The organism is Simplicispira psychrophila DSM 11588 (genome assembly GCF_000688255.1).
Lineage (GTDB): Bacteria > Pseudomonadota > Gammaproteobacteria > Burkholderiales > Burkholderiaceae_C > Simplicispira > Simplicispira psychrophila.
Map to the genome: position 1 here is coordinate 1 of NZ_JHYS01000009.1, position 56,639 is coordinate 56,639.

Annotated in this window: 55 protein-coding genes, 1 tRNA gene and 1 pseudogene (1 of these 57 running past the window's edge); 48 read left to right on the plus strand and 9 right to left on the minus strand. The window is 58.1% G+C overall.

The window, feature by feature from the left end:
- The 8 genes from Q390_RS18195 to cydX all read left to right on the plus strand — a co-directional run.
- On the plus strand, positions 1-183 hold a 183-nt coding region (locus Q390_RS18195; protein WP_037472743.1), incomplete at its 5' end, for an FAD-binding protein.
- Between the two features lie 75 nt (positions 184-258).
- Entirely contained in the window at positions 259-2,049 is a 1,791-nt protein-coding gene (locus tag Q390_RS0110490) for an acyl-CoA dehydrogenase (RefSeq protein ID WP_027996018.1), read from the plus strand.
- Between the two features lie 171 nt (positions 2,050-2,220).
- The gene (locus tag Q390_RS0110495; protein ID WP_027996019.1) at positions 2,221-3,174 is read left to right on the plus strand and encodes an NAD(P)H-dependent flavin oxidoreductase; all 954 of its coding nucleotides are present in this window, start codon (positions 2,221-2,223) and stop codon (positions 3,172-3,174) included.
- Between the two features lie 250 nt (positions 3,175-3,424).
- The gene (gene cydD / locus Q390_RS0110500) at positions 3,425-5,095 is read left to right on the plus strand and encodes a thiol reductant ABC exporter subunit CydD (protein ID WP_051603176.1); all 1,671 of its coding nucleotides are present in this window, start codon (positions 3,425-3,427) and stop codon (positions 5,093-5,095) included.
- Positions 5,092-6,801 (plus strand): amino acid ABC transporter ATP-binding/permease protein, encoded by a 1,710-nt coding sequence (locus Q390_RS0110505; protein WP_027996021.1) that lies wholly within the window; start codon positions 5,092-5,094, stop codon positions 6,799-6,801. The genes cydD and Q390_RS0110505 overlap by 4 nt, the downstream gene beginning before the upstream one ends.
- 43 nt (positions 6,802-6,844) lie before the next feature.
- Complete coding sequence (locus Q390_RS0110510; protein ID WP_027996022.1) at positions 6,845-8,431, plus strand: cytochrome ubiquinol oxidase subunit I; 1,587 nt, start codon at positions 6,845-6,847, stop codon at positions 8,429-8,431.
- A gap of 28 nt (positions 8,432-8,459) precedes the next feature.
- Positions 8,460-9,614 (plus strand): cytochrome d ubiquinol oxidase subunit II, encoded by a 1,155-nt coding sequence (cydB, locus tag Q390_RS0110515; protein ID WP_027996023.1) that lies wholly within the window; start codon positions 8,460-8,462, stop codon positions 9,612-9,614.
- Between the two features lie 49 nt (positions 9,615-9,663).
- Positions 9,664-9,786 carry a cytochrome bd-I oxidase subunit CydX gene (cydX, locus tag Q390_RS19135; protein WP_051603177.1) on the plus strand — a complete coding sequence of 41 codons (123 nt, stop codon included), beginning with the start codon at positions 9,664-9,666 and terminating at the stop codon, positions 9,784-9,786.
- Positions 9,787-9,826: 40 nt separating this feature from the next.
- Here the strand turns inward: cydX and Q390_RS0110525 are convergent, their stop codons facing one another.
- Entirely contained in the window at positions 9,827-10,408 is a 582-nt protein-coding gene (locus Q390_RS0110525) for a GbsR/MarR family transcriptional regulator (protein ID WP_027996024.1), read from the minus strand.
- A gap of 145 nt (positions 10,409-10,553) precedes the next feature.
- Here Q390_RS0110525 and acs point away from each other — a divergent pair, with 145 nt between their 5' ends.
- Positions 10,554-12,551, plus strand: a complete 1,998-nt coding sequence (acs, locus tag Q390_RS0110530; RefSeq protein ID WP_027996025.1) for an acetate--CoA ligase — start codon at positions 10,554-10,556, stop codon at positions 12,549-12,551.
- Positions 12,552-12,811: 260 nt separating this feature from the next.
- Complete coding sequence (locus tag Q390_RS0110535; protein ID WP_027996026.1) at positions 12,812-13,276, plus strand: hypothetical protein; 465 nt, start codon at positions 12,812-12,814, stop codon at positions 13,274-13,276.
- An 85-nt stretch (positions 13,277-13,361) separates the two neighbouring features.
- On the opposite strand, the gene Q390_RS0110540 is transcribed toward Q390_RS0110535, so the two are convergent.
- Complete coding sequence (locus Q390_RS0110540) at positions 13,362-13,667, minus strand: c-type cytochrome (RefSeq protein ID WP_027996027.1); 306 nt, start codon at positions 13,665-13,667, stop codon at positions 13,362-13,364.
- 101 nt (positions 13,668-13,768) lie between these two features.
- Here Q390_RS0110540 and Q390_RS0110545 point away from each other — a divergent pair, with 101 nt between their 5' ends.
- Positions 13,769-14,011, plus strand: a complete 243-nt coding sequence (locus tag Q390_RS0110545) for a TIGR04438 family Trp-rich protein (protein ID WP_027996028.1) — start codon at positions 13,769-13,771, stop codon at positions 14,009-14,011.
- 137 nt (positions 14,012-14,148) lie between these two features.
- A complete protein-coding gene (gene ilvD / locus Q390_RS0110550; protein ID WP_027996029.1) occupies positions 14,149-16,008 on the plus strand; it encodes a dihydroxy-acid dehydratase in 1,860 nt (619 codons plus the stop codon).
- A 144-nt stretch (positions 16,009-16,152) separates the two neighbouring features.
- Here ilvD and bfr read toward each other — a convergent pair whose 3' ends face one another.
- On the minus strand, positions 16,153-16,629 hold the full coding sequence (gene bfr / locus Q390_RS0110555) for a bacterioferritin (RefSeq protein ID WP_027996030.1): 477 nt from the start codon (positions 16,627-16,629) through the stop codon (positions 16,153-16,155).
- A gap of 69 nt (positions 16,630-16,698) precedes the next feature.
- Here bfr and lgt point away from each other — a divergent pair, with 69 nt between their 5' ends.
- From lgt to Q390_RS0110575, 4 genes are all read left to right on the plus strand, one after another.
- Entirely contained in the window at positions 16,699-17,511 is an 813-nt protein-coding gene (lgt, locus tag Q390_RS0110560) for a prolipoprotein diacylglyceryl transferase (protein ID WP_027996031.1), read from the plus strand.
- 65 nt (positions 17,512-17,576) lie between these two features.
- A complete protein-coding gene (locus tag Q390_RS0110565) occupies positions 17,577-19,040 on the plus strand; it encodes a malonyl-CoA decarboxylase (protein WP_027996032.1) in 1,464 nt (487 codons plus the stop codon).
- Positions 19,041-19,096: 56 nt separating this feature from the next.
- Positions 19,097-19,927: an enoyl-CoA hydratase/isomerase family protein gene (locus Q390_RS0110570; RefSeq protein ID WP_027996033.1), complete on the plus strand. Its 831-nt coding sequence runs from the start codon at positions 19,097-19,099 to the stop codon at positions 19,925-19,927.
- 13 nt (positions 19,928-19,940) lie between these two features.
- Positions 19,941-21,518 (plus strand): malonate--CoA ligase, encoded by a 1,578-nt coding sequence (locus tag Q390_RS0110575; protein WP_027996034.1) that lies wholly within the window; start codon positions 19,941-19,943, stop codon positions 21,516-21,518.
- A gap of 39 nt (positions 21,519-21,557) precedes the next feature.
- Here Q390_RS0110575 and Q390_RS0110580 read toward each other — a convergent pair whose 3' ends face one another.
- On the minus strand, positions 21,558-22,001 hold the full coding sequence (locus Q390_RS0110580; protein WP_027996035.1) for a universal stress protein: 444 nt from the start codon (positions 21,999-22,001) through the stop codon (positions 21,558-21,560).
- Between the two features lie 141 nt (positions 22,002-22,142).
- Between Q390_RS0110580 and Q390_RS18200 the strand changes: the two genes are divergently transcribed.
- The 10 genes from Q390_RS18200 to rraA all read left to right on the plus strand — a co-directional run bounded on the left by Q390_RS18200 (position 22,143) and on the right by rraA (position 30,802).
- Entirely contained in the window at positions 22,143-24,545 is a 2,403-nt protein-coding gene (locus tag Q390_RS18200) for a heavy metal translocating P-type ATPase (RefSeq protein WP_051603178.1), read from the plus strand.
- A gap of 16 nt (positions 24,546-24,561) precedes the next feature.
- Positions 24,562-24,696, plus strand: coding sequence for a cbb3-type cytochrome oxidase assembly protein CcoS (ccoS, locus tag Q390_RS0110590; RefSeq protein WP_027996036.1), 135 nt, complete (start codon positions 24,562-24,564; stop codon positions 24,694-24,696).
- Between the two features lie 66 nt (positions 24,697-24,762).
- The gene (ccoN, locus tag Q390_RS0110595) at positions 24,763-26,205 is read left to right on the plus strand and encodes a cytochrome-c oxidase, cbb3-type subunit I (protein ID WP_027996037.1); all 1,443 of its coding nucleotides are present in this window, start codon (positions 24,763-24,765) and stop codon (positions 26,203-26,205) included.
- Between the two features lie 18 nt (positions 26,206-26,223).
- Complete coding sequence (gene ccoO / locus Q390_RS0110600) at positions 26,224-26,856, plus strand: cytochrome-c oxidase, cbb3-type subunit II (RefSeq protein ID WP_027996038.1); 633 nt, start codon at positions 26,224-26,226, stop codon at positions 26,854-26,856.
- A gap of 13 nt (positions 26,857-26,869) precedes the next feature.
- Positions 26,870-27,007: a CcoQ/FixQ family Cbb3-type cytochrome c oxidase assembly chaperone gene (locus tag Q390_RS0110605; RefSeq protein WP_027996039.1), complete on the plus strand. Its 138-nt coding sequence runs from the start codon at positions 26,870-26,872 to the stop codon at positions 27,005-27,007.
- A gap of 24 nt (positions 27,008-27,031) precedes the next feature.
- Positions 27,032-27,946: a cytochrome-c oxidase, cbb3-type subunit III gene (gene ccoP / locus Q390_RS0110610; RefSeq protein ID WP_027996040.1), complete on the plus strand. Its 915-nt coding sequence runs from the start codon at positions 27,032-27,034 to the stop codon at positions 27,944-27,946.
- Between the two features lie 81 nt (positions 27,947-28,027).
- Positions 28,028-29,476 carry a cytochrome c oxidase accessory protein CcoG gene (gene ccoG, locus Q390_RS0110615; protein WP_027996041.1) on the plus strand — a complete coding sequence of 483 codons (1,449 nt, stop codon included), beginning with the start codon at positions 28,028-28,030 and terminating at the stop codon, positions 29,474-29,476.
- Between the two features lie 85 nt (positions 29,477-29,561).
- A complete protein-coding gene (locus Q390_RS19530; protein ID WP_084153870.1) occupies positions 29,562-29,837 on the plus strand; it encodes a FixH family protein in 276 nt (91 codons plus the stop codon).
- A gap of 66 nt (positions 29,838-29,903) precedes the next feature.
- Positions 29,904-30,194, plus strand: a complete 291-nt coding sequence (locus Q390_RS19535; RefSeq protein ID WP_084153871.1) for a hypothetical protein — start codon at positions 29,904-29,906, stop codon at positions 30,192-30,194.
- A gap of 92 nt (positions 30,195-30,286) precedes the next feature.
- Entirely contained in the window at positions 30,287-30,802 is a 516-nt protein-coding gene (gene rraA, locus Q390_RS19540; protein WP_084153872.1) for a ribonuclease E activity regulator RraA, read from the plus strand.
- A 70-nt stretch (positions 30,803-30,872) separates the two neighbouring features.
- Here the strand turns inward: rraA and Q390_RS18205 are convergent.
- Positions 30,873-31,923 (minus strand): annotated as a pseudogene (locus Q390_RS18205) (IS481 family transposase).
- Positions 31,924-32,635: 712 nt separating this feature from the next.
- On the opposite strand from Q390_RS18205, the gene aceA reads away from it, so the two are divergent.
- The 10 genes from aceA to Q390_RS0110670 all read left to right on the plus strand — a co-directional run bounded on the left by aceA (position 32,636) and on the right by Q390_RS0110670 (position 42,298).
- Positions 32,636-33,967 (plus strand): isocitrate lyase, encoded by a 1,332-nt coding sequence (gene aceA / locus Q390_RS0110625; protein ID WP_027996042.1) that lies wholly within the window; start codon positions 32,636-32,638, stop codon positions 33,965-33,967.
- Positions 33,968-34,155: 188 nt separating this feature from the next.
- Positions 34,156-36,075 carry a threonine--tRNA ligase gene (gene thrS, locus Q390_RS0110630; protein WP_027996043.1) on the plus strand — a complete coding sequence of 640 codons (1,920 nt, stop codon included), beginning with the start codon at positions 34,156-34,158 and terminating at the stop codon, positions 36,073-36,075.
- 52 nt (positions 36,076-36,127) lie between these two features.
- Positions 36,128-36,739 carry a translation initiation factor IF-3 gene (gene infC / locus Q390_RS0110635; protein ID WP_084153873.1) on the plus strand — a complete coding sequence of 204 codons (612 nt, stop codon included), beginning with the start codon at positions 36,128-36,130 and terminating at the stop codon, positions 36,737-36,739.
- Positions 36,740-36,932: 193 nt separating this feature from the next.
- Positions 36,933-37,136, plus strand: coding sequence for a 50S ribosomal protein L35 (rpmI, locus tag Q390_RS0110640; protein ID WP_027996045.1), 204 nt, complete (start codon positions 36,933-36,935; stop codon positions 37,134-37,136).
- Positions 37,137-37,162: 26 nt separating this feature from the next.
- The gene (gene rplT, locus Q390_RS0110645) at positions 37,163-37,522 is read left to right on the plus strand and encodes a 50S ribosomal protein L20 (protein WP_027996046.1); all 360 of its coding nucleotides are present in this window, start codon (positions 37,163-37,165) and stop codon (positions 37,520-37,522) included.
- Positions 37,523-37,646: 124 nt separating this feature from the next.
- Entirely contained in the window at positions 37,647-38,699 is a 1,053-nt protein-coding gene (gene pheS / locus Q390_RS0110650) for a phenylalanine--tRNA ligase subunit alpha (protein ID WP_027996047.1), read from the plus strand.
- A gap of 136 nt (positions 38,700-38,835) precedes the next feature.
- Positions 38,836-41,274: a phenylalanine--tRNA ligase subunit beta gene (gene pheT, locus Q390_RS0110655; protein ID WP_027996048.1), complete on the plus strand. Its 2,439-nt coding sequence runs from the start codon at positions 38,836-38,838 to the stop codon at positions 41,272-41,274.
- 5 nt (positions 41,275-41,279) lie between these two features.
- Positions 41,280-41,630, plus strand: coding sequence for an integration host factor subunit alpha (locus Q390_RS0110660; RefSeq protein WP_037472769.1), 351 nt, complete (start codon positions 41,280-41,282; stop codon positions 41,628-41,630).
- Between the two features lie 115 nt (positions 41,631-41,745).
- Positions 41,746-42,195, plus strand: coding sequence for a MerR family transcriptional regulator (locus tag Q390_RS0110665; protein WP_037472750.1), 450 nt, complete (start codon positions 41,746-41,748; stop codon positions 42,193-42,195).
- A 26-nt stretch (positions 42,196-42,221) separates the two neighbouring features.
- A tRNA-Pro gene (locus Q390_RS0110670) sits at positions 42,222-42,298 on the plus strand.
- Positions 42,299-42,354: 56 nt separating this feature from the next.
- Here the strand turns inward: Q390_RS0110670 and Q390_RS18210 are convergent.
- The 3 genes from Q390_RS18210 to Q390_RS0110685 all read right to left on the minus strand — a co-directional run bounded on the left by Q390_RS18210 (position 42,355) and on the right by Q390_RS0110685 (position 43,585).
- Positions 42,355-42,885 (minus strand): hypothetical protein, encoded by a 531-nt coding sequence (locus Q390_RS18210; RefSeq protein WP_169737277.1) that lies wholly within the window; start codon positions 42,883-42,885, stop codon positions 42,355-42,357.
- Between the two features lie 326 nt (positions 42,886-43,211).
- Complete coding sequence (locus Q390_RS19940; protein WP_156949885.1) at positions 43,212-43,355, minus strand: hypothetical protein; 144 nt, start codon at positions 43,353-43,355, stop codon at positions 43,212-43,214.
- Positions 43,352-43,585: a hypothetical protein gene (locus Q390_RS0110685; protein WP_156949886.1), complete on the minus strand. Its 234-nt coding sequence runs from the start codon at positions 43,583-43,585 to the stop codon at positions 43,352-43,354. The genes Q390_RS19940 and Q390_RS0110685 overlap by 4 nt, the downstream gene beginning before the upstream one ends.
- Positions 43,586-43,772: 187 nt before the next feature.
- Between Q390_RS0110685 and Q390_RS0110690 the strand changes: the two genes are divergently transcribed.
- From Q390_RS0110690 to Q390_RS0110720, 7 genes are all read left to right on the plus strand, one after another.
- Positions 43,773-44,660: an EI24 domain-containing protein gene (locus Q390_RS0110690; RefSeq protein WP_027996052.1), complete on the plus strand. Its 888-nt coding sequence runs from the start codon at positions 43,773-43,775 to the stop codon at positions 44,658-44,660.
- Positions 44,657-45,478: a competence/damage-inducible protein A gene (locus Q390_RS0110695; RefSeq protein WP_027996053.1), complete on the plus strand. Its 822-nt coding sequence runs from the start codon at positions 44,657-44,659 to the stop codon at positions 45,476-45,478. Before Q390_RS0110690 ends, Q390_RS0110695 begins: the two co-directional genes overlap by 4 nt.
- Positions 45,479-45,626: 148 nt before the next feature.
- Positions 45,627-47,042, plus strand: a complete 1,416-nt coding sequence (gene glnA / locus Q390_RS0110700; RefSeq protein ID WP_027996054.1) for a type I glutamate--ammonia ligase — start codon at positions 45,627-45,629, stop codon at positions 47,040-47,042.
- A gap of 214 nt (positions 47,043-47,256) precedes the next feature.
- The gene (locus Q390_RS0110705; RefSeq protein ID WP_027996055.1) at positions 47,257-47,790 is read left to right on the plus strand and encodes a hypothetical protein; all 534 of its coding nucleotides are present in this window, start codon (positions 47,257-47,259) and stop codon (positions 47,788-47,790) included.
- Positions 47,790-48,878: a nitrogen regulation protein NR(II) gene (gene glnL, locus Q390_RS0110710; protein ID WP_051603180.1), complete on the plus strand. Its 1,089-nt coding sequence runs from the start codon at positions 47,790-47,792 to the stop codon at positions 48,876-48,878. Before Q390_RS0110705 ends, glnL begins: the two co-directional genes overlap by 1 nt.
- A 69-nt stretch (positions 48,879-48,947) precedes the next feature.
- A complete protein-coding gene (gene ntrC / locus Q390_RS0110715) occupies positions 48,948-50,555 on the plus strand; it encodes a nitrogen regulation protein NR(I) (RefSeq protein ID WP_027996057.1) in 1,608 nt (535 codons plus the stop codon).
- A 204-nt stretch (positions 50,556-50,759) separates the two neighbouring features.
- Entirely contained in the window at positions 50,760-51,731 is a 972-nt protein-coding gene (locus tag Q390_RS0110720; RefSeq protein ID WP_027996058.1) for a ferritin-like domain-containing protein, read from the plus strand.
- Positions 51,732-51,848: 117 nt separating this feature from the next.
- Here the strand turns inward: Q390_RS0110720 and Q390_RS0110725 are convergent, their stop codons facing one another.
- Positions 51,849-52,625 (minus strand): exodeoxyribonuclease III, encoded by a 777-nt coding sequence (locus tag Q390_RS0110725; protein ID WP_027996059.1) that lies wholly within the window; start codon positions 52,623-52,625, stop codon positions 51,849-51,851.
- Positions 52,626-52,812: 187 nt separating this feature from the next.
- On the opposite strand from Q390_RS0110725, the gene modA reads away from it, so the two are divergent.
- The 5 genes from modA to Q390_RS0110755 form a co-directional block, all read left to right on the plus strand.
- Entirely contained in the window at positions 52,813-53,571 is a 759-nt protein-coding gene (gene modA / locus Q390_RS0110730) for a molybdate ABC transporter substrate-binding protein (protein WP_027996060.1), read from the plus strand.
- A 39-nt stretch (positions 53,572-53,610) separates the two neighbouring features.
- Positions 53,611-54,285 carry a molybdate ABC transporter permease subunit gene (gene modB / locus Q390_RS0110735; protein ID WP_027996061.1) on the plus strand — a complete coding sequence of 225 codons (675 nt, stop codon included), beginning with the start codon at positions 53,611-53,613 and terminating at the stop codon, positions 54,283-54,285.
- A gap of 21 nt (positions 54,286-54,306) precedes the next feature.
- Positions 54,307-55,017: an ABC transporter ATP-binding protein gene (locus Q390_RS18215; RefSeq protein ID WP_037472752.1), complete on the plus strand. Its 711-nt coding sequence runs from the start codon at positions 54,307-54,309 to the stop codon at positions 55,015-55,017.
- 145 nt (positions 55,018-55,162) lie between these two features.
- Positions 55,163-55,975, plus strand: a complete 813-nt coding sequence (locus tag Q390_RS0110750; RefSeq protein WP_027996062.1) for a TOBE domain-containing protein — start codon at positions 55,163-55,165, stop codon at positions 55,973-55,975.
- A 365-nt stretch (positions 55,976-56,340) separates the two neighbouring features.
- Positions 56,341-56,639 carry the beginning of a TRAP transporter substrate-binding protein gene (locus Q390_RS0110755; RefSeq protein ID WP_027996063.1) on the plus strand. Its footprint extends 709 nt past the window's final position, so 299 of the gene's 1,008 nt are visible here — the first part of the coding sequence; it begins with the start codon at positions 56,341-56,343; its stop codon lies off the right edge, out of view.

Sequence of the window (56,639 nt, forward strand, 5' to 3'; positions counted from 1 at the left end):
GCGCCGCAGCTGTATGTGGCCGTCGGCATTTCGGGTGCGATCCAGCACCTGGCGGGCATGAAGGATTCGAAGGTGATCGTAGCGATCAACAAAGATCCGGAAGCGCCGATCTTCAGCGTGGCCGATTACGGCTTGGAAGCGGATCTGTTTGTCGCCGTGCCGGAGCTGGTCAAGGCGCTCTAAGCCACCGCGCTCTGCAAAAGGCATCGCTTGCGGTGCCTTTTTCGTATCTGGACCCCTTATTTTCTGGAGAAATTAATGAGCTATACCGCCCCCGTGAAAGACATGCTGTTTGCCATCGAGCACTTGGCCGGCATTGAACAAGTGGCGCAACTGCCCGGTTTTGAAGACGCTGGCCTCGATACCGCCCAGGCGGTATTGGAAGAGTGCGCCAAGTTCAACGAGGGCGTGGTGGCGCCGCTCAACTGGGAAGGTGACCAAAATCCGTCCACATTTCAGGCTGGGGTGGTCACCACGACCCCCGGTTTCAAAGAGGCGTTTAAGCAATACGCCGAAGGCGGCTGGCAAGGTTTGCAGCACCCGGCGGATTTTGGCGGTCAGGGTTTGCCCAAGACCATTGGTGCGGCCTGCATTGAAATGTGCAACAGCGCCAACCTGAGCTTTGCCCTGTGCCCATTGCTGACCGACGGCGCCATTGAAGCGTTGCTGACCGCCGGCAGCGACGCCCTGAAAGCCGTCTATCTCGAAAAGCTGGTGTCTGGTCAGTGGACTGGCACCATGAACCTGACCGAGCCCCAGGCCGGTTCTGACTTGGCGGCGGTGCGTACCAAGGCCGATCCGCAGGGCGATGGCAGCTACAAGGTGTTTGGCACCAAGATTTTCATCACCTACGGTGAGCACGATATGGCCGAGAACATCGTCCACCTAGTGCTGGCCCGCGTCGCCGGTGCGCCCGAAGGCGTCAAAGGCATCAGCCTGTTTGTCGTGCCCAAATTTTTGGTTAACGCCGACGGCACGCTGGGTGCACGCAACGACGCGCACTGCGTCAGCATCGAGCACAAGCTGGGCATCAAGGCCAGCCCGACGGCGGTGCTGCAGTTTGGCGACCACGGTGGCGCTACGGGTTACTTGGTCGGTGAAGAAAACCGTGGCCTTGAATACATGTTCATCATGATGAACGCCGCGCGCTACGCCGTCGGTGTGCAAGGTATTGCGATTGCCGAGCGCGCCTACCAAAAAGCCGTCGGCTACGCCAAAGACCGCACCCAAAGCCGCCCAGTGGATGGCAGCGTCAAAGCCAGCGTCGCCATCATTCACCACCCCGACGTGCGCCGGATGCTAATGACGATGCGCGCCTACACCGAGGGCTGCCGCGCGATGGCCACCGTCGCCGCTGCCGCCTATGACGCTGCGCACCACCATCCGGACGCCGCCGAGCGCCAGCGCAGCATGGCGTTCTACGAATTCCTAGTGCCGCTGGTCAAGGGCTACAGCACCGAGATGAGCCAGGAAGTCACCAGCCTGGGCGTGCAAGTCCACGGCGGCATGGGCTTCATTGAAGAAACCGGTGCGGCGCAGCATTACCGTGATGCAAAAATTTTGACCATCTACGAAGGCACCACCGCCATCCAAGCCAATGACTTGGTGGGCCGAAAAACTGCCCGTGATGGCGGCGCTACCGCCAAGGTGCTGGCGGCAGAGATTGAGAAAACCCAAGCGCTGTTGCTGGCGAATGGCTCACCCGCTGCCCAGGGCATGGCACAGCGCCTGGACGATGCACGCCAGGCTTTCTTGGAGGTGGTGGACTTTGTTGCCCACAGCGCCAAGGCCAACCCGAATGCCGTCTACGCCGGCAGCGTGCCTTACCTGATGCTGGCCGGCAATTTGGTCGCCGGCTGGCAAATGGCGCGGGCGCTGCTGGTGGCGCAAACGCTGTTGCCTCAGGGACAGGACCAAGCCTTTTTGCACGCCAAAATCGCCACCGCCCAGTTCTATGCCGATCACATTTTGGTTAAAACCGGTGCCTTGCGCGACAGCATCGTTGGCGGTGCTGAGAGCGTGATGGCGCTGCCGGTGGACGCGTTCTGAGGGCGCTCCAAGCCTGTGATGGCGCCTGCTGCAGGTCTATGAACAGACCTGCAGCAGGCGTTTGAACGCCGTGGCATAGATTCTGTTTGCTATTAAAAATAGAGCTGAAGGCGCTTTCTATATAAGCGTTAGAAGGCTATTTGATTCATATTTTGAGCCCTGAAGGTCGCCATGTCCAAACTGCCCCCTGTCTTGCAAAACCTTTCGCTGCCGGTGATTGGCTCACCGTTGTTCATCATCAGCAACCCGCAACTGGTGATTGCCCAGTGCCAGGCCGGCATCGTCGGCGCCATGCCTGCGCTCAACGCGCGTCCGGCGGCGCAGCTGGACGACTGGCTGGCGGAGATCACCGAAACGCTGGCGGCCTATGACCAAGCGCACCCGGACAAGCCCTCAGCCCCTTTTGCCATTAACCAGATCGTGCACAAGAGCAACGATCGCCTGGACCACGACATGCAGGTCTGCGCCAAATACAAGGTGCCGATCATCATCACCAGTCTGGGCGCACGCGAGGACGTGAACCAGGCCGTGCACGCCTGGGGCGGCATCGTGCTGCACGACATCATCAACAATAAATTTGCCCACAAGGCGATAGACAAGGGCGCCGATGGCTTGATCGCTGTGGCCACGGGCGCGGGCGGCCACGCGGGTGTGAAGAGCCCGTTTGCGCTGATCCAGGAAATTCGCCAATGGTTTGACGGCCCGCTCGCCCTGAGCGGCTCGATTGCCACGGGTGATGCGGTGCTGGCAGCGCAGGCCATGGGCGCCGACTTTGCCTATATCGGTTCGGCTTTCATCGCCACGCAAGAGGCGCGCGCCAGCGACGCGTACAAGCAGGCCATCGTCGATGGCGATTCAGACGATATCGTCTATAGCAACCTGTTTACCGGCGTACACGGCAACTATCTGGCGCCATCGATCCGCGCCGCCGGCCTCGATCCGCAACACCTGCCTGAGTCCGACCCGAGTCAGATGAATTTTGGCGGTGATTCCGCCAAGGCCTGGAAAGACATCTGGGGCTGCGGCCAGGGCATTGGCGCCATCAGTGCAGTGGGTACGGTAGCGGCATATGTCGAACAACTCCAGCGCGAGTACCAGGCCGCACGCCAGCGATTGGCGCTGTAACGCTGCAGCGCCATGCTGCAAAAAATGCCAGTCAGCGGATGCAGACTGGCATTTTTTTCGCCGGTATTGCACTGTCTTGGGTGGCTGGCACCGCCGTTAGAAAATTCAAAATTAATAGCTTCAGCCGCAAGTAAATAGTGGGTTGCAGTCGGTTTTGACTATAAAAATGAGTGCCGTCAGCAGAAAAATAACCGTTGCCGTATGATGTCGCAGTTTTCAGTAATTACTGAAAACTGAAGAATTCATCAACATGCCGCAACCTCTTTTGTCAAACAAACTGCAAATAAAGCCAGCGCGCCGCCCAGACAGCGCCAGCTTGTTGTGGACGGCGGCTGCGCTGCTGTGGTTGCCACAGGCAGCGGCGTTGGCAGTGGCGGTACAGCGTTTGGCCGATGGCGCAGGTTTATCGGCGGTGGTAGTGCCGGCGCTGGCGGTGTTGTTGCTGGGTGGGCTGCGCGCAGCGGTCGAGGCCGGCGGAGCGCGGCTGGCGTTTGTCAGCGCACGCCGGCAAGTGACGCAATTGCGCGCCCAGGTGGTGCAGGCGTTGGCCGCACGCTCGCCGCTGGACCGGGCGCGGCCCGCTTCGGGCTTGGCGGCCAGCGTCATCGCTGAACAGGCCGAAGCGGTGGTGCCGTGGCTAGTGCGCTACCAGCCGGCGCGCTGGCGCGTGCTGCTGGTGTTGCCCTGTATTGCCGCTGTGGTGTTCGCGGTGTCGTGGGTGGCCGCGCTGGTGCTGGTGTTGGCGGCGCCGCTGATTCCGCTGTTCATGGCGCTGGTCGGCTGGCGTGCCCAAGCCGCCAGCCAAAAACATTTGCAAGAGCAGGGCGACATGAACGCCTTTGTGCTCGATCGGCTGCGCGGCCTGAGCACACTGCGCGCGTTGGGCGCTGTCGATGCCACGGCGCTGCGCCTGCGGGCGGTGGCTCAGTCGCTGCGCCAGCGCACCATGGCGGTGCTGCGCATTGCTTTTTTATCGTCCGCCGTGCTGGAGTTGTTTGCCGCACTGGGTGTGGCGCTGGTGGCGGTCTACATTGGCTTTCACTTGCTCGGCACGCTCAATTTTGGTGCCTGGGGACAGCGCCTGAGCCTGGGTCAAGGCCTGTTTGTGCTGCTATTGGCCCCAGCGTTTTTTGAGCCGCTGCGCGATCTGTCGGCGGCCTGGCACGATCGCGCGGCGGGTCAAGCCGCTCTCGATGCCTTGGCGCAGCTGGGCCGCGAGGGTACGCCGCTGCCGGGAGCGCTGGTGGCATCGACGCCGCTCACGGCGGACGCACCTGCCGCGCCAGTTTCTGTCGCGGTGCGCGGTTTGCGCTTTGCCTATTCCGGTGAAGACGCGGTGTTTCAAGATGACGACTTCGATGTGGCTGCTGGCGAGCATGTCGCGCTGGTCGGCCCCAGCGGCGCCGGCAAGAGCACGTTGCTGTCTCTGCTGGCCGGCCTGATCGCGCCGACGGCGGGCCAAGTCCTCTTGGATGGCGTAGCACTGACGCCAGCCAGCGCCAGCACCCTGCGCCAGCGGATGGCCTGGATGGGCCAAAAGCCACACGTCTTTGCCGGCTCGGTGCAGAGCAATGTGGCGCTGGGCCGCGGTCAGACGCCTGCCGAGGTACAAGCGGCGATGCAATGGGCGGCGCTGGACACAGTGGCACAAGCCCACCCCGGCACGGCGCTGGGCGAGGGCGGGACCGGCTTGTCCGGCGGCGAGGCGGTGCGGCTGGCTTTGGCCCGCGTCGCGCTGGCACCGCAGGCCGGCTTGCTGCTGGTGGACGAGCCGACGGCGCACTTGGACAGCGACACCGCCGAGCGCGTGGTGCAGGCGCTGTTGCAGTTGGCGCAGGGCAAAACGCTCATCGTTTCCACCCACGATCCGGTGCTGGCCGCGCGTTTGGGGCGTGTGGTGCTGATCGGGGCGCAGTCATGAAGCGCTCACCGTGGAACGACATCCAGCCGGTGCTGCGAGCGTTTTTACGCGCCCAGCCGGGTTTGATGGCTGGAGGTGCCTTGTTGGCGGTGCTGACCGTCTTGATGGGCATGGGCTTGCTTGGTCTGTCAGGCTGGTTTATTACGGCCACGGCGTTGGCAGGTTTGAGCCCGGCGACGGCCATCGTGTTCGATGTGTTCATGCCGTCGGCGGGCATTCGCTTACTGGCGCTGGGGCGCACTTTGTCGCGCTACGGCGAGCGGCTGGTGACGCACGATGCCACGCTGGCGGTGGTGGCCGGTTTGCGCGAGCAGTTGTTCCGCGGCTGGGCACAACCCGAGGCGGCGCGCCAGTTGCTGCTGCGGCCGGCGCGCTTGCTGTTTCGATTGACCGTGGACATGGATGCGCTGGAGTCGGTGTATTTGCGTTTGCTGGTGCCGCTGGCGGCCACGCTGGGCGCGGTGTTGTTGGCGGCGCTGGTGCTGGGGTCGCTGCAGTGGTGGTGGGGCGTATGGCTGGCGCTGTGGCTGCTGGCCACCGGCACAGCTATTGTGATCTGGCTGGCACCCCGAGCCGTCACGCCCGCCGTACGCCGCGCGCTGGCCACCGAGGCGCTGCGCGCGCACACGGTGGATTTGCTGGCCGGTCAGACCGAGCTGGCGATGGGCGGCCGCCTGACGGCGCAGTGCGATCTGCTGGCACGCGCTGACCAGCGCCTAGCGCGGGCGGATGATGCGTTGAACCGGCTGGAAGTGGCCGCCAGTGCAGGCCACAGCCTGGTCGGCACGCTGACGCTGGTCGCCGTGCTGCTGGGTGTCGGCGCGCTGGTGGGCGAGGGCGCCATCGGCGCACCCGCTGCCGCGCTGGCCTTGCTGGTGGCTTTGACCGCCACAGAGCCTTTTGCCGCACTGCGCCGGGGGGCGCTGGAAAGCGGTCGCACTTGGCTGGCGGCGCGCCGGCTGGCACCGCGCATGGCGGGTGCGGCTGAACCTGTCGCCCCGCCTGCTGGCGCGCGCGATGCGGATACCGATGGAATGGCCGTGGCGTTGCATGACATCACCTGGGCCCATTCTGGCAGTGCTGTGCCGATTTTTGCTGTGCTGTCGCTGCAACTGGCGCCGGGCGAGCGCGTGGCGCTGGTCGGCCCGAGTGGTGCCGGCAAGTCCACTTTGCTGGCGCTGGTAGCCGGTGAACTGAGGCCTCAAAGCGGCACGGTACAGGCACAGTCCTGTTCATGGCTGACGCAGCGCACCGAATTGTTTCAAGACACGCTGGCGGAAAACTTGCGCTTGGCCCAGCCGCAGGCCGATGACATGCGCCTGTGGCAGGTGTTGCAGGACGCGGGTTTGCACGCTGATGTGCAGGCGCTGACGGCTAGGCTGGAGACGCCGCTGGGCGAGGGCGGTCTGGGGCTGTCCGGCGGGCAGTCGCGCCGTCTGGCGCTGGCGCGCTTGCTGCTGCGCGATGTACCGCTGTGGCTGCTGGACGAGCCGACCGAAGCATTGGACGCCGCCACCGCCCAGGATGTGCTGCTGCGCTTGTCGCAGCAGGCACGCGGACGCAGTTTGCTGATCGCCACCCACCTGCGCCGCGAGGCGGCACTGGCGGATCGGCTGGTATGCCTGCAAGCGGGACAGATCGTCGCCGAGGTGCGCCGGGGCAGCGCCGAGTTTGAGGCAGTGCTGCAGACCCTGCGCGCCGACTGACGGCGCCCAAGTCTGCCAACGGAATCAAGAAAAGGAAGTCTTTATGGACATCGACATCGTTGCGCTCTCGCGCCTGCAGTTCGCCATTACGGCGCTGTACCACTTTCTCTTCGTGCCGCTGACCCTGGGGCTGGCGGTGCTGCTGGCCATCATGGAGACGGTCTACGTCATGACCGACCGCGTTATTTGGCGCGATATGACCCAGTTCTGGGGTGTGCTGTTTGGCATCAACTTCGCCATGGGCGTTGCTACCGGCATCGTGATGGAGTTCCAGTTTGGCATGAACTGGAGCTACTACAGCCACTACGTCGGCGACATCTTTGGCGCTCCGCTGGCGTTAGAAGGGCTGATGGCGTTCTTTCTGGAGGCGACCTTTGTCGGGCTGTTTTTCTTTGGCTGGGACAAGCTGTCCAAGCGCGGCCATCTGGCGACCACCTGGGCCGTGGCCATTGGTTCAAACTTCTCGGCGCTGTGGATCTTGATCGCCAACGGCTGGATGCAAAACCCGGTTGGCGCGGCCTTCAATCCGCAAACCATGCGCATGGAGGTGACCGACTTTTTTGCCGTGCTGATGAACCCGGTGGCGCAGGCCAAGTTTGTCCATACCGTCTCCGCCGGCTATGTCACGGCAGCGGTGTTTGTGCTGGGTATCTCGGCGTGGTACTTGCTGAAGAATCGCCATGTGGAATTGGCCAAGCGCTCCATGACGGTGGCGGCCTCGTTTGGCTTGGCGGCGGCGCTGTCGGTGGTGGTGCTCGGGGATGAGAGCGGTTATTTGTCTACCGAGCACCAGAAAATGAAGCTGGCTTCGGTGGAGGCGATGTGGAGGACCGAGCCGGCGCCGGCCGCGTTTACCGCCTTTGGCTTTCCTGACCAGAAGGCGCGCGAGACGCATTACGCGCTCCACATTCCTTTTGTCATGGGCCTGATTGGCACGCGCTCGCTGGATACCGAAATTCCGGGCATCGAAGAGCTGGTGCACCACGCCGAGCAGCGCATTCGGGACGGCATCGTGGCCTATGACGCGCTGCAAACCATCCGCGCCGCCGGCAGTGACGCAGCGATCCCCGCGGCCGCCCGTGCCGCTTTTGAGCAGCATGGCAACGAGATGGGTTACGCGCTGTTGCTCAAGCGCTATGTCGATGATCCGCGCCAGGCGACACCGGAGCAGATTGCCAAAGCGGCCTGGGATACCGTGCCGCCGGTGGCACCGTTGTTCTGGTCGTTTCGCCTGATGGTGGGCATTGGCGCATTTTTGATCTTGCTCACGGGTACCTTCTTGGTGCTGTCGGCAAAGCACCAGTTGAGCGACCGCCGCTGGCTGTTGAAGGTGGCGTTGTGGGCGATTCCGCTGCCTTGGCTAGCGGTGGAAGCGGGTTGGATCGTCGCCGAACTGGGACGACAGCCGTGGGTGATTGAAGGCGTGCTGCCCACGGCAGCGGCGGTGTCGAGCCTGGGCGTGACGACGCTGCTCATCACCATTGCCGGCTTTGTGCTGATCTACACCGTACTGTTGGTGATCGAGGTCAAACTGATGCTCAAAGCCATCCGCAAGGGCCCGGAGGAGACAAAAATACCCGCGAGCCATGCAGCCCCTGCACCGGCAGCGACGTTGGTCTCAACCCACTGAAGCTGCCACTGAAGACAGGAGATAAACCATGGTTCTGCATGAAATGTTGTCGTACGAAACCCTGCGACTGGTTTGGTGGCTACTCATCGGGGTGCTGCTGGTGGCTTACGCCGTGATGGATGGGTTTGACCTGGGGGTGGGCATGTTGCTGCCCTTTGCTGCGCGCAACGACCTGGAGCGGCGTGTTGTCATCAACAGCGTCGGCCCGGTGTGGGAGGGCAACCAGGTCTGGCTGATTCTGGGCGGCGGGGCCATTTTTGCCGCCTGGCCGCAGCTGTATGCGGTGGCGTTTTCAGGTTTTTATCTGGCCATGTTTGCCATTTTGGTTGGCCTGATCTTGCGCCCCGTGGCCTTCAAATTTCGCAGCAAGCGTGAAGCCCCCGCCTGGCGCGCGCGCTGGGACTGGGTGCTGTTTGGCAGTGGTTTGGTGCCAACGCTGATCTTTGGCGTGGCGATAGGCAATGTGCTGCAAGGAGTGCCGTTTCGCCTGGAGAACGACATGCGCATTTTTTATGACGGCAGCTTCTTCGGTCTGCTTAATCCCTTTGCCGTGTTGTGTGGCCTGGTGTCTGTCGCCATGCTGCTGATGCACGGCAGTGCCTGGCTGCGCCTCAAGACCGACGGCGCCATCGCTGAGCGCGCACGCCGCTATGGCCGTGTGGCCGCCATCGCCACGGTGCTGCTGTATGGCGCAGCGGGTGTGGCGCTGTGGTTCTTCGTTGATGGTTACCGCATCACCAGCACCATCGTGCCGGCCGGTCCGTCCAATCCGCTGCTGAAAAGCGCCGAACTGTACGCCGGCGCCTGGTTTGGCCATTACGCGGCGCAGCCGATGTGGTGGCTGGTGCCGGCGCTGGGTCTGGCCGGTGCGATGCTGGCTTGGCTGGGCTTGCACCTGCGGCGTGAGTGGCTGGCGATATTGGCCAGCGCGGCCAGCATCGTCGGCATTGTGCTGAGCGTGGGCGTGTCGATGTTTCCGTTCCTGCTGCCGTCGTCGATCGATCCGCGCTTTAGCCTGACCGTCTGGGATGCCTCATCCAGCCACCTGACGCTGTTCATCATGCTGGTCAGCACGGCGATCTTTTTGCCGCTGATCCTGGCCTATACCAGCTGGGTGTATTCCGTGTTGCGCGGCAAGGTCGATGCCGATGCCATCAGTGAAAAGCGTGGCCACGCGTACTGAAGCGCTGTGCCCGAGCGCACTTTTTCTCCTCACAACAAGGATCGCCTCTATGTGGTATTTTTCCTGGCTTTTAGGCTTGCCGCTGGCTGCAGCGTTCGCGGTGTTGAATGCCATGTGGTATGAGCTGCGCGACGATGAGGCGCAGCGGCAAGAGATGCGCGCAGAAATTTGACGTAGCGCTGCGGGTGCAGAGCGTGACTCGCATCGGGGGGTCAGGCGTCTGGCGAGGGGCGCTTGGGGCCGCCGCCGGTCAGGCGGTCTTTCAGGCCCAGCGCCTTGGTCACCGTGGCGCCCATGGCCATCAACTGCTTGGCCGTTTGTGGTGACAAGCCTTGCACATCGTCGAACCAGGTCATGAGACGGTCGATCAGGTCGTGCATTTCGCGGATGCGCTGCTGGGCGTATTGTTCTTCCTCGCTGCCGGGTTGCTCCAGCAAGGCGCCGCGCAGCATCGACAGCGTCGGCTCGATCTCGCGCCGGCGCCGCTCTTCGGCCAGGAGACGGAAAATCTCCCAGACATCCGCTGGTGCTTCAAAGTATTCACGCCGGTCGCCCGGGTGGTGAAGCAGCTTGACCAGCCGCCAAGCCTGCAACTCTTTCAGGCCCATGCTGACGTTGGAGCGGGAAAACGCCAAGGCTTCGGCAATGTCGTCGGCATTGAGTGCGCGCGGCGAGAGAAAAATCAGTGCATAAATCTGGCCGACGGTGCGGTTGATGCCCCAACGGCTACCCATTTCACCAAAATGTGCAACAAATTGCCGGTTCAGGGGGGGCAGGGGACTGGTGTCGGTCATGGAGGCGGATTGTGCCAGCCGGGTGCCTTATTCCACCGAGACCCTGTCGGGGTAGTCTTCTGTAAGGTTCGCGCCAGTCAGTGGCATGTAAGTGGATCAGACCAAAGTATGGCCGGTTCTTTACTGCCTACTAGGAGACAACACTATGAGTGCGCCATCGTCCGCGATTCAATCCACCTTGGTCGAAAATCGGGTTTTTCCACCATCGGAAGAAACCATGCAAGGCGCCCGTATTTCAGGCATGCCTGCCTATGAAGCACTGTGTGCTGAAGCAGCACAAGATTTTGAAGGCTACTGGGCCCGTCTGGCACGTGAAAATCTGATCTGGGACAAGCCATTCACCCGCACCCTGGACGAGTCGAATGCGCCGTTTTACCGTTGGTTTGACGATGGCGAACTGAACGCCTCGGCCAACTGTCTAGACCGCCACATTGGTACCCCCACCGAAAACAAGACCGCCATCATCTTTGAAGCCGACGATGGCAGCGTCACCAAAGTGACCTACAAAGAACTGCTGGAGCGTGTCAGTCAGTTCGCCAACGGCCTCAAGGCCCACGGCATCGTCAAGGGCGACCGCGTCCTGATCTACATGCCGATGACCATTGAAGGCGTGATTGCCATGCAGGCCTGCGCCCGCATTGGCGCCACGCACAGCGTGGTATTTGGTGGCTTCAGCGCCAAGGCGGTGCACGAGCGCATCCTGGACGTTGGCGCTGTCGCCGTCATCACTGCCAACTACCAAATGCGCGGCGGTAAAGAGCTGCCTCTCAAGGCCATCATTGATGACGCCCTTTCGGGTGGCGACTGCGTCAATGTGCGCAACGTGTTTGTCTTTGAGCGCAGCAAGAGTCCCTGCGCCATGGTGGCCGGTCGTGACAAGACCTTCACCGAGATGATGGCCGGCCAAAGCAGCGAATGCGCCCCGGAAATCGTTGGCGCCGAGCACCCGCTGTTCATCCTTTACACCTCTGGCTCCACCGGCAAGCCCAAGGGCGTGCAGCACAGCACGGCGGGTTACCTGATGTGGGCCAAGCAGACCATGGAATGGTCGTTTGACATCCGCGACACGGACGTGTTCTGGTGCACGGCCGACATCGGCTGGATCACCGGCCACACCTATGTCGCTTACGGCCCGCTGGCGGCGGGTGCCACGCAAATCATTTTTGAAGGCATTCCTACCTACCCCAATGCGGGGCGCTTCTGGCAGATGATCGAGCGCCACAAGTGCAGCGTGTTCTACACCGCACCGACGGCGATTCGCTCACTGATCAAGGCAGCAGAAGCCGATGCGGCGGTGCACCCTGACCGCTCTGACCTGACGAGCCTGCGCATCTTGGGTAGCGTCGGTGAGCCGATCAACCCTGAAGCCTGGATGTGGTATTACAAGAACATCGGCGGCGAGCGTTGCCCGGTGGTGGACACTTTCTGGCAGACCGAAAACGGTGGCCACGTCATTACACCGCTGCCCGGTGCCACACCGCTGGTGCCTGGTAGCTGTACCTTGCCACTGCCCGGCATCATTGCCCAAGTGGTCGATGAAACCGGTGCTGAAATGCCCAACGGCGACGGCGGCATCCTGGTCATCAAGCGCCCTTGGCCCAGCATGATCCGCACCATCTGGGGTGACCCAGAGCGCTTCAAGAAGAGCTACTTCCCTGAAGAACTCGGTGGCACCGTGTACTTGGCCGGTGACGGCGCCGTGCGCAGCGCTGACCGTGGCTACTTCCGCATTACCGGCCGTATCGACGACGTGCTGAACGTTTCGGGCCACCGCATGGGCACCATGGAGATCGAGTCGGCACTGGTGGCCAAGACCGACTTGGTGGCCGAAGCCGCAGTGGTGGGTCGTCCGGACGATGTGACGGGTGAAGCGATTTGCGCCTTTGTGGTGCTCAAGCGCAGCCGCCCTACCGGCGAAGAAGCCAAGCAGATTGCCAAAGAGTTGCGTGACTGGGTCGCCAAAGAAATTGGCCCTATTGCTAAGCCGAAAGAAATCCGCTTTGGCGACAACCTGCCCAAGACGCGCAGCGGCAAGATCATGCGCCGCCTGCTGCGCAGCATTGCCAAGGGTGAAAAAATTACCCAGGACATCAGCACGCTGGAAAATCCGGCCATCCTGGACCAGTTGTCAGAAAGCAACTGACCTGACGCTGCTACCAGCGCTTCCTGAAGCGCTGGCAGTATGAAAAACCCAGCAACGCCGAGAGGTGTCGTTGGGTTTTTCTTTATGTTGTCAAGCTGGCGAAGTCAAATACTGTCTCTGTCCTACGGTGAATAGTCCCCGTGTGCGGTACAACGCCATTTCAGGATTTGTTGCGCGGGAGTATGGATTGAGCACCACGCACCAAAATATCAAATGAATAGCTTAAACCGTATGACCCATAAGGGCTAGAGGCATTTAATATGAATTTTAAAACCCTTGTTTTGCTGCTGATCGTTGCAGCGATTGCTGCGCTGGCCGCATTGAATTGGAGCGCATTGGCGACGCCGTCGTTGATCTCGCTGGGGGCGATGTCGGTCGAGGCGCCTCTTGGTCTGATCATGCTCGGGTTGACCATTTTGTTGGGGGTTTTCTTTATCGCTTATGTGCTGTCCCTGCAAGGCTCGGTGTTGCTCGATACGCGCCGCCACACCAAAGAAATGCAGGCGCAGCGCGAATTGGCCGACAAGGCAGAAGCATCGCGCTTTACCGAGTTGAGAGCGTTTCTGGAGACCCAATACCAGCAGATCCAAAGTCAGTTGATGCGGCGTATCGATGTGTTGGAAGCGCACTTGGCAGCACGGGCCCAAGAGTCGGACAACAGCACAGCGGCCTATGTGGGCCAACTGGAGCAGCAGTTGCGTGGTCAGCTTGGTAAAAATGGATGACCCAAAGCAATCCGGCCACGTCACACGGTGTGTGAGGCGGCCGGGGGCGTCATGGGTGCGCAGATCGCACCCCAGGACAGGTAAATTATTTGAGCGACAAAACCCAGTTGACCAATTTCTTGGCCTCGGCTTCGCTGACTTGCGTATTGGCGGGCATAGGAATGGGGCCCCAAACGCCCGTGCTACCCTTCATCACGTGGGTCACCAGGGTCGCTTCAGCGCCTTTTTGACCCGCATACTTCTTCGCAACATCCTTGTAGGCAGGACCCACGAGTTTCTTGTCAATTGAGTGGCAGGCCATGCAGTTTTTGGACGTTGCCAAGGCTTGATCTGCCATGGCTGGAGCGGCGACGGACAGGGTCATTGCCAAGGTAATCAGGGTGCGTTTCATCGTAGTTCTTCCTGGGGTTGGGTTACATTGTTATTAATGAGATTCTAATGAATCTGGTTGACACCAAACACTGTATCAGGCCTGAATAAAGGGGCACTTTCATGTATCTCCTGCTTCTGGGGATTGTTCTCGTTCTTTTGAAATATCTGCAGATGGGCCCGGTAGCCACTTGGCCTTGGTGGTGGGTTTTGTCGCCTTTTGGTTTGACCGTGTTGTGGTGGGCCTGGGCGGATGCCACTGGCTATACCAAGCGGCAGGTGATGGACAAGATGGATCAGCGCAAACAAGATCGCATCGACAAGCAAAAAAGTGCGTTGGGCTTAGGAGCACACAAAAAGCGCTGACAAGACCGGAAAAGTGCCAAGTGCCTCTGTGGCAGGTGGGGGCAGTGCCCAGCGCAGCGGCTGGTGTACGCAGCACTGGGGGATAATCAAAAAACGATTTTTGCCATCCTTCCAGTAACCACTTACCAGAGATCACGATGCCTGTTTATCGCTCCAAAACCTCTACCGCCGGCCGCAACATGGCCGGCGCGCGCTCCCTGTGGCGTGCCACCGGCATGAAAGACGACGACTTTCAAAAACCCATCATCGCGGTCGTCAACTCCTTCACCCAGTTTGTCCCTGGCCATGTGCACCTGAAAGACATGGGGCAATTAGTAGCGCGAGAGATTGAAGCAGCTGGCGGCGTGGCCAAAGAATTCAACACCATTGCCGTGGACGACGGCATTGCCATGGGCCATGACGGCATGTTGTATTCGCTACCCAGCCGCGACATCATTGCCGATTCGGTCGAATATATGGTAAATGCCCACTGCGCTGACGCCATGGTGTGTATCTCCAACTGCGACAAGATCACGCCCGGCATGCTCATGGCGGCGATGCGCGTCAATATCCCCGTGGTGTTTGTCTCGGGCGGGCCGATGGAGGCGGGTAAGGTCAAGCTGGCCACACCCGGTACGCACGAACTGACCTTCAAAAAGCTCGACCTGATCGATGCGATGGTCATGGCCGCCGACGACACCGCATCGGATGCCGATGTGGCCGAGGTGGAGCGCTCGGCGTGTCCGACCTGCGGATCGTGCTCGGGCATGTTCACCGCCAACTCTATGAACTGCCTGACCGAGGCCTTGGGTCTATCGCTGCCCGGCAACGGCACCACGCTGGCAACGCACTCGGACCGCGAACAGCTGTTCAAGCGTGCCGGTCGTTTGGTGGTGGATCTGTGCAAGCGCTTCTACGAGCAAGAAGACAGCAGCGTATTGCCGCGCTCGGTCGGCTTCAAAGCGTTTGAGAACGCCATGACGCTGGACATCGCCATGGGTGGTTCCACCAACACCATCCTGCACATTCTGGCGATTGCGCAAGAGGCCGAGATTGACTTCACCATGGCCGACATTGACCGCCTCTCTCGCGTGGTGCCGCAACTGTGCAAGGTGGCACCAAATACCGACAAATACCACATTGAAGACGTGCATCGCGCTGGCGGCATCATGGCCATTTTGGGTGAACTCGACCGTGCCGGCAAACTGCACACCGACACGCCCACCGTGTATGCCAAGACGCTGAAGGACGCACTGGACGAGTGGGACATTGCCCGTAATCCGTCAGACGCAGTCAAGACTTTCTATCGGGCGGGTCCGGGCGGTATTCCCACGCAGACGGCATTCAGCCAGAGCAACCGGTGGCCCAGCCTCGACTTGGATCGTGCCCATGGTTGCATTCGCTCTGGCGAGCATGCTTTCTCGCAAGAAGGCGGCTTGGCGGTGCTGGTGGGCAACATTGCGCTCAAGGGCTGTGTGGTCAAGACGGCCGGTGTAGACGATGCGCTGATGGTGTTTGAAGGCCCCGCCCACGTCACCGAATCGCAAGATGAAGCAGTGGCGAATATTCTGGCCGATAAGGTCCAAGCCGGTGACATTGTGATCGTACGCTACGAAGGCCCTAAAGGCGGCCCCGGCATGCAAGAGATGCTTTATCCCACCAGTTACATCAAGTCCAAGGGCTTGGGCAAGGCCTGTGCGCTGCTGACGGATGGACGTTTTTCAGGCGGCACCTCGGGTCTGTCGATTGGTCATGCTTCGCCTGAAGCTGCCGCTGGTGGTGCGATTGGCTTAGTGCGCAACGGCGACCGTATCCGCATCGACATCCATAACCGTAGCATCAATTTGCTGGTGTCCGATGAAGAACTGGCCCAGCGCCGCGCTGAGCAAGATGCCAAGGGATGGAAGCCGGCGTTGCCACGGCCACGTAAGGTTTCGGCGGCGCTCAAGGCCTATGCCAAGCTGGTGATGTCCGCCGACAAGGGCGCGGTGCGCGATTTGTCGCTGCTGGACGATTGATCTGGCCCCTCTCGGGCAATCGAAAAAAGGCGGTATCAGCGGGTGCTGGTACCGCCTTTTTTGCTATCTTGTTAATAGCTTGTAACGCTTATGAAGTAACGGCTACAGGCTGATTTGGCTCTTATTTTGCCAGGGCCTAATGGCTTAGGACGCTGCCCCGGTCTGGCTCTGCAGGTAATTCTCCAGACCGATTTTTTCGATCAGCCCCAATTGCTTTTCCAGCCAGTAGGCGTGGTCTTCCTCGGTGTCGTGTAACTGGGCTAACAGAATGTCCCGGCCGACGTAGTCTTTCACGCTCTCGCACAGCGCCATGCCTTTTTGCAGGCCGGCACGCACTTCGTACTCCACGGCCAGGTCTTTTTGCAGCATCTCGGGCACAGTGTGGCCCCAAGTGAATTCCGCCGGCCGCATGTCGGGTGTGCCGCCCAAAAACAGGATGCGGCGCAGCAGGGCGTCGGCGTGCTGCGTTTCCTCCTGCATCTCGTGGTCCATACGAGTGAACATATGGCTAAAGCCCCAATGCTCGTACATGCGCGAGTGGATGAAATACTGGTCGCGGGCAGCCAGTTCGCCGCGCAGCAGTTCTTTGAAATAAGTGATGACTTCGGGATGGCCCTGCATGGTGTTTCCTACGTGTGCAGGCTGGAGTATCGCGCAGCCGCGCTACCGCGGGCACAATAGTGCCCAACTATGCTGACATATCCCCACATTGACCCTGTTGCCTTGCAGATCGGCCCGCTGGCCATTCACTGGTATGGCCTGACGTATCTGGCCGCTTTTGGCCTGTTCATGTGGTTGGGCACGCTGCGCCTGCGCCACCAGCCGTTTGCCTCGATCCAGGGCGCCAGTGCTTGGACGCGCCGCGACGTGGAAGACATTTTGTTTCTCGGTGTGATGGGCGTGGTGATCGGTGGGCGGCTGGGTTATTGCCTGTTTTACAAGCCCGGCTACTACGCCACGCACCCGTTGGAAATTTTTGCCATCTGGCAAGGTGGCATGAGTTTCCATGGTGGCCTGCTCGGGGTGATTGCCGCGATGCTCTGGTTTGCCCATTCGCGCCATCGGCCCTGGTTGCAGGTCGCTGACTTTGTCGCGCCTTGTGTGCCGACCGGGCTGGCGGCAGGTCGGGTGGGCAACTTCATCAATGGCGAGCTGTGGGGGCGTTTTGCCAGCCCTGATTTGCCTTGGGGCATGGTATTTCCGCACAGTGGCTCGATGCTGCCGCGCCATCCCTCGCAGGCGTATCAGTTTTTGCTCGAAGGACTGCTGCTGTTTGTCTTGCTGTGGCTGTATGCACGCAAACAGCGCCAGCAAGGCCAGGTGGCGGCGGCATTTTTGTTGGGCTATGGCGTGTTTCGTTTTATTGCCGAGTTTTTCCGCGAGCCTGACAGTTTCCTGGGCCTGCTGCCGCTGGGCATGAGCATGGGCCAGTGGCTGTGTCTACCGATGATGATTGGCGGAGTCGGACTGTGGCTGTGGGCGCAGCGCCAGCACGAACATTGATTTTTCTGCACCAGCGCCCCGCACTGCGTGACCTTGTTCATCACCACTACACCAAGGCCGGTCCTATGACAACAACCCCCGAGTGGATTGCCCGCAGCGTGTCCCGTCTGCGTTCTTCGTCATCGAAAAGTGCTGATAAAAGCGCCGATAAAAACACCAGTGCGACGACCAAACCCGTTGCCTTGCGCACCACCCACGAGCGCCTGCAGGCGACGTTGCGTCGCGGCCAGGAAGCGCTGGCACCACGCGCCTTGCGCCGCGTGCTGGCAGATTTGCAGCTGGTGATCCAGCCGCGCACCAGTGAACTGGAAGGCGGGCGCCGTGCCGGGGAAGTGGCCGTGTGGTACGCCCAGGCGCAACCCGAAGAGCGCCGCGATCTATGGCTGTTGATGTGTGAGCAGTTTGCGCCCGATGCCACGCATTTCGATTCCGCACAAAAACGCTATGCGGCTGCCGCTGGTACCGAGGATGAGGGCCAGGCGGAAATCAGCCTGCGCCGGGCGCTGGTGTCACCGCGCACGCGCTTGCTGCAGCGCTTTGCCGCGTTTCCGGGTGGGATGCGGTTTTTGGTGGATATGCGCGCTGAACTGTTGCCACAGCTCAAAAGCGACAAGCGCCTGCTGTCGCTGGATGCCGAACTGGAGCACCTGTTTTCGACCTGGTTTGATGTGGCGTTTCTGGAGTTGCGCCGCCTCTCGTGGGACTCGCCGGCGTCACTGATTGAAAAGCTCATCAAATATGAAGCGGTGCACGACATCCGCAGCTGGGCTGATTTGAAAAACCGCTTGGACAGCGATCGCCGCTGTTATGGCTTCTTTCATCCCAGCCTGCCGCAAGAGCCGCTGATTTTTGTCGAGGTGGCGCTGGTCAGCAGTATCTCTAACAGCATCACACCGCTGCTCGACGAGGCCGCAGCGACCGCCGATATTGCCCGTGCCACCACGGCTATTTTCTATTCCATCAGCAACACGCAAAGTGGCCTGCGCGGTGTCAGTTTTGGCGACTCCCTGATCAAGCATGTGGTGGACACCCTGTGCGCCGAATTCCCACGCTTGCGCACCTTTGCCACGCTGTCGCCGATGCCGGGGCTGCGCACCTGGCTGGGCAAAAATGCCGCAGCCATGCTGGACAAGTTGACCGATAAGCAGCGCGCTGAATTGGGGCGCGCGGTGGGTTGTGAGCCACCGCAAGCGACGCATTTGCTGGCCGCGTTTGACAAGTCGCAAGCGCTGGACGCCAAGTCGCCGGTGCGCCAGATGCTGATGCAGTGCGCTGCCTATTACCTTGCGCGTGAGTTGCCGGGCGGCAAGCCGGCCGATCCGGTGGCGCGTTTCCATCTGGGCAACGGTGCCCGGGTCGAGCAATTGAACTGGGGTGGCGACCCCTCGACCAAGGGGCATAAGCAGTCGTATGGCTTGATGGTGAATTACCTGTATGACCTCAAGCGCATCGACAAACACCGCAGCCTGCTGGCCCAGGGCCGGGTGGCGGCTTCCAAAGCCATTGACAGCCTGTGCCTGCCCCACTGAGTGCCGCACACGCTGTGCGCACAGACCACATCACCTACTTGGAAAGAGGGTTGAACATGTCCGGAGAAGTTGTTGCAGCACGCGCCGACGGAGCGGCGGGTATCGCGGGTGTGTGGCAAGTCACGCTGTACCACGAGGGTCGGCTGAACGCTATGTCGCGCGGTATGTGGCGCCAGTTGCGCTGTATTTTTGAGAGCGTTCAGCGCAGCACCGACGTGCGGTGTGTGCTGATTCAAGGAGCAGGCGAAGCATTTTGTGCGGGGGGCGACATTTCAGAGTACCCGGCCTTTCGCTTCGATCCGGCACTGCTGCGTGACTTTCATGAAAACGATGTCTGGGGCGGTTTGCAGGCCATGCTCGATTGCGACGTGCCCATCGTGGCGCACATCGCCGGTGCCTGCATGGGCGCGGGCGTAGAAATCGCCAGTTGCTGCGATTTGCGTATTGCCGGTACCTCAGCGCGTTTTGGTGCGCCCATTGCCAAACTGGGTTTTCCGATGGCGCCGCGTGAAGCGCAATTGGTGGCTGGTGCTGTGGGCGAGATCGCGGCGCGGCAAATGCTGCTGGAAGCCAGCACCTTCAGCGCCACTGATATGCGCGTGCGCGGCTTTTTGAACCGGGTTGTGGCGGATGAATTGCTGGCGGCCGATGCGCTGGCCAGCGCGTGTCGCATTGCTGCACTGGCACCGGCGGCAGCGCGGATGAACAAACAGACACTTCGAGCATTAAAAGTGCCTGTAGCCCAATACCAGCAAGCGCTATCAGCTATTAATAGTGAAGCGAATGCAGCGCTGCAAGCGCCGGCGGATCCCTACGCTTACGCCAACAATGCCGAGCACCGCGAGGGCATCACGGCATTTTTGGCTAAACGCGCCCCCGTTTTTTAAAGGACTGCTGGCGATGACTTCACAGAACCTGTTCTGCGCGCTGCGCGCGGCCTTTCCCGCCGAGCTCGATCAGACTGCGGTCGAAACCACGGCGCCGGATGGCCAAGTACTGCTCTATAGCTGGCGCGACCTCGACCACGCCAGCGCACGCATGGCCAATTTGCTGGCATCGCTGGATTTACCTGCCGGCAGCCGCATTGCGGTGCAGGTTGAAAAATCGGTTGAAGCCATGGTGCTGTATCTGGCAACGCTGCGCGCCGGACATGTGTTTTTGCCGCTGAACACGGCCTATCAAAGCAATGAAATCAGCTATTTTGTCGGTAATGCCGAGCCGGCGGTGGTGGTGTGCACACCTGGAAATTTTGGCTGGGTGTCAAAAATCGCTTTCACCGCGGGGACGCAGCAGGTGTTCACGCTCGGCGATGATCGCAGCGGCAGTCTGCTCGAGCGCGCTGCGCACCACAGCGACGTGCACCAGCCCGTCGCCCAAACTGCAGATGATTTGGCGGCGATTTTGTACACTAGCGGCACCACCGGGCGCAGCAAAGGGGCGATGCTGACACACGGCAATCTGCTGTCCAACGCGCTGGTGCTGAAAGACTATTGGGGCTGGCGCACGCCAGAGCAGGGCGGTGATGTGCTGATCCATGTGCTGCCGATTTTTCATGTGCATGGTTTGTTTGTCGCCATCCACGCCGCGCTGCTCAATGCCAGCAAGATGATCTGGTTGGCCAAGTTTGACCCACAGGCCGTCATTGCGGCGCTGCCGCGCGCCACGGTGTTCATGGGGGTGCCCACGCTGTATGTGCGCCTGTTGGCCGAGCCGGGCTTGACGCCAGAGGTAGCGGCGCACATGCGTTTGTTTATCTCCGGCTCCGCGCCGCTGCTGCTGGACACCTTCAACGCTTGGCAGCAGCGCACCGGCCATACCATTCTGGAGCGCTACGGCATGAGCGAAACCGCCATGCTGACCTCCAATCCCTACCGCGCTGATGCGCGCCATGTCGGCGCGCACGGGCCAGAGAGCGAACGCCGTGGCGGCACGGTGGGTTTTGCGCTACCCGGCGTGGATCTGCGCGTGGTGGATGACGCTGGTCAGGCACTGCCCGCCGGGCAGATCGGCAACATCCAGGTGCAAGGCGCTAACGTCTTCAAAGGCTACTGGCGCATGCCCGAGAAGACGCTGGAAGAGTTCACGCCAGACGGCTGGTTCAAGACCGGCGATGTCGGGCAGGTCGATCCACGCGGCTACGTCACCATCGTCGGACGCAGCAAAGATCTGATTATTTCCGGTGGCTACAACGTCTATCCGGCGGAGATTGAAGGCTGCATCAACGCTATGCCCGGTGTGGCCGAAAGTGCTGTGGTTGGCGTGCCGCACCCTGATTTTGGTGAGGTCGGTGTGGCGGTGCTGATCGCCCAACCTGGGACGCAGCTGGACGCTGAGGCAGTGCTGGCGCAACTCAAGACCGAACTGGCGAATTTCAAAATTCCCAAACGTTGCTTTATCGCCACTGCGCTACCGCGCAATACTATGGGCAAGGTGCAAAAAAACTTACTGCGCGAGGAGTATAAATTGCTATTTAATTAATAGCTAATTGCGCTTGTTAGATAAGCGCTATAGCCGGATTTAGCGTAAAACCAGTACCGGCATATTGGCGTGCGTTAGTACGTGCTGCGTCTCGCTGCCCAGCAACATGCGCTGTATGCCTTTGCGGCCATGCGAGGCCATCACGATCAGGTCGCAATGGTGGTTTTGAGCGGTTTCAATCACGGACTCCGCCACCAGATCCGACTTGACCACCACGGCAGTCACGGCCACGTTTTGCGCGTCGCCTTTGCTTTTGATCGCCTTTACCAAAGTGCTTGCCGCTTCGCTCCACTGTTTTTCAATGCGTTTCATGTCGTTGGCGTCGGTGGCCAATCCGCCTTCAAAGTAACTGCGAGGATAGTTGGGTACCACTTTGAGCGCGATGACCGCAGCACCCGTCAGCGCCGCCAAAGACAGGCCTGCATCGACCGCTTTGTCTGACAAAGGTGATCCATCGGTGGCGATCAAAATGCACTTATACATGGCGAATTCCTTTATTGAGTGGGTGAGCTTAGGGCTGAATATTGTTTTTTAGAGTTGATGTAAGTCAAGTTAGTGGGCGCATAAGGTCGCTAGACTTGAGCCATGTCAATAAATATCGGTGCTCATTCTCCCTCGGAAGAGATGGGTAATAGGCCTGCACAGCTGTCTGCTGCCAGAACTACCGACGCGTTATTGGATGATCCGCAGGAGTGGTCGGCATTTGGCCGGCCCTGGACCGAAACCGGCCGCCAGACGCCATCGGCTGGCGCCTGGGAGTCGCATGTGGTGATTGGCGGAATGCATTGTGCCGCCTGTGCCTTGACGATTGAAGATGCGCTGCGCGCCGTGCCAGGGGTTGCGCAAGCCGATGTCAGTGCTGCCACACAGCGTGCGCGTGTGGTCTGGCACCCCGAACAGGTACAACCTTCGCAGTGGCTGGCGGCGGTGCGCACGGCGGGTTATAGCGCTTTGCCGGCCATGGATGCCTTGGCGCGCGAGCAACGCCAACGTGAAAAACGCAAGGCTTTGTGGCGTTGGCTGTTGTCGGGTTTTTGCATGATGCAAGTCATGATGTATGCGTGGCCTGCTTATATTGCGCAGCCCGGCGACCTGACGCAAGAGATGGAAACTCTGCTGCGCTGGGCTTCTTGGGTCATCACGCTGCCGATGCTGCTGTTTGCCTGCGGGCCATTTTTTGCCAGCGCATGGCGTGACATTCACCAGCGCCGCGTCAGTATGGATTTGCCGGTGGCTTTGGGCATGGCGATCACTTTTATCGTCAGCACGGCCGGCACCTTTGAGCCCTCCGGTCTTTTTGGCCGCGAAGTTTTTTTCGACTCCCTCTCCATGTTTGTGTTTTTTCTGCTCACCGGTCGCTGGCTGGAGTTGCGCTTGCGCGACCGCACGGCAGGCGCGCTGGAAGCAGTCATGAATCGCTTGCCTGAGAGTGTGGAGCGGCGCAGCGCCAGTGGTGCTTTTGAGCGCGTCGCCGTGCGCCGTTTGGCGCTGGGTGATGTGGTGAAAGTGCTGCCGGGCGAGGCGTTTCCGGCCGATGGCTGCATCACCCGTGGCGATACCTTGGCCGATGAGGCACTGCTCACCGGTGAATCCACGCCCGTTCTGCGCCCGCAAGGTAGCCATGTAACGGCAGGCAGTTACAACTTGCAGGCGGTCGTCGAGGTATGTGTGGAAGGCATAGGCCAAAGCACCCGTTTTGCTCAAATCGTCGCTCTCATGGAAAGCGCCTCGCTGCAAAAGCCCCGTCTGGCCCAATTGGCAGACCGTGTCGCACGGCCTTTTTTAGTGTTGATGCTGGTCGCGGCAGTATTGGCGGCGGTCTGGTGGTGGCCCACGGATCCTGGCCATGCGCTGATGGTAGCGGTATCGGTGCTGATCGTCACTTGTCCTTGTGCCCTGTCTTTGGCGACGCCAGTGGCCATGCTGTCTGCTGCGGGCACGCTGGCGCGCAGCGGTGTGCTGGTGCGCAATTTGCAGGGTCTTGAAGCATTGGCAGAAATAGATACAGTTGTGTTTGACAAAACCGGTACCTTGACGCATGACGGTATGGTGGTGCGTGCGGTTCACACCCAAGGGACGTTGGTAGCGGCTGATGCGCTGGCGCTGGCGGCCGCACTGGCGCGCCAGTCACTGCACCCGGTTTCGCGTGCTTTGGTCAGCGCGGTGCAGGACGAAGCTGCGCTGGCGCGTTGGCACGTGAGTGAGGTGCAGGAAATCAGCGGCTATGGGCTGACGGCGCAGTTGCGCGATACCCAAGGTGTGTTGCCGGTGTGTCAAGTGGTGTTGGGCTCGGCACGTCACGCGCAACAACCATCTCCCGCAGTGGATTGGCCCGACGATGCGGCGTTTGCACAGCAGGTGGTATTGGCTTGGCAGCGTGGCGATGCGGCGCCAGTGGCGTTGGCCCGTTTTGATTTGAGTGAAGATTTGCGCGCTGATGCTACTGCTGTGGTACAGATGTTGCGTACATCAGGGATTGCTGTGCAATTGCTCTCGGGAGATCGAGCTGTGGCTGTCGCACGCATTGCCAAACGGGCTGGCATCGAGCAGTGGCAGGGCGACTGTGCACCGCAAGACAAATTAGCCGCATTGCAAGCGTTGCAAGCGGACGGCCAGCGTGTGGCCATGGTGGGCGATGGGCTCAACGATGGCCCTGTGCTGGCTGGCGCACATGTGTCTTTTGCGTTTGGTCGAGCCGTTCCGCTGGCACAATCGCGCTCTGATTTTGTTGTGCTTGGCAGCAGTTTGGCGGTGATTGCTCAGTCTGTCGTATTGGCGCGTCGCACCTTGCGCATTGTGCGCCAGAACTTATGGTGGGCAGCAGGTTATAACGCGCTAAGCGTGCCATTGGCTATTGCCGGCTATATGCCCGCATGGTTGGCTGGCCTGGGTATGGCGCTCAGTTCGTTGCTGGTGGTGCTGAATGCAGCGCGCCTGTCACGCTCCTTGCCGTCGTTGGGGTCTGAAGCCAATGCTGCGCTAGGAGTGAAAGACCCGCTATGCGCTGCTATTACATTAGCCGCCTGATTTTTGGAGCTTTCGCATGGACATTCTTTATTTACTGATTCCGTTGTCCGTGGTTCTTGTGTTGCTCATCATCATTGGTCTTTGGTGGGCTGTGGATCGTGGGCAGTTTGAGAATGTCGAGCAAGAAGGCGAGCGTATTCTTCGTGATTAATTGATGCTCGTCAAAATCCCTATTGCTGGTCTGGTTAATACTTTCGCTCAAATCAAGAGGTGCCCGATGGATATTCCAAAAAATGCAGATGCTGCGCACTACAACGACACCGTTGTACGCCAGTTTTCAATTATGGCGGTGGTATGGGGAGTGGTAGGTATGCTGGTAGGCGTTTTTGTCGCCTCCCAGCTTGCTTGGCCCGAACTGAACTTCGGCATTCCGTGGCTGAGTTATGGCCGCTTACGACCCTTGCACACCAATGCAGTGATCTTTGCTTTTGGCGGCAGTGCACTCATTGGCACCAGCTACTACGTAGTACAGCGTACCTGCCAAGTGCGCCTGTTTGCCGGACGACTGGCGGCTTTTACCTTCTGGGGCTGGCAATTGGTTATCGTGGCTGCAGCCATCAGTCTGCCGATGGGTTACACCCAAGGCAAGGAGTATGCCGAGCTTGAGTGGCCGATTGACATCCTGATCGCTGTGGTTTGGGTAGCCTATGCCATAGTGTTCTTTGGCACTATCGGAATGCGCAAGGTACGCCACATTTACGTGGCTAACTGGTTCTACGGCGCCTTCATCTTGGCTGTTGCCTTGCTGCATATTGTCAACAGTGCCGCGATTCCAGCGGGTTTCATGAAGAGTTACTCTGCCTATGCAGGTGTGCAGGACGCCATGGTGCAGTGGTGGTACGGTCACAACGCTGTGGGCTTCTTCCTGACGGCAGGCTTCCTGGGGATGATGTATTACTTCATTCCCAAGCAGGCTGGCCGTCCGGTGTATAGCTATCGCTTGTCTATCGTTCACTTTTGGGCATTGATCTTTACCTATATGTGGGCGGGTCCACACCACCTGCACTACACCGCACTGCCTGATTGGACGCAATCGGTAGGCATGGTGTTCTCGTTGATTTTGCTGGCTCCTAGCTGGGGCGGCATGATTAACGGTGTGATGACTCTCTCAGGTGCTTGGCATAAGCTGCGTGATGATCCGATCTTGCGCTTCCTGATCGTCTCCCTGTCCTTTTATGGTATGTCAACGTTTGAAGGTCCCATGATGGCTATCAAGACGGTGAATGCCTTGAGCCACTACACCGACTGGACTGTGGGCCACGTGCACGCGGGTGCTTTGGGCTGGGTGGGTTTGATTACCATGGGATCCCTGTATTACCTGATTCCCCGCCTGTTTGGCAAAGAAAAAATGCATTCCATCAAGGCGATTGAGCTGCATTTCTGGCTGGCCACGATTGGTATCGTGCTGTACATCGCCTCCATGTGGATCGCCGGCGTGATGCAGGGTCTGATGTGGCGCGCTGTCAACGATGACGGAACGCTTACTTATACCTTTGTCGAAGGCGTCAAAGCTACCTATCCGTTCTATGTCATCCGTGTGACTGGTGGAGCGCTTTATCTGACGGGTATGTTGATCATGGCTTGGAACGTATGGGTTACCGCCATGTCGGGTCGCTCGGTCAACGTGGCCATTCCTGCCATTAAGCCGGCGCACGCCTGATTTACGAGGAGTCCATTTATGTCACAACAAAATAAAACTACCTCGACCGGATTCACCCACGAAACCGTGGAAACCAACAATCTCTTGATGATCGTATTGATTATTCTGGTGGTTGCGGTAGGTGGGTTGGTCGAAATTGTCCCGCTATTCTTCCAAAAATCCACTACTGAAGCGGTTCAGGGCGTTGAGCCTTACGCTCCGCTTCAGCTGATGGGGCGCGATATTTATTTGCGTGAAGGTTGCTACAACTGTCATTCGCAAATGATTCGTCCATTCCGCGCTGAAACCTTGCGTTATGGCCACTACTCGGTAGCAGGTGAGTTTGTATATGACCACCCATTTCAGTGGGGCAGCAAGCGCACGGGTCCCGATCTGCACCGGGTCGGCGGTAAATACAGTGATGAATGGCATCGTATTCACCTGAACAACCCGCGTGATGTAGTTCCTGAGTCCAACATGCCAGCCTATTCATGGCTCGAAAAATCGACCCTCGATCCTTCTGATGTGGCTCCTCGCATGAAGGCTTTGCGTACTGTAGGTGTGCCTTACACGGATGCACAGATTACGGCTGCGCCCGACGAGATCAAAGGCAAGACGGAAATGGACGCATTGGTTGCCTATTTGCAGGTGATGGGCCGCGCGCTCAAGTAACAAGGACATGAACATGGATATCACTACCATGCGGATCATGGTCACGCTGGCATCGTTTACCTGCTTTATCGGTATTTGGGTATGGGCTTATTCGAAGCGTAACCAGGCTGGGTTTGATGAGGCTGCCCAGCTCCCTTTTCTACAAGACTGAAACCTTCCAGAACGAGAACACCCCATGAGTGACTTCACTAGTAATTTCTGGTCGGTTTATGTGGCCGGAATGACCTTTATCGGTATTCTTGCCTGCCTGCTCCTGTTATGGATCACAGCACGCAAAAAAGTCGTTTCGACCAGCGACAACACCACGGGCCATGTCTGGGATGAGGACCTGACCGAAATGAATAATCCAATGCCACGGTGGTGGATGTGGATGTTTGTTTTAACAATCATTTTTGCGCTGGGTTATCTTGTCGCTTATCCAGGAATGGGAAAATACGCTGGAATGTTTGGATGGAGCCAGAATGGAGAATATGACGCTGAAGTGGCTAAAGCTAATATTGAGTTGGAGCCGCTGTATGCGCGCTTTACCTCCATGAAACCAGAAGATGTTGCACGTGACCCTCAAGCAATGGCTATTGGTGAACGCCTGTTCATGAATAACTGCGCCCAATGTCATGGCTCCGATGCGCGAGGTGGCAAAGGATTTCCCAACTTGACAGATACAGACTGGCTTCATGGGGGATCTACTGAGAAAATCCATGAAACTTTAGAAAAAGGTCGTATTGGAAATATGCCTCCCATGGCTGCTGCAGTCGGCACACCAGAAGATGTACGTAATGTGGCGCACTATGTTCTGAGCCTTTCGGGTAGTCCTCATGATTCGCTGCGGGCGTCGCTGGGTAAGCCAAAGTTTGCAGCTTGCGCCGCTTGCCATGGTATGGATGGCAAGGGTAATCAGGGCATAGGTGCTCCCAATCTGACGGACGACATCTGGCTGCATGGATGGGGTGAGGATGCGATCACTGCCATGATCAACAATGGCAAGATGAATCAAATGCCTGCCCAGGCAGGAAAACTCACTCCCGCACAGATTGATGTGTTGACAGCCTATGTATGGGGCTTCTCCAATCAAAAAAACGCAGTACGCTAAAATAGCTCTCCTCGGAGGTGGTGTGTAAAGCACCACCTCATTTTTGCTATGGTGTATTTTCTTTTGGAAGATCGCTGATTCATGACATCCCCCATTGGGAAGCCACGCAAGGTTATCCCCATCGCACCTGTTACGTCTGCACCCACATTAAAGGGTGAAGCTGTATCCTCGTTATATGAGGCCCAAAAGAAAATCTATCCCCGCTCGATCAGCGGGGTTTTTGCGCGTTGGCGTTGGGTGATGGTAATCCTCACACAGCTTGTCTTCTACGGATTGCCATGGCTTGAGTGGGGGCAACGCCAGATGGTGTTGTTTGATCTCGGCGCTAGGCGATTTTATATTTTCGGCTTGGTACTATACCCACAGGATTTCATTTATTTGACAGCTTTGTTGATCATTTCAGCATTATCGCTATTCTTGTTCACTGCTGTGGCGGGTCGTTTATGGTGTGGCTTTGCCTGTCCACAAACGGTATACACAGAAATTTTTATGTGGATCGAGCACAAGATCGAAGGTGATCGTAGTGCGCGGTTGCGGTTAGATTCCAGCTCGTGGAAATTTGAGAAAATATGGAAAAAGACAGTTAAACAAAGTCTTTGGGTGATTTTCTCGGTATGGACTGGTTTCACTTTCGTTGGTTATTTCATCCCTATTCGTGAATTAGGTGTCGAGTTGCTTGCTCTGCAAGGCGGCTGGCAGATTTTTTGGGTGCTATTTTACGGTTTTGCCACTTATGGTAATGCAGGCTTTCTGCGTGAACAAGTGTGTAAATATATGTGTCCTTACGCGCGTTTTCAAAGTGCAATGTTTGACAAGGATACCCTGATCGTTACCTATGACGAGGTTCGGGGCGAACCTCGTGGCCCACGTATCAAAACAGTGGATTACAAAGCCAAAGGATTGGGTGACTGCATCGATTGCACCTTGTGCGTTCAGGTATGTCCTGTTGGAATTGATATCCGTGATGGGCTGCAATATGAGTGCATAGGGTGCGGCTTGTGTGTGGATGCATGCAACAATGTCATGGATAAAATGAATTATCCTCGTGGCTTGATCCGATTTTCTACACAAAACGGTGTTGCTAAAGGCTGGAATCAATCGCAGATATTTCGTCGTGTCATGCGTCCCCGGGTACTGATTTATAGCAGTGTTTTAGTGGCTTTGTGTGCTGCCATGTTGATTAGTCTACTGTCGCGCACCCCTCTTAAAGTGGATGTAGTACGAGATCGCGCTGCACTTTCACGTATTGTGGCTGGTGGAAAGTTGGAAAATATATATCGTCTTCAGATTATGAATGCAACTGAAGTTTTGCAACGTTATCGTATAAAAGCGCGTGGGCTGGATGGCTTAGAAGTGGTTTCAGACCCTGAAATTAAAATAGATGGCGCACAGTCTCGTTGGGTAGCTGTTCGTCTTCAGATTCCATATGGATCTGCTAAGCCCGGGTCGCATGCAGTCGAGTTTGATATCGAGGCAATTGATTCTGATACGCGACTAGTTGAGAAATCTGTATTTTTGGTTCCTCGGTGAAATTTGTATTAATATTTATATACTTAGTTAATTAATAATAAATTTAAATAAATATTATTTAAAAATATTTTTGGGAGTTATTTTAATGATCTCAGCAACGTTAGTAGAAAAAAATAGTCAGCCATGGTGGAAGTATGGCTACGTTTGGCTTGTAATTTCTGGGCCTGCAATAGTAGTAGTGGCTGCATTTTATACTTTGTGGTTGGCCATAGCTTCGCCAAATATAGTATTGACTGATGAATATTATCGTAAAGGAGTGCAGGTAAATAAAAACCTGGAAAACCCACAGAAGAGTTTTGCACCTGCTCTGAGTGGCCGTAATCACGCGGCTACTCCTTCAGTTGATCAGCTTCGTAATTAACATTAGTATCAGAATAAATTCTGCAGTACTGATATTCCTAATAACCAATTCAAAGAGGTCTGAAAAATGTTAAGACAACGACTCATGTGGATTGCATGGCCTGCTTTTTTAATGGCTGGAATTACTGAGATGTTAGTATTTGCATTTGTTGATCCTGCCGAATTAAGATGGTATGGCGATCCCTTAAATATCTCTCGTGAGACTATCTATACGGTAGCATTTTTTATATTTTGGATCATTGCGATGATTTCTAGCTCACTGACTACCTTGTTGGCTATTTCGCCCTTCGAGGTTAATCGTTGCCCTGTTCCAAATAATCAACGGCTAGATGACTGCAAGAATTTTGAGATTAAATAATAAGTTTTGTTATATAAATAACACTATTAAATATAAAAATATTTCAAGTCGTTAATTGGCATTTTTAAAATTAAAAATAATTTAAATTTTTTATGAAATGCGCTTCGGCACCATTAGTTAATTTTAGTACTTGTGACTTGTGTGATGAGCACAAAATAGACGACAGTGGATCTTTTCGAGTGTTACCACCAAAGTTTCATAGTTTTGGTGGTTTGGAAGCGTTCAGCGGAATCATTAGCACGGTTAAATGCCATGAAGATAATTCTTTAGTGAAAGCCGCTGTAGAATCGCCAGGAGAGGGTCGTATTTTGGTGGTAGATGGAGGTGCATCGTTACGTTACGCGCTTGTCGGTGGCAATTTGGCTGCAGCGGCTGCCCGTAATGGTTGGGCAGGATTGCTGGTGGACGGTTGCGTGCGCGATGTGGTAGAGCTAAAAGTTTGTCCCATTGGGATCTATGCGCTCGGATTGATGCCTTTGCCTACAGAAAAGCGGAATCAAGGTATGCGTGATAGTGTTGTGCTTATTCAGCAAGTGTTGATTCGTCCAGGTGACTGGCTTTATGCAGACGCTGACGGGATTGTTATCAGTGCTCGCTCTTTGCATTAAGTCTTTGCAATCGAACTGCGCCGTTTTTTGTAGGGCGCTATGGATGGGCGTCTAGAGTAACCTGTCATTCCTAGCGGATTCCGCTGAGAAATCTGCTACAGCCCAACTCAGATGGATAGCCCTGGTAGGGTGGACGTCGCATTTGGTACTTGTCGCATCCCGGACGATCATATGGTCGCTTGTAGAATAAATGCGGGTGGGTGTGATGCCAATCTTTCATGGCCTGCATCGGTGTCTGACTCTTCAGCGCTGACTGGGGCAGTTGGTGGTTGTACAGCGCCACATAACGCAGCAGCGTCTGCCCCATGTCCTGCGCGCTGTTGAACCTGTTCGTTTTGAGCATATCAGCAATGCGTCCGTTGAAGCGTTCCACCATCCCATTGGTCTGCGGCGTTCTGGGGTTGGTCAGCCGGTGCTCAATGCCCAGCGCCTGACACAGCTGATCAAAATCATACTGGCCACTGGGCTCGCGTTCGCGACTGACAAACAGGCAATCCGTGAACTCCTTGCCGTTGTCGGTCAGCAGTTTCTGGATCTTGATCGGGCAGGCCTTGTGCCGCGCTTTGAGAAAGCGGGAGGCACTGCGCGCAGTCTTGTCGGGTTTGATGGTCACATACACCCAGCGCGTGGCGCGGTCGATGGCCACAAACAAGTAGCTGCGCCGCTTCTCATCTGTCATCTGCGGCAGATGGTACTTCACGTCGATATGCAGGTAACCCGGCTCATAGGCTTTGAAGGTCTTATGCGGCTCTTTAGGCGTTACAGGCTTCAAGGCTGCAGGTGTTGCCCACCCCGTGGCGGCGCAGGCACCCATCGAGGCCCGAGCGCTAGACCCCTTCACACAAAAAATGCCGCGTCACTGCCAACAAGTCGTCTAAAGGCAGCAGCACTGTTTTGCGCAGCTCCACCACAACGGCTTCTTGCGCCGGGTTCAGCGTGGTCTGCAACCGGTGCGCGGTGTGGGATTTGTCGACAAAGCTCTCGCGCTTTTTCCACTTGTAGATGGTCGCTTGCGTGACGCCGTAGCGGCTGGCCAGTACGCAGGCGCTCTCGCTGCTGGCGGCAATTTCGGCGCGCACTGCGGGTGTGGTGCGTGCGTTCTTGTGCAGTTGGATGTTCATGCGGGAGTACTCCTGGATGCCTTGAGTTGCTCAATCACTCCGGCCATGACCTCGCGGGCCATGAATAACGGGTAGCGTTTTGAGTCGATGCAATCATCCGGTACTCTACAGATACGCACCATCGTCTCAGCAAAATACGGGCCCGATCTCCTAACGACGGACCCGACGTGGCCACATGCGCTTGACCTCTGCAGCCAAGGCAGAAAAGTTAATAGGTGCGTCGATCTTGCTGAGCAGACATCCAGTACCTCAGATGTTCTGACGATTTTCCTGGTGGGTCAATAGGCCAGTTTTGATGGATCTGCACAGTTTCATGTGCGTGAACTGCAATGCGTGTTAAAGCACTGTCGCTTTACAGGTGGGCACGGGCTGCGAACAAGGAAGCGAAGTGTCGATCTTCCTCCAATTCAGGGCTACTTCATTCCAGTCAAAATTGACTAATTTACCTGTGAAAGTACGCTTATTTAATTTCATTTAATGAAACATGTATTTCATAATATGAAATTTAAAACTATTTATTCCTATATTTATTTTCGTAATGAGAAATATATTTCTATATTAAAAAATAAAATTTGTAAGTCATTGAATTAAAACGATAAAAATAAGTCTTGTATAAGACATAAGAGCTTGCGCCAAGCCCATGGAAGATTTACAGTATGTTCATGGGCAAACGAGTTGCCTAACAATTTCAACTAACTAATGGAGTGATCCCATGTCCCAAGTGCCGAACGAACAACTGAGCCGTGAGCAACAAATTGCATCCCTTGAGAAAGACTGGGCAACGAATCCACGCTGGAAGGGTGTCAAGCGCGGCTACAGCGCAGCTGATGTGGTGCGTTTGCGCGGTTCCCTACCGATCGAGCACACTCTGGCCAAGCGCGGTGCTGAAAAGCTGTGGGAAAAAATTAACGGTAGCTCCAAAAAGGGCTATGTGAATGCATTCGGCGCAATTTCCGCTGGCCAAGCCATGCAGCAAGCCAAAGCTGGCTTGGAGGCCGTATACCTGTCAGGCTGGCAAGTGGCTGCTGATGGCAACACGTCTGAAACCATGTACCCCGACCAGTCGTTGTACGCATACGACTCCGTACCCACCATGGTGCGTCGTATCAACAATACGTTCAAGCGCGCTGACGAAATTCAGTGGGGCCGTGGTATCAACCCCGGCGACAAGGAGTTCATCGACTATTTTCTGCCTATCGTTGCCGATGCAGAAGCCGGTTTCGGTGGCGTTCTGAATGCGTTCGAATTGATGAAGAATATGATTGCCGCCGGTGCGTCCGGCGTGCACTTTGAAGATCAGCTGGCTGCGGTGAAGAAGTGTGGTCACATGGGCGGCAAGGTGCTGGTTCCTACGCAAGAGGCCTGCGAAAAGCTGATCTCGGCTCGATTTGCTGCTGACGTGATGGGCGTGTCCACCATCGTGCTGGCCCGTACCGATGCAGAAGCTGCCAACTTGATCACCTCCGATCACGATGCCAATGACAAGCCTTTCCTGACCGGCGAGCGTACGCAAGAAGGCTTTTACCGCGTCAAAAATGGTCTGGAGCAGTCCATCAGTCGGGGAGTTGCTTATGCTCCTTATGCTGACTTGGTATGGTGTGAAACAGGCGTGCCAGACATCGGCTTTGCACGCGAATTCGCCCAAGCTGTGCTCGCTGCGAATCCAGGCAAGCTGTTGTCATACAACTGCTCGCCATCCTTCAACTGGAAAAAGAATCTGAACGATGCGCAAATCGCAACGTTCCAAGAAGATCTGTCGGCATTGGGCTACAAGTTCCAGTTCATCACGCTGGCTGGTATCCACATCAATTGGTTCAACAGCTTCAAGTTTGCCAAGGCCTACGCCAATGGCGAAGGCATGAAGCACTATGTCAACATGGTGCAAGAGCCTGAATTTGCTGCACGTGAGCAGGGTTACACGTTTGTGTCGCACCAGCAAGAAGTGGGCGCAGGTTACTTTGATGACGTCACCACTGTGATCCAGGGCGGCTCATCGTCCGTCAAGGCACTGACCGGTTCGACCGAAGAAGAGCAGTTCCACTGATAACGCTGTGCGCTAAGGTGCACGCATGAAAGAGCCCAAAGCACTTGCTTTGGGCTCTTTTTATTTTCTGGTGCAGTAAAATGTTCGCCTATTCGAAGCACAAGGTCAAAGCGCGGTTGCTATCCGCGCTTTTTGCTTTCAGACTCTGGCGTGCTCTACGCCACTGATAAGGTTTGACAAGGATTTTCATGATTCACATAACGCTCCCCGATGGTTCCCAACGCGAATATCCTGGCCCCGTCACAGTGGCTGAAGTGGCTGCATCTATTGGTTCTGGATTGGCCAAAGCGGCTGTGGCTGGAAAAATTGGCGATACGGTGGTGGATACGAGCTTTCAGATCACGCAGGATAGTGCGCTGTCCATCGTGACCGCCAAGGATGCGGATGGCTTGGAGGTGATCCGTCACTCGACGGCCCACTTGTTGGCGTACGCCGTCAAAGAGCTGTTTCCTGACGCGCAGGTCACGATTGGCCCGGTCATCGAGAACGGTTTTTTCTATGACTTCTCGTACAAGCGGCCCTTTACACCAGAGGATCTGGTGGCTATTGAAAAGCGTATGACTGAGTTGGTTGCCAAGGACGAACTGGTGGTGCGTCGCGTGCTGCCACGCGACGAGGCCGTGGCTTATTTCAAGGGCTTGGGTGAGCACTATAAGGCGGAAGTTATTGCGAGCATCCCAAGCAGTGAAGACGTCAGCCTATATCGCGAAGGGAATTTTGAGGACCTTTGCCGAGGTCCTCATGTGCCTAGCACTGGCAAGTTGAAATTCTTCAAGCTCATGAAGGTGGCTGGAGCTTATTGGCGCGGTGATCACCGCAATGAAATGCTCCAGCGCATTTATGGCACAGCTTGGGCGACTAAAGATGAATTGCAGCAGTACCTGTCCATGCTGGAGGAGGCCGAGAAGCGTGACCACCGAAAACTGGGGCGTGAACTCGATCTTTTCCATATCGACGAGCACGCTCCAGGCACGGTGTTTTGGCATCCCAAAGGCTGGACTTTGTGGCAAGAAGTCGAGCAGTACATGCGCCGCGTGTATCAAACTAATGGCTATCAAGAGGTCAAGGGCCCCCAAATTCTGGATCGGACGCTGTGGGAGAAGACGGGGCATTGGGACAAATACCGTGAGAACATGTTCACGACCGATAGCGAGAAGCGTGACTATGCCTTGAAGCCCATGAATTGCCCGGGGCACATCCTGATCTTCAACCAAGGCATCAAGAGTTACCGCGATCTGCCGCTGCGCTACGGCGAATTTGGCCAGTGTCACCGCAATGAACCCACGGGTGGCTTACACGGCATCATGCGTGTGCGGGGTTTTACACAGGACGACGGGCACATCTTTTGCACTGAGGCGCAAATTCAGGCGGAAGTGCTGGCATTCACCAAGCTGCTGCAAAAGGTGTACGCTGATTTTGGCTTTACAGACATCATTTACAAGGTGGCGACTCGCCCCGAAGCCCGCATTGGCACCGATGCAAGTTGGGATACCGCTGAAAAAGCGCTGATCGAGAGTTTGCAGGCGTCGGGTTGTGTCTATGAAATAACCCCCGGCGAAGGCGCTTTTTATGGCCCGAAAATTGAGTACACCTTGAAAGATGCTATCGGTCGCCAATGGCAGTGCGGCACGATCCAGGTGGATTTTTCCATGCCTGAACGTTTGGGTGCAGAGTACGTCGGTGAAGATGGCGCTCGGCACCGGCCTGTGATGCTGCATCGTGCGATCGTGGGTAGCTTGGAGCGCTTCATTGGCATCTTGATCGAGCAACATGCCGGCGCTTTACCGACATGGCTTGCGCCAGTGCAGGTGGCGGTGCTCAATATCACCGATGGCCAAGCAGATTACTGTCGCGAAATTGCTGCAAAACTGGAAAAAGCATTGCCACATCATCCGCTACGGGTGTTGCTGGACCTGCGCAATGAAAAGATTACGTATAAAATACGTGAGCATTCCATGCAAAAATTGCCGTTTATCCTTGTCGCAGGCGACAAGGAGCGTGCAGCCGGTGCTGTTGCAGTGCGCGCCCGAGGCAATAAAGATCTCGGTGTCATGTCCCTTGATGCATTCATTGAACTCATCAGCCAGGCCATAGCAGCCAAGGCGTAGTTTTTGAAACACGCCAAAGAAGCTACACTTTTTGTAGCATTTAGAACCAAGGGTGATAGCCATAGCTACTGAATTTCGTGATCGTCGCCACCGCGAAGAGCGCAAACATCGTTTGAATCGTGAAATCATGGCGCCTGAAGTGCGCCTGTCAGGGCCTGACAACGAACCACTCGGTGTGGTTAGTTTGATGGACGCGCTGCGTATGGCGGGCGAGTTGGACGTGGATCTGGTTGAAATTGCCGCCACTGCCATTCCCCCGGTATGCCGCTTAATGGACTACGGTAAGTTCAAATACCTTGAGCAAAAGCGTGCTGCAGAAGCTAAGGCCAAGCAGACGGTCATCGAGATCAAGGAAATCAAATTCCGTCCTGGTACGGATGATGGTGACTACAACATCAAGATGCGCAACATCCGTCGTTTCTTGGCTGATGGCGACAAGTGCAAGATCACCTTGCGCTTTCGTGGTCGCGAAATTACGCACCAAGATCTCGGTTTGGCATTGCTCAATCGTATTCGGGATGATCTGGCCGACACCATTTTGGTCGAGCAGTTTCCGCGTCTTGAAGGCCGCCAGATGATCATGATGATCGCCCCGGCGCGCAAAAAGTCAGCACCGGCAAAGCCTGTGGTAGATGCAGCTGTTAATGCGTCATCTGCCGATTGAAGTTGGATTTTCACGAATTTCATTGAATTGAATGGGTTGACGCACCCCCGCAAGGAGATGTGTCATTCATTGGGAGTGCCTTAGTGCATCCCCTGGGTAGGCATTATTCCTGCCCATAAAAGTGGCTCGGGGCCAACAAGTTTGTAAAACGGTTTGCAAACGCCTCACGAGCACAAGTCAAAGGAGCATTGAAATGCCCAAAATGAAGACCAAGAGCAGCGCCAAAAAGCGCTTCCGCGTTCGTCCGGGTGGTACCGTTAAACGCGGTCACGCCTTCAAACGTCACATCTTGACCAAGAAGACCACCAAAAACAAGCGCCAACTGCGTGGTATTACCTCTGTTCATGAGACCAATATGGGTTCCATGGCACAGATGTTGCCCAATTGCGGCTTGTAATTCACTGACGAACAAGGAGTAAATACATGCCTCGCGTCAAACGTGGTGTAACGGCTCACGCCCGCCACAAAAAAGTTCTCGCCCTTGCTAAGGGTTTTCGCGGTCGCCGCGGTAACGTCTATCGCATCGCTAAACAAGCGGTGATGAAGGCTGGGCAATATGCCTACCGTGACCGTCGTAACCGCAAGCGCGTGTTCCGTCAGTTGTGGATTGCCCGTATCAACGCCGGTGCCCGTGAATTGGGCCTGACGTACAGCCAATTCGCCAACGGTCTGAAGAAAGCTTGCATCGAGATCGACCGCAAGATGCTGGCTGACTTGGCAGTGCACGATAAAGCCGCCTTTGGCAGCATCGTGGAACAAGTCAAGGCCAAGTTGGCAGCTTGAGTTCCCGGCTTACATCTATCATTTTGATAGCTGTTAGCGCATAAACAGCAAGGGCTAGCGCTTGAAAAGGCACTAGCCCTTGTTTCTTTTTCAGAGCGAAATAAGAACGAAGTAAGAGCGAATAATGAACGAGTTGGACTCCTTGGTTGAAAGCGCGCAACAACTGTTTGCGCACAGCGTCACCCCTGCCGATCTGGAAAATGCGAAAGCCCAGTTTCTGGGCAAGTCTGGTCGTGTGACTGAACTGATGAAAGGCATGGCGCAGCTTTCCGTGGAGGAAAAAAAATCCCGTGGCGCTGCTATCAACGTCGCCAAGCAGGCCATTGAAGCGGCTTTGACGGCGCGGCGCCAAGCGCTGGCCGATGCCGAGCTCCAATTGCAACTCAAAGCCGAGGCTTTGGACGTCAGTCTGCCCGGTCGCCAGCGTGGCCAAGGTGGCTTGCATCCGGTGTCGCTGACCTTGGAGCGCATTGAAGGTATCTTTGGTTCGATGGGGTTTGATGTCGCCGAAGGCCCAGAGATTGAGACCGACTGGTTTAACTTTACGGCGCTGAATACGCCGGAAGACCATCCGGCGCGCTCGATGCACGACACGTTTTATATCGAAGGCGGTGCCGAGAATGCGCCCAACTTACTGCGCACCCACACCAGCCCGGTGCAAGTGCGCCATGCCGTACAGCACGTCAAAAAGCACCGCGCCGCGATTGATGCGGGCGCGGGGATGCCTGAAGTCCGTGTGATCGTGCCAGGCCGCACCTACCGCGTCGATAGCGATGCCACCCATTCGCCGATGTTCCACCAGTGCGAAGGCCTGTGGATTGGCGAGAATGTCAGCTTTAAAGACCTGAAGGTGGTTTTTACTGATTTTTGCCGCACCTTCTTTGAGTCGGATGATTTGGTGCTGCGCTTCCGTCCGAGTTTTTTCCCCTTTACTGAGCCCAGTGCCGAGATCGACATTCAGTTCCAAGCCGGCCCGTTGGCCGGTCGTTGGCTGGAGGTGGCGGGTTCTGGCCAAGTACACCCTAACGTGGTGCGCAATATGGGCCTTGATCCCGAAAAATACATTGGTTTTGCCTTTGGCATGGGCCCCGACCGCCTGACCATGTTGCGCTACGGCGTCAATGACTTGCGCCTGTTTTTTGACGGCGATATCCGTTTCCTGTCGCAGTTCCAGTAATACAACGTACCCAGCAATATAAAAAGTGAGCTGCTACTGCACGCATCTATTGGTTTTCAAGCTGTTTTGATGTTGAAACCTTTTAAAAACGTGCGCTAGTAGCTATTTTTTTAAGAGCACGCCAAAGAAGTCTGATATGCAATTTCCTGAATCCTGGTTGCGCGAGTTCTGCAACCCACCCCTGAGCACCGCCGAACTGGCTGAGACGCTGACCATGGCCGGCTTGGAAGTGGAAGAGCTGGAGCCAGTCGCGCCGCCCTTCACTCGCATCGTTGTCGGCGAAATCAAAGACGCGCAGCAGCACCCCAATGCCGATCGCCTGCGCGTGTGCCAGGTTGATGCCGGGCAGGGCGAGCTGCTGACCATCGTCTGCGGCGCACCCAACGCCCGCGTTGGCATCAAGGTGCCGTGCGCGCTGGTCGGTGCCGAGCTGCCGCCGGGTGAAGACGGTAAGCCGTTCCTGATCAAAGTCGGCAAGCTGCGCGGGGTGGAGAGCCAAGGCATGTTGTGCTCGGCCCGCGAACTGAAAATTGCCGAAGATAGCGGCGGTTTGCTGGAGTTGGCCGCTGATGCGCCTATCGGTCAAGACATCCGCGTCTACCTGAATTTAGATGACACGCTGTTCACGCTGAAACTCACGCCCAATTTGGCGCACGCCTTGAGCGTTTACGGCGTGGCGCGTGAGCTGTCGGCATTGACCGGTGCGCCCTTGAAGGCGCTGGATTTTGCGCCGGTGGCACCAGCCCACAGCGACACGCTGCCCGTCACCATCAGCGCAGCGGATTTGTGCGGCCGCTTTTCCGGTCGCATCGTGCGCGGTGTCAATCCGCGTGCCGCCACGCCGCAGTGGATGGTCGATCGTTTGGCGCGTTGCGGTCAACGTAGCGTCGCACCGCTGGTCGATATTTCGAACTATGTGATGTTCGAGTTGGGCCGGCCATCGCATATTTTTGATCTCGACAAAATCCACGGCGGCCTCGATGTGCGCTGGGGCGTGGCCGGCGAGAAGCTCAAGCTGCTGAACGGCAACACCGTCACCGTCGATGGCCAGGTTGGCGTGATTGCCGATGAGTGCCAAATCGAGTCGCTGGCCGGCATCATGGGCGGCGACGCCACTGCCGTCACCGACGACACGAAAAACGTCTATATCGAAGCCGCTTTTTGGTGGCCCAAGGCGATTGCCGGGCGCTCGCGCCGTTACAACTTCTCGACTGACGCTGGTCACCGCTTTGAGCGCGGTGTCGATCCGCAGCACACCGTCGAACACATTGAGCGCATCACCGCCTTGGTGCAGGCCATTTGTGGTGGTGTCGCTGGCCCGATCAGCGATGTGCAGGCGGCCTTGCCCGCTGCCCGCCCGGTTACGCTGCGCGTTGCCCGCGCTTCGCGCGTGATTGGTATGCCCCTGACCCAAGCGCAGTGCGCCGATGCGCTGGGCCGCCTTGGTCTGCCGCTGGAGCAAGGCGATGGCACGTTGACGGTCACGCCGCCGTCCTACCGTTTCGACATCACGATTGAAGAAGATCTGATTGAAGAAGTGGCGCGCATGGTCGGCTATAACCAGCTGCCGACCACACCGCCGCTGGCGCCGATTACGCCCAAGTTGCGCGCTGAGAGCCAGCGCAGCAGCTTTGCCGTGCGCCGCCAGTTGGCCGGTTTGGGCTACCAAGAAACCATCAACTTCAGCTTTGTCGATGAGCGCTGGGAGCACGAGCTGGCCGGCAACCCGCAACCCATCAAGCTGCTGAACCCGATTGCCAGCCAAATGGGTGTGATGCGCTCGTCGTTGCTGGGTTCATTGCTACAGGTTTTGAAGTTCAACCTCGACCGCCGCGCTGACAGCGTGCGCGTATTTGAGCTGGGCCGGGCGTTCTTGCGTGACGCCTCGGTGCTGAACACCGATACCACCGTCGAAGGTTTTGATCAGCCGATGCGCGTGGCCGGCTTGGCCTGTGGTCCGGCCGACCAGTTGCAGTGGGGCCGCAAAGAGCAAAGCGTAGATTTCTTTGATATCAAGGGCGATGTCGAAGCCTTGCTGGCACCGCTGCAAGCGCAGTTTGAGCCTGCTACGCACCCTGCAATGCATCCCGGTCGCTGCGCGCGCGTGCTGCTCGATGGCCGTGCCATTGGCTTTATCGGCGAACTGCACCCGCAGTGGCGTCAGTCGTGGGAACTGCCGTTGGCGCCGGTGATGTTTGAGTTGGAACTCGATGCCGTGCTGCAACGTGCCGTGCCGCAGTTCAAAACCGTGCCCAAGCAGCAAAGCGTTGAGCGCGATTTGGCGGTGGTGGTCGCTGAAAGCGTGACCTACGCACAACTCGTGGCCGCTATCGCCTCTGTCGTACCGGTCACGCTGCTGCGTAAAACCGTGTTGTTTGACGTTTACCGTGCCAAACCGGTAAAAGCGGGCGATGCCGCCCCAACCACGGGCTTGACCATAGGTGAAAAGAGTCTGGCGGTGCGCTTGACATTGGGCCGCGACGACGCCACCCTGACCGACGCAGACATTGATGCCGCTCTGCAAGCGGTGATCACCCAGGTGGCAGCGCAAACCGGCGCCCGCTTGCGTGTGTGAAGCGTGTGAAGTCCAACGGAAGCGAAGACGTGATTGAATTTGCCGTAGAGAGCCTGGAAACCCCAGCCCTGACCAAAGCCCAATTGGCCGAACTGCTGTTTGACCATATTGGGTTGAACAAGCGCGAGTCGAAAGACATGATTGATGCGTTTTTTGACCTGATGGCCCAAAAACTCATCGAAGGGACCGACGTGAAGCTGTCGGGCTTTGGGAATTTCCAGATTCGTACCAAGGCGCCGCGTCCGGGGCGCAACCCGCGCACCGGCGAATCCATTCCCATCAAAGCGCGCCGGGTGGTGACCTTTCACGCCAGCAGCAAACTGAAAGAGCAAATACAAAACGCCTCGACTGCGTGATGTACGTCACTCTTCCTCGCATCGTCTGAGGCCGGTAAGTACAGGGAAAAGTACCGCTGTTATAAGCTTCGCTGTTCTCCATTTTTACATTCACCTCTGATGCGCTGCCATCGATATGTCGCTTCCCCTTATTCCTGCGAAACGCTATTTCACGATTGGTGAAGTGGCTCAGTTGTGTGGCGTCAAGCCCCATGTGCTGCGTTATTGGGAGCAGGAATTTACCCAGTTGCGGCCCATGAAGCGGCGCGGCAATCGACGCTATTACCAGCACCATGAGGTGCTGATGATTCGCCGTATTCGCGATCTGTTGTACGACGAGGGTTTCACCATCAGCGGTGCCCGCAACAAGCTGCGTGAAGCACCGACGTTGTGGCAGGTGCAAGAGGGCGGCTATGTGGGTGAGATGGCAGAGGGCCCATCGTTCGCAGCGCTGCACCTCAGCCCTGAGAGCGCTCAGGTGCAGGCCGAGCAGGCAGAAAGCCAGCTTCTGCACCTATCGAGCGATATGCACACACTACATAAAGAATTGTGTGAAATCCGGGCGCTGCTGGCTGGTGATAGCTGATTTCAGCTCTATAATACGAGGCTTGTCGGTGTGTGGCGCAGCCTGGTAGCGCACTTGCATGGGGTGCAAGGGGTCGAAGGTTCGAATCCTTTCACACCGACCATATGAATCAAGGACTTAGAGTAGAAATGCTCTAAGTCCTTTCTTCGTTGTGGATCTCTAAAACTCCATTGTCCCAACCGTTGTCCCAACTGCAGCGAAAGCTGTGGTTGAGTTCAGCCGTTGTCCCAACCGGGATAGGTAGGACAACGCCCCCCATTTTGCGAAACAAATTGACGCGTCCAATAATTTGTGCAGGAAGCCTAGTTTGCGGCCCATGTCGTAGTAGCTGATCTGCACCAGTTGGTTGTGCTCGGCTTTGAGCCGCTGGTAAGTTTTCCAGTGCATGCCTTTGGGTCTGCCGCCATTGCCGTTCAAGATGCCTGCCTCCCAGCCCAACTGCTTGCGCAGCTTGTTGGTCCGGCTGGCCGCGCGTTCGTCTGCACCTTCTTTTTGCGTAGCGTAGCCCAGTCCGCAGCACTGGCGGCAGGCAAAGTACCGGCCAGGCGCATAGAGCACTGCCACACGCTTGCTGCATTGGGGATAAGTAAACCAGCGTCGCTCCCCGCCCAGGTGGCAGGGCGAGGTTTGCGTTGGCACCCGCTGCTCGACCACTCCGCCTGTGCTTTTCATGCAGTAGGACAGCACCATGTTCTGCCAGTCCACCCGGATGCGGATGCTCGCCACCGCACGGTCGTTTACCAACTACTGCCAGCTAAAGCTATTTCCCTGCGCCCACAAGCCTTTACGGGTGATCTTGCGAATGTCCAGTGGCATGGAGTCGCTGGCCTCCGGTTTGCCGTCGTAGCTGCTGCGCCGCCCACTTCCGCGTCCACCTATTTTCCTCTCCAGTTTTTGCCGAAATCAATTGGCAAGTTGTACTGATGTTGTGATCTGTAAACCAACGAATCTTTCTGTGGACCGCATGGGTGCTGGGTTTTTGGTGTTTTTCGTAGTGTCGAAAACGACGCATACTTTTACGCTGTGCGGTTGTTTCTGAGGTCTTTCAGCTTGATCAACATGGCCAAAGTGCCCTCAAACTTGCGGTCTAGGTGGGTTTCGTAGCGGGACAGCTTTTCCAGCTTGTAGGCTTGAAGTCCTTCGCCAATGGTTTGGTTCACGATGGCATCGTGGTGGCGGGCTTCTTTTTCTTGTTGGTGGCACCGGTGGGCAGGTGTTCGTCCATCAGCGAATTGACCAGGCTTGCGTAGCCAGCATGGTTGTTCTCCTGGCTGAGCACGGTGTAGCGGCTCAGGATGCTGTGCTTGAGTGCATTGAAGCGGACGATTTCATAGGGTTGAGGGTGTGGGGCAGCCACTTCTTCAGCTGTTGCCGTGATGGTCGTGTTCATTGCCGCACGTGCCTTACCGGCCAGTGCGGTACAGGTGCATTCGCTGGCTTGCGGGCGGTAGCGTATGGCTACATTTTTTGTCAAAAAAGAGATAAAAATAGCCTTTAGCGCTTATGTATTAAGCGCTGATAGCTATTGTTTTTGATGTCTCGCATCGGGGGCACACAAAAGGTATGCTTACCCTCCTATGGCACTGTTGCTTGATTCTTTTTGGCGGGCGATCGCGTACTGCATGCGACCGCGTGTGGTGGTGTTGTCTGTCCTGCCGCTGCTGCTGATGGCGCTCATGGCGCTGGTTTTTGGCTATTTCTATTGGGAGATGGCCGTCACCCAAGTGCATGTGTGGCTGCTGGCGCCTGGCTGGTGGGGCACGCTGTGGAGCTGGTTGCCGGGCCTGGGGCTGGCTGACGCGACAGCCTGGGTGGCGCCGCTTCTGGTAGTGGTGGCAATCACGCCACTGGTGGTGCTGGTCGCGCTGCTGCTGGTGGCCGTTTTGATGACGCCGGCGCTGGTGGCGCTGGTAGCCGAGCGCCGCTTTGCCACCCTGGAACGCAAAAAAGGAGGCTCTTTTGCGGCCAGCGTTCTTTGGACGTTGGGCTCAACCCTGTTGGCCGTATTGGCGCTGCTGCTGTCCATGCCGCTGTGGCTGGTGCCGCCGTTGGTGCTATTGTTGCCGCCGCTTATTTGGGGTTGGCTGACCTACCGTGTCATGGCCTTTGATGCCCTGGCCGAGCACGCTAGCCCCAGTGAACGTAAAACGCTGCTGCAGCGCCACCGCATGGGGCTGCTGCTGATAGGGGTCTGTAGCGGCTACCTGGGCGCCGCACCGGCACTGGTGTGGGCCTCGGGGGTGGTATTTGTCGCAGGGTTTTTTATCCTCATTCCGCTGGCTATCTGGATCTACACCTTCGTCTTTGCTTTTTCGTCGCTGTGGTTTGCCCACTTTTGCCTGGCCGCGCTGGAGCGCCTGCGCGCCGAAGAAGCTGCAGCCGACCATCCAGCTGCGATGACGTCCTCTGACACGCTGGTTTTGCCGGCGTCTTCTTCCTCTCTTCTTGCCGTAACCACACCATGACCTTCCGCTTTGGCCTTATCGTCGTTGGCGATGAAATCCTGTCCGGTAAACGCAGCGACAAACACCTGCCCAAAGTGATTGAGTTGCTGGCTGCGCGCGGTCTGGCGCTGGCCTATGCCGACTATGTCGGCGATGTGCCTGAGCGCATCACCCACACCTTGGAGCGGGCCTTTGCCTCGGGCGATACGGTGTTTTGTACTGGCGGCATTGGCGCCACGCCCGACGACCAGACGCGCCAGAGCGCCGCGCGCGCGCTGGGCGTGCCGCTGCAGGCGCACCCGCAGGCGCAGGCGCTGATCCGCGAGCGTATGCAAGAGATGGCACAAGAGCGCGGTGAGGCCTGTGACCCCGATACCCCGGACAATCTGCAGCGCCTGAACATGGGCGTGTTTCCGGCCGGCGCACGCATCATTCCCAATAGCTATAACAAGATCGCCGGCTTCAGTTGCAGCGGCAGTGGCGGTGGCGCGGTGCATTTCGTGCCTGGCTTTCCGGTGATGGCCTGGCCGATGATCGAGTGGGTACTAGAGCAACAGTGCGCGCACCTGTTTCACCAAGCGCCGCAAACCGAGCATTCGGTGCTGGTGTTCGGTGCCATGGAAGCCAGCCTGACGCCGCTGATGGAGCGCATCGAACGTGACCACGTTCCGGTGCGTGTCTTCAGCCTGCCCAGCGTGGACCATCCAGTGCATGGCCGCCACATCGAACTGGGCGTGAAAGGCCCATCTGCTGCCGTTCCGGCCGCCTGGGCCGCCTTGCGTGCTGGTCTGCACCAATCTGGTGCGCAGTGTGGCCCTGAATTGGTGCGTAATGTGTGAGGTCGGATTGCACTATTTTGGTGCAAGAAGGCTATTGCAGGTCGCCATCGCCGCCAGCCGAAGCCCCAGCGGCCAAAATATGCTTGGCATGTAATCTGCTAATTACCCGATATCTGTATTTTCAACCCGTGTTTTTCAGGAGAGATTGATGGCCCAGACCGTTGCAGACGTGATGAAGATGGTGCAAGACAACGAAATCAAATTCGTTGACTTCCGCTTCACCGACACCCTTGGCAAGCAGCACCACACCACGGTGCCGGTGTCGCATTTCGACGAAGAAAAATTTTCGTCCGGCCACGCCTTTGATGGCTCGTCGATTGCCGGTTGGAAGGGCATTGAGGCGTCGGACATGCAGCTGATTCCCGACCCCAATACGGCCAACATTGATCCGTTCTTTGAAGAGCCGACGCTGATCTTGAGCTGCGACGTGATCGAACCCAGCGACGGCAAGGCCTACGACCGCGATCCGCGCTCCATCGCCCGACGTGCTGAGGCTTACCTCAAGGCTTCCGGCCTGGGCGATACGGCCTTCTTTGGGCCTGAGCCAGAATTTTTCATCTTTGACGGCGTGCGCTGGAGCAACGAGCCTGGCAAGGTGATGTACGAGATCGAAGAATACGAAGCCCCCTGGAATTCGGGCCGCGAGCTGGAAGGCGGCAACCGAGGCCACCGCCCCACCGTCAAAGGCGGCTACTTTCCGTTGCCTCCGGTAGACAGCACGCACAACCTGCGCGCCGAGATGTCGCTGATTCTGGAGTCGCTGGGCATTCCGGTGGAAGTGTTCCACCACGAAGTCGCTGGCGCTGGCCAGAATGAAATCGGCACGCGTTTCAGCACCCTAGTGCAGCGCGCCGACTGGACGATGCTGCAAAAGTACGTCATCCACAACGTCGCCAACGCCTATGGCAAAACCGCCACCTTCATGCCCAAGCCCTACGCCGGCGACAACGGCTCGGGTATGCACGTGCACCAGTCGGTCTGGAAAGATGGCAAGAACCTGTTTGCCGGCGACGGCTATGCCGGTCTGTCGGACTACGCGCTGTATTACATCGGCGGCATCATTAAGCACGCCCGCGCGCTCAACGCCATCACCAACCCCGGCACCAACAGCTACAAACGCTTGGTGCCGCACTTTGAAGCGCCAGTGAAGCTGGCCTATTCGGCCAAGAATCGCTCGGCCTCGATCCGTATCCCGTACGTGTCCAACCCCAAGGGCCGCCGCGTCGAAGCGCGCTTCCCCGATCCACTGATGAACCCGTACCTGGGTTTTGCTGCGCTCTTGATGGCCGGCCTAGACGGGGTAGAAAACAAGATCCACCCCGGCGAAGCTGCCACCAAGGATCTGTACCACTTGCCGCCCGAAGAAGACAAGTTGGTGCCGACCGTCTGCCACAGCCTGGATCAGGCGCTGGACGCACTGGATGCCGACCGCGCTTTCCTGACCAAGGGCGGCGTGTTCTCGGACAGTATGCTCGATGCCTACATTGAGCTGAAGATGGGCGAAGTCACGCGCTTTCGTACGGCGGTGCATCCGGTGGAATACGAAATGTACTACTCGCTGTAAGGCGCACCCGGTGACGGCCGTTAGGGGCCGAACCAGATAAAAAAGGCGGTGGCACACCGCCTTTTTTGTTGTCTGCACGCCAGGAACCTGTCGAGTGCCAACGTCCTCTTATGCACTATCGGCGCCTTCGCCGTCCCCTGCAAGCCAGGGGCGCGGCCGAGGTTTGGGGGATACTCTGCCCCTGCCTGCTGCTGGCCCTGTGCGAGGAAATTTCATGAAAAAAACGCTCTTTACCCTGGTGTCCACCCTGTTGCTGGGGGCTTGGTGCGCTCCGGCGGCCTGGGCGCAAGACCGCATCTATCGTTGCGGCAACGAATACACCAACAACGTCAGCCAAGCCAAGGAGCGCGGCTGCAAACTGGTCGAAGGTGGCAACGTCACAGTGTTGCAAAGTTCGCGTCCTGCCGCTACTGCGTCCTCTTCGTCTTCCTCCTCCTCTGCCGGCCAGGGCAGCAGTGCGTCATCCGCCAGCTCACCAGCCAATGCACCACGGGTCGATAGCAACGCCCAGCGCGCACGTGACTCGGACGCACGCGCCATTTTCGAGGCCGAACTGCGCAAAGCAGAAAGCCGCTTGGCTGAACTGAACAAGGAATACAACAACGGTGCTCCCGAGCGCAATGCGCTGGATCTGCGCAATCCCCAGCACTACAGCGAGCGCACCGCCGAGATCAAGGCCAACATGGGCCGCACCGCCAGCGACATTGAGAGCATCCGGCGTGAACTCGGCCGCGTCGGTTCCCGTTAATGCCTTACCTTCCCGTGAACACTGCAGCCGCCGGTCCGGGCCGCTTCCAAGCGCTGGATTTTCTCTCCTTGCTGGTGGCGGTAGTGCACAGCGACGGCACGCTGCAGTTTGCCAATGCGGCGCTGGAAAATACCTTGGGTTTATCGCGGCGCACGCTGCAGGGCATGGACTTTGCTCCGTTTTTTTCTGACCCACAGTTGCTACAGACGGCGCTGCAAGCGACGCGCCAGCACGATTTTGCGGCGCTGCGGTTTGAGGCTAGCCTGCGACGCCCGCACCAAGAGCCGATGCTGGTACATGTCAGCGTTGCCGCCACCGAGCTGGCGCAAGAAGTGCTGGTAGAGCTGTGGCCGCTGGAGCAGCAGGCCCGCCAGGAGCGCGAAGAACGCCTGCGCGAACAAGCCCAGGCGCACAAAGAGCTGATCCGCAATCTGGCGCATGAAATCAAGAATCCACTCGGTGGCCTGCGTGGTGCCGCACAACTGCTGGAGCTGGAGCTGACCAACCCGGCATTGACTGAATACACCCAGGTGATCGTTCACGAGGCCGATCGCCTGCAAAGTCTGGTCGATCGGCTGCTGGAGCCGCACCGCCATCCGCACCAAGTCGGTGATGTGAACATCCACGAAGTGTGCGAGCGCGCACGCACCCTGGTTTTATTGGAGTACCCGCAGGGCTTGAGGGTGGTGCAGGACTACGACATCTCGATCCCCGAGTTTCGCGGCGACCGCGCCCAACTGTTGCAGGCAGTGCTCAATATCGTGCAAAACGCCGCCCAGGCACTGGTGGCAAAGATGGCTCGCGGCGAGCCCGCGTGCATCACGCTGCGCACGCGGGTGGCGCGCCAGATCACTATCGGACGCGAGCGCCACAAGTTGGCACTGCAATTGCATGTGATAGACAACGGTCCGGGCGTACCCGAGGCTTTGCGCGAGCGCATTTTTTATCCGCTGGTATCCGGGCGCGATGGCGGTTCGGGGCTGGGGTTGGCGCTGGCGCAAACCTTTGTGCAGCGCCATGACGGCATCCTCGAATGCGACAGCGTGCCCGGCTGCACCGATTTTCGGCTGCTGATTCCGCTGCCTTGAGACGATCCCGGGCCGCTGGCGCGCCGATGAATGGCGCTTTCACACCCTGCATACCTGCGAGAACTCTGTATGAAGCCGATCTGGCTGGTAGATGACGATCCTTCGATTCGCTTTGTGCTGGAGAAGGCACTGGCGCGCGAGCAGCTGCCAACGCGCAGTTTCAGCCACCCGCAGGAGGTGCTGGCGGCGCTGGCCAGTCTCGGCGCGGGTAGCGCAGAGGGCACGCAGAGCGCCGCGTCCGGGCCGCAGGTGCTGGTAAGCGATATTCGCATGCCTGGCAGTTCGGGGCTGGAGTTACTGGAGCAGGTCCATGCTCTGCAGCCGGGCCTGCCGGTGATCATCATGACGGCCTACTCAGACCTGGACAGCGCCGTTTCGGCCTTTCAGCGCGGCGCCTTTGAATACCTGCCCAAGCCGTTTGACGTGCACAAGGCCGTGGCCCTGATCCGCCGTGCCATGCAAGAGAGCGAGCGGGAGGACGTAGCGCAGGACAGTCCCGCCGCCAGCGCAGAAATGCTTGGCCAGGCGCCCGCCATGCAGGACGTATTCCGTGCCATCGGGCGCCTGAGTGCCAGCCAAGTGACGGTGCTCATCACCGGTGAATCAGGCACTGGCAAAGAGCTGGTAGCGCGTGCGCTGCACCGACACTCGCCGGTGGCCGGCGGACCTTTTGTCGCCATCAATACCGCAGCTATTCCCAAAGACCTGCTTGAGTCCGAGCTGTTTGGCCACGAGCGCGGCGCCTTCACTGGAGCCCAGACCCAGCGGCGCGGCCGCTTTGAGCAAGCTGAGGGCGGCACCTTGTTTCTCGATGAAATCGGCGACATGCCGCTGGACCTGCAGACGCGCTTGCTGCGCGTACTGTCGGATGGGCACTTCTACCGTGTCGGCGGCCACAGCAGCGTGCCATCGCATGTGCGCGTGGTGGCCGCGACGCACCAGAATCTGGAGCAGCGGGTGCATGAGGGCACGTTCCGTGAAGACCTGTTTCACCGCCTCAACGTGATCCGCTTGCGCCTGCCGGCACTGCGCGATCGCTGCGAAGACGTGCCCATGCTGACACGCCATTTTTTGCAGCACAGCGCGCGCCAGTTGGGCGTTGAGCCCAAGCGCATGTCCGATGCTGCCCTGGCCCGGCTGGCGCAGTTTGGCTTTCCGGGCAATGTGCGCCAGTTGGAAAATATCTGTCACTGGCTCACGGTGATGGCACCGGCGCTGGTGGTGTCACTGCAAGACCTGCCGCCCGAGGTGCTGGCCGCCACGGACGCAGCGCCCCCAGTGTCCCCGGCCTGCCTGCCAGACAACCAGACCGTCGCGATAGAAGCCGCAGGCCGCATCCTGCCGGGCAGTGCACCGACGCAGCCCGGGTTGCCCACGGTGGTTGGGAATGCCGCTGGTGTGGCCGATCTGTGGGAGGGCGCTGCGGTACCGCCGGCAGGCAGTTGGGAAGCGGCGCTGGCGGAGCAGGTGCAGACGCTGCTGGCGGCCGGACAGCCGCAGGTTTGGGAACTGCTCACGCACCGCTTTGAAGCACAGCTGATCACCAGCGCCCTGCGCGCCACGCAGGGCCGGCGCATGGAGGCCGCACAGCGCCTGGGTCTGGGGCGCAACACCATCACGCGCAAGATCCAGGAGCTGGGCCTGGGTGACAAAGATAATGATAAAAAAGGCCTATAAGCGTTTATGGGTAAGCGCTTTAAGCTATTAAAAATATAGTGATTTGGCCGTTGCCAGTGCCTGCGGTACGGCTGCCGGCGGAGCGTGGCCAGAGCTGCGTGGTGTGTGCGTTGTTGTCCTACGTGGTCATGCGGGAGGGGCGCACCCGGGCCAAAAGGACCGGGCCAGACAATGAAACATAGTTCAACTCTTGGAGCCTTTTTCATGTCTGACCTGAATAATTCCAATCTGGATCCTCTGACCGGCGCCCCAGGCGCACACCCTGTCGGCACTGGTTTAGGGGCTGCGGGGGGCGCTGGTGCCGGTGCTGTCGCGGGCGCCCTGGGTGGCCCGGTGGGCATGGTGGTCGGTGGCGTGGTCGGCGCAGTAGCCGGTGGCTTGGCCGGCAAGGCGACGGCAGAAGTAGTCAACCCCACCGCAGAAGACGCCTACTGGCGCGAAGCACACACGCGCGAAACCTATTACGAGCCAGGCCGTAGCTACGACCAGGATTACCGTCCCGCCTACGCACTGGGTTGGTCGCCGGTGGGGAGCACCAGCGATAACTCTTTTGATGCGGTCGAGCCACAATTGCGCGAGCGCTGGGACCACGAGCGTGGTGTGTCGTCGCTGGACTGGGACCAAGCGCGTGCACCGGTGCGTGCCTCCTGGGAGCGCGCTTATGGCACCACCGCAGATGACTATGCAGCTGGCACCACCACGCTGCCGCTGGCCGGCGAAGCGCTGGGCAACGAAGATGTGGTCGATGTGCTGAACAATTTGCTGGAGTCGTGCCGCGATGGCGAGCAGGGCTTTCGCGCTTCTGCCGAACATGCCGCCACCGGCGATCTGCAGAGTCTGCTAAGCCGGCGTGCCACCGATTGCGCTGTGTCAGCGGCCGAACTGGAGCATGTGGTACGCAGCTACGGCGCTGAGCCGGCCGAAGGCGGCACAGTGGCCGGCGCCCTGCACCGCGGCTGGGTGGCCATCAAGGCGGCCTTGAGTAGCAATGATGACCAGGCGGTGCTGGAAGAGTGCGAGCGCGGCGAAGATGCCATGGTGGCACGCTACCGCCACGCCCTGGAAAAACCCCTGCCTGCCAGCGTGCGGGTGCTGGTGCAGCGCCAAGCGCAGGAAGCGCAGCGCCACCACGACGAGGTCAAAACTTTGCGTAACCAGTACCGCGGCGGTGTGTAAAGGAGGAGGCGCCTATTTTCAATCAAATAGACCCCTGGCCCTTTACCATAAAGCGCTATAAGCTATAAAAATAGTAGTACGTACCGACATCTAGCACGCGGTACGTGAACCCCGCCCTCAGCCCAGCGTCACCACTACCGGAGTGTGGTCGCTGGGCTGAGGGTTTTTGCGTGGTGCCCGATCAATGTGGCAGGCCGTGACGCTGCTGCGCAGCGCGTCGCTGACCAGAATGTGGTCAATGCGCAAGCCCCGGTTTTTCTGAAAACCCAACATGCGGTAATCCCACCAAGAGTAACTTTTTTCCGGCTGCTCGAACAGGCGATAAGCATCGCTCAGCCCCAGTGCCAGCAGTGCCTGAAAATGCTGGCGCTCTTCTACGGTGTGGTGGATGGTGCCGCGCAGGCCATCCGGATCGAAGGAGTCGCGGTCTTCTGGTGTCACGTTGAAGTCGCCTACCAGCACTAGGCGCGGGTGCGCTGCCAACTCTGCCTGCACCTGCGTGTGCAGTGCTTCCAGCCAGCGCAGCTTGTAGGCAAACTTGTCCGTGCCGGGGGCCTGGCCGTTGACAAAGTAGCCATTGATGACCCGCAGCGCGCCCTGCGGCGTGTCCACGGTAGCCGCAATCACACGCGCCTGTTCATCTTCCAAACCAGGGAGGTTGCGTACCACGTCGCGCAGGGGATGGCGGCTGAGCAGGGCCACGCCGTTGTAGGTTTTTTGACCCAAGAAGGCCGCTTCATAGCCTGCGGTGCGCAGGGCGGCCACGGGAAATTTGTCGTCGGTCAGCTTCAGCTCCTGCAGGCCCAGCACATCAACCGGGTGGGCGGCCAGCCAGTTCAGCACCTGGGGCAGGCGCACGGTGAGGGAGTTGATGTTCCAGGTGGCGATTTGCATGGGCATTTGAACTCAGGACAACAGGAAAGGAAAAGCGCCAGCGCGCAGCAGGAGGTGATGGTAGCCGCGCCAGCGGCGCTGCGGCCAGCGTCTTGCAGCGTGCACCAGGAAACTGACTTTCGTCCTCTGTAAGCGTTATAACCAACCGTATACTTCGGTCCACTTATTGTTGCGAAAGTTCACTCTTATGTCCTACCGTCCTGTAAAAAATGCATGTGCCGTTCTTGTTTTTTCGGCTGTGGTGGGTGGTGCAGGGGCGGGGGAATTGACGGTGTCTGCCGCTGCCAGTTTGACCAATGCGTTTAAAGACATTGCCCAAAGCTACCAGGCGCAGTACCCCGGCACCAAGGTGCTGCTCAACTTTGGCGCTTCGGGCGCTTTGCTGCAGCAGATGGCCAAGGGTGCGCCGGTGGATGTGTTTGCCTCGGCCGACCAAGAAACCATGGACAAGGCGCAAAAAGCAGGCTTGGTGCACGTGGCTGACCGCAAGGACTTTGTGCGCAACAAACTGGTGCTGATCGTGCCGACCGACGCCAAGCTGGTGCCCGCCCGCCTGAACGAGCTGACCCAAACCGGTTTCGCACGCGTGGCGATTGCCCACCCAGCCAGCGTACCGGTCGGCCGTTATGCGCAAACCGCACTCGAAGCCGCCAAGCTATGGCCGCAGATGCAAGCCAAAGCCATCAGCACACAGAATGTGCGCCAGTCGCTGGACTACGTGGCGCGCGGCGAGGTCGATGCCGGCTTTGTTTATGCCACCGACGCCGCCATCATGAAGGACAAGGTCAAGGTGGCGTTTGAGGTGCCGCTAGCAACCGCCATCCTCTACCCCATCGCCAAGACAGCGACTGCCAGCAATGCAGCCGATGCTACGTCGTTCATCAACTACTTGGCCACGCCGGCAGCGCAGGACATCCTGGGCAAATACGGCTTTGCCAAGCCCTGATTAGCCAAGGCACGCAGCAGCTTCAAGGCGGTGTAAAGCATGGACGTAGCCTGGTCAGCGCTGAGTTTGTCACTGCAAGTGGCCGGCTGGGCGACGGCGCTGAATCTGGTGCTGGGCATTGGCGTGGGCTACCTGCTGGCGCGCACACGCTTTGTCGGGCGCGACCTGATCGACACCTTGCTGACGCTGCCGATGGTGATGCCGCCCACGGTGCTGGGCTACTACCTGCTGGTGCTGCTGGGGCGCAAGGGCTGGATTGGCCAATGGCTGCAAAGCAGCTTTGGCATTAACCTGATTTTTACCCTCAAAGGTGCGGTGATTGCCGCCACCATCGTGGCGTTTCCACTGGTGTTCAAGCCGGCGCGCGCGGCGTTTGAGGCGATTGACAGCCAAGTCGAAGAAGCTGGGCGCGTGCTGGGGATTTCTGAGATCGGCATCTTCTTGCGTATCACCCTGCCGCTGGCGTGGCGCGGTATTTTGGCGGGCGTGCTGCTGGCTTTTGCCCGCGCGCTGGGCGAGTTTGGCGCGACGCTGATGGTCGCCGGCAGCATTCCGGGCAAGACGCAAACGCTGTCGATTGCCGTCTATGAAGCGGTGCAGGCGGGGCAGGATGAGATTGCCAATACGCTGGTGCTGATCACCTCGCTGGTGTGCATCGTCGTCTTGCTCGGGGCAGGGCGTTTGGCTCCGGGGCGCATTGCCCACCGCTCCTGAACAGAACAGGCTCTGACAACCATGCAGCTCGACATCGACATCCGCAAAACCCTGCGCTCCGGCCAGCGGGTGTTTCAGCTCAATGCGCGCTTCAGCGCCGAAGGCCAGCGCGTGGTGGTGGTCGGGCCGTCGGGCGCGGGCAAAAGCCAGTTGCTTAAGGCGATTGCGGGCTTGATGCGGCCCGACAGCGGCCATGTGCGCCTCGATGGCCAGACCTTGTTGGATACGCAACAAGGCGTCAACCTGCCGCCACAGGCGCGCAACGTCGCCTATTTGTTCCAAGACTACGCGCTGTTTCCACACCTGAGCGTGCGCCAGAACATCGCCTTTGGGCTGGCACGCGGCTGGTTCAATCCGCGCCATCACCACGCCAGCGAGGCGGTCGATTACTGGATGGATGCTTTCCATCTGGGCGAAGTGGCGCACCAAGCGCCGCACGAGCTCTCAGGCGGCCAGCGCCAGCGCACCGCTTTGGCACGCGCGCTGGTAGCCCAACCGCGTGCGCTGCTGCTGGACGAGCCTTTCGCCGCGCTCGACCCCGGCCTGCGCGTGGAGCTGCGCGCCGAACTCGATGCGCTGCAGCGGCGTTTACAGGTGCCGATGGTGCTGATCACCCACGACCCACAAGACGTGGCGGTGTTTGGTGAACAGGTGCTGCAGATGCATGCGGGAAGCATCGAGTCACCAGAGGGCACACCAGATTTTTATATTAGAGATGAAATAAGCTTTTAACCCATATGCAGAAAGCGCTGATAGCTATGTTTTTTAATTGTTATGACCCACATTTTGGCGAGAAGAACAACGCGGTGAAATGGCAAAACCTTCTGGTACGCTGACCTGCACTGCCTTTCCCTGAGCGATATTTTTCCAAAAAAACATGCCCACTCACGACAAACGTATTGAACTCGGCGGCACCGTCTGGATGACGGTGGGCGGCGAGAACCTGGGCGGCCCCGGCCGCGTCGAGCTGTTGGCACAGGTCGCCGAGCGCGGCTCCATTACCCATGCCGCCAAGGCCATGAAGATGAGCTACAAGGCCGCGTGGGACGCGATCGACACCATGAACAACTTGGCCGGCGAGCCACTGGTGGAGCGGGTGACTGGTGGCAAGGGCGGCGGCGGTACCGTGCTGACACGCCGGGGTGCACAGTTGGTCGAAAATTTCCGGCTGATTGAGCGCGAGCACCGCCGCTTTGTCGCGCAGTTGAGTACCGAAGCCGAAGGCATCGCCGATGATTTTTTACTGTTACGAAGGATGAGCATGAAGACCAGCGCACGCAACCACTTTGCCGGGCAAGTTAGCCGCGTTCAGCGCGGATCGGTGAACGACGAGATTGAAATCGAGGCCGCTGGCGGCCACAAAGTCGTAGCCATCGTCACGCACGAAAGTGCCGAAGGTTTGGGTCTGGAAGTCGGCGCGCAAGCGTTTGCACTGGTCAAGGCTTCGTCCATTGTCATCGTCACCGATGCCGAAGGCGCCAAGTTTTCGGCCCGCAACCGGTTGACGGGCAAGGTGTCGCGTTTGGTACGGGGCGCTGTGAATACCGAGGTGGTGATCGATCTGCTTGGTGGCGGTTCGGTGGCGGCCATCATTACCAATGAGAGCAGCAACTCGCTGGCGCTGACCGAAGGTGCTGCGGCCACGGCGATTTTCAAGGCCTCCAGCGTCATCGTCGGCGCACCGGCTTAAAAACGTATGCGCTAGGCTGGACCGCCAGCGCCGTCTGAGAGACGGCTATCGCGCCGCACCCACTGGGTGCGGTGCTTTTTTGTCTCGATGGGTGCAGCGTGAATGCGCTCATGCGGTTGCTACAGCGCGCGCTGGCACGCGCTACCTGCTGAAAATTGCACACCACAAAGGGTTTTTCCAATGGCTTGTGGCACAGCTAAACTCCATCATCCCAAACATACTGATAGCGCCATTGCAGCTGTTCGTGCGGTTGCATGTCTTCAGTGCTGTGCTGTTGACCTTACCCGGGTCGGCATTTATCCAGGATGCAGCGGTCAACCCTGGCCGCCAGCAGTCATTTCAAGTCAAAAAAAGGAGACTTTCTCATGAAATCAATCAACCCCTCCCGTCGCCAGATCCTGGCCACCGGTGCCACCGTCGCCGGCGCACTGGCCTTTCCTATGGTGGCCTCGGCCCAGGCACCGATCGTCATCAAATTCAGCCACGTCGTCGCTGAAAAAACACCCAAAGGCCAGGGTGCGCTGCGCTTCAAGGAATTGGTCGAGAAGAAATTCCCCGGCCGTGTACAAGTGCAGGTCTTCCCCAGTTCGCAGCTGTTTGGCGATGCCAAGGAACTGGAAGCGCTGCTGCTGGGGGATGTGCACATCATTGCGCCGTCGCTGTC

Excerpts from the sequence above, each read along its gene's own strand:
- aceA (WP_027996042.1), top strand. The coding sequence starts at position 32,636 with ATGTCCCAAGTGCCGAACGAACAACTGAGCCGTGAGCAACAAATTGCA.
- rraA (WP_084153872.1), top strand. The coding sequence starts at position 30,287 with ATGAAATGCGCTTCGGCACCATTAGTTAATTTTAGTACTTGTGACTTG.
- pheT (WP_027996048.1), top strand. The coding sequence starts at position 38,836 with ATGCAATTTCCTGAATCCTGGTTGCGCGAGTTCTGCAACCCACCCCTG.
- Q390_RS0110725 (WP_027996059.1), bottom strand. The coding sequence starts at position 52,625 with ATGCAAATCGCCACCTGGAACATCAACTCCCTCACCGTGCGCCTGCCC.
- ccoG (WP_027996041.1), top strand. The coding sequence starts at position 28,028 with ATGACATCCCCCATTGGGAAGCCACGCAAGGTTATCCCCATCGCACCT.
- modB (WP_027996061.1), top strand. The coding sequence starts at position 53,611 with ATGGACGTAGCCTGGTCAGCGCTGAGTTTGTCACTGCAAGTGGCCGGC.
- ccoO (WP_027996038.1), top strand. The coding sequence starts at position 26,224 with ATGTCACAACAAAATAAAACTACCTCGACCGGATTCACCCACGAAACC.
- Q390_RS0110575 (WP_027996034.1), top strand. The coding sequence starts at position 19,941 with ATGACTTCACAGAACCTGTTCTGCGCGCTGCGCGCGGCCTTTCCCGCC.
- Q390_RS0110570 (WP_027996033.1), top strand. The coding sequence starts at position 19,097 with ATGTCCGGAGAAGTTGTTGCAGCACGCGCCGACGGAGCGGCGGGTATC.
- pheS (WP_027996047.1), top strand. The coding sequence starts at position 37,647 with ATGAACGAGTTGGACTCCTTGGTTGAAAGCGCGCAACAACTGTTTGCG.
- Q390_RS18200 (WP_051603178.1), top strand. The coding sequence starts at position 22,143 with ATGGGTAATAGGCCTGCACAGCTGTCTGCTGCCAGAACTACCGACGCG.
- Q390_RS0110605 (WP_027996039.1), top strand. The coding sequence starts at position 26,870 with ATGGATATCACTACCATGCGGATCATGGTCACGCTGGCATCGTTTACC.
- Q390_RS0110695 (WP_027996053.1), top strand. The coding sequence starts at position 44,657 with ATGACCTTCCGCTTTGGCCTTATCGTCGTTGGCGATGAAATCCTGTCC.
- glnA (WP_027996054.1), top strand. The coding sequence starts at position 45,627 with ATGGCCCAGACCGTTGCAGACGTGATGAAGATGGTGCAAGACAACGAA.
- rplT (WP_027996046.1), top strand. The coding sequence starts at position 37,163 with ATGCCTCGCGTCAAACGTGGTGTAACGGCTCACGCCCGCCACAAAAAA.
- Q390_RS0110545 (WP_027996028.1), top strand. The coding sequence starts at position 13,769 with ATGTATCTCCTGCTTCTGGGGATTGTTCTCGTTCTTTTGAAATATCTG.
- ccoP (WP_027996040.1), top strand. The coding sequence starts at position 27,032 with ATGAGTGACTTCACTAGTAATTTCTGGTCGGTTTATGTGGCCGGAATG.
- rpmI (WP_027996045.1), top strand. The coding sequence starts at position 36,933 with ATGCCCAAAATGAAGACCAAGAGCAGCGCCAAAAAGCGCTTCCGCGTT.
- Q390_RS0110490 (WP_027996018.1), top strand. The coding sequence starts at position 259 with ATGAGCTATACCGCCCCCGTGAAAGACATGCTGTTTGCCATCGAGCAC.
- ccoN (WP_027996037.1), top strand. The coding sequence starts at position 24,763 with ATGGATATTCCAAAAAATGCAGATGCTGCGCACTACAACGACACCGTT.
- cydX (WP_051603177.1), top strand. The coding sequence starts at position 9,664 with ATGTGGTATTTTTCCTGGCTTTTAGGCTTGCCGCTGGCTGCAGCGTTC.
- Q390_RS18210 (WP_169737277.1), bottom strand. The coding sequence starts at position 42,885 with ATGGTGCTGTCCTACTGCATGAAAAGCACAGGCGGAGTGGTCGAGCAG.
- Q390_RS0110750 (WP_027996062.1), top strand. The coding sequence starts at position 55,163 with ATGCCCACTCACGACAAACGTATTGAACTCGGCGGCACCGTCTGGATG.
- cydB (WP_027996023.1), top strand. The coding sequence starts at position 8,460 with ATGGTTCTGCATGAAATGTTGTCGTACGAAACCCTGCGACTGGTTTGG.
- Q390_RS0110535 (WP_027996026.1), top strand. The coding sequence starts at position 12,812 with ATGAATTTTAAAACCCTTGTTTTGCTGCTGATCGTTGCAGCGATTGCT.
- Q390_RS0110685 (WP_156949886.1), bottom strand. The coding sequence starts at position 43,585 with ATGAACACGACCATCACGGCAACAGCTGAAGAAGTGGCTGCCCCACAC.
- Q390_RS18215 (WP_037472752.1), top strand. The coding sequence starts at position 54,307 with ATGCAGCTCGACATCGACATCCGCAAAACCCTGCGCTCCGGCCAGCGG.
- Q390_RS0110565 (WP_027996032.1), top strand. The coding sequence starts at position 17,577 with ATGACAACAACCCCCGAGTGGATTGCCCGCAGCGTGTCCCGTCTGCGT.
- Q390_RS0110540 (WP_027996027.1), bottom strand. The coding sequence starts at position 13,667 with ATGAAACGCACCCTGATTACCTTGGCAATGACCCTGTCCGTCGCCGCT.
- bfr (WP_027996030.1), bottom strand. The coding sequence starts at position 16,629 with ATGCAGGGCCATCCCGAAGTCATCACTTATTTCAAAGAACTGCTGCGC.
- lgt (WP_027996031.1), top strand. The coding sequence starts at position 16,699 with ATGCTGACATATCCCCACATTGACCCTGTTGCCTTGCAGATCGGCCCG.
- acs (WP_027996025.1), top strand. The coding sequence starts at position 10,554 with ATGAGTGCGCCATCGTCCGCGATTCAATCCACCTTGGTCGAAAATCGG.
- ccoS (WP_027996036.1), top strand. The coding sequence starts at position 24,562 with ATGGACATTCTTTATTTACTGATTCCGTTGTCCGTGGTTCTTGTGTTG.
- Q390_RS0110510 (WP_027996022.1), top strand. The coding sequence starts at position 6,845 with ATGGACATCGACATCGTTGCGCTCTCGCGCCTGCAGTTCGCCATTACG.
- Q390_RS19535 (WP_084153871.1), top strand. The coding sequence starts at position 29,904 with ATGTTAAGACAACGACTCATGTGGATTGCATGGCCTGCTTTTTTAATG.
- cydD (WP_051603176.1), top strand. The coding sequence starts at position 3,425 with ATGCCGCAACCTCTTTTGTCAAACAAACTGCAAATAAAGCCAGCGCGC.
- thrS (WP_027996043.1), top strand. The coding sequence starts at position 34,156 with ATGATTCACATAACGCTCCCCGATGGTTCCCAACGCGAATATCCTGGC.
- ntrC (WP_027996057.1), top strand. The coding sequence starts at position 48,948 with ATGAAGCCGATCTGGCTGGTAGATGACGATCCTTCGATTCGCTTTGTG.
- ilvD (WP_027996029.1), top strand. The coding sequence starts at position 14,149 with ATGCCTGTTTATCGCTCCAAAACCTCTACCGCCGGCCGCAACATGGCC.
- Q390_RS0110525 (WP_027996024.1), bottom strand. The coding sequence starts at position 10,408 with ATGACCGACACCAGTCCCCTGCCCCCCCTGAACCGGCAATTTGTTGCA.
- Q390_RS19530 (WP_084153870.1), top strand. The coding sequence starts at position 29,562 with ATGATCTCAGCAACGTTAGTAGAAAAAAATAGTCAGCCATGGTGGAAG.
- Q390_RS0110665 (WP_037472750.1), top strand. The coding sequence starts at position 41,746 with ATGTCGCTTCCCCTTATTCCTGCGAAACGCTATTTCACGATTGGTGAA.
- glnL (WP_051603180.1), top strand. The coding sequence starts at position 47,790 with ATGCCTTACCTTCCCGTGAACACTGCAGCCGCCGGTCCGGGCCGCTTC.
- Q390_RS0110505 (WP_027996021.1), top strand. The coding sequence starts at position 5,092 with ATGAAGCGCTCACCGTGGAACGACATCCAGCCGGTGCTGCGAGCGTTT.
- Q390_RS0110690 (WP_027996052.1), top strand. The coding sequence starts at position 43,773 with ATGGCACTGTTGCTTGATTCTTTTTGGCGGGCGATCGCGTACTGCATG.
- modA (WP_027996060.1), top strand. The coding sequence starts at position 52,813 with ATGTCCTACCGTCCTGTAAAAAATGCATGTGCCGTTCTTGTTTTTTCG.
- Q390_RS0110705 (WP_027996055.1), top strand. The coding sequence starts at position 47,257 with ATGAAAAAAACGCTCTTTACCCTGGTGTCCACCCTGTTGCTGGGGGCT.
- Q390_RS0110720 (WP_027996058.1), top strand. The coding sequence starts at position 50,760 with ATGTCTGACCTGAATAATTCCAATCTGGATCCTCTGACCGGCGCCCCA.
- Q390_RS0110495 (WP_027996019.1), top strand. The coding sequence starts at position 2,221 with ATGTCCAAACTGCCCCCTGTCTTGCAAAACCTTTCGCTGCCGGTGATT.
- Q390_RS0110580 (WP_027996035.1), bottom strand. The coding sequence starts at position 22,001 with ATGTATAAGTGCATTTTGATCGCCACCGATGGATCACCTTTGTCAGAC.